The sequence below is a fragment of the Paenibacillus donghaensis genome, assembly GCF_002192415.1.
In the GTDB taxonomy this organism is placed as follows: Bacteria; Bacillota; Bacilli; order Paenibacillales; family Paenibacillaceae; genus Paenibacillus_AQ; species Paenibacillus_AQ donghaensis.
Genome location: NZ_CP021780.1, coordinates 6,571,407 through 6,629,077, shown reverse-complemented (window position 1 = coordinate 6,629,077; position 57,671 = coordinate 6,571,407). Strand labels below are relative to the sequence as shown.

48 protein-coding genes and 1 pseudogene (2 of these 49 cut by a window edge) are annotated in these 57,671 nt (G+C 51.8%); 31 read left to right on the top strand and 18 right to left on the bottom strand.

What is annotated here, in order from left to right:
- Nucleotides 1–1,491 carry the 5' portion of a histidine kinase N-terminal 7TM domain-containing diguanylate cyclase gene (locus B9T62_RS29995; protein ID WP_087918605.1) on the bottom strand. The gene continues 96 nt to the left of window position 1, outside the view, so 1,491 of the gene's 1,587 nt are visible here — the first part of the coding sequence; the start codon lies at nucleotides 1,489–1,491; the stop codon falls past the left edge of the window.
- A gap of 431 nt (nucleotides 1,492–1,922) precedes the next feature.
- On the opposite strand from B9T62_RS29995, the gene B9T62_RS29990 reads away from it, so the two are divergent.
- The 6 genes from B9T62_RS29990 to B9T62_RS29965 all read left to right on the top strand — a co-directional run bounded on the left by B9T62_RS29990 (nucleotide 1,923) and on the right by B9T62_RS29965 (nucleotide 8,487).
- Nucleotides 1,923–2,705, top strand: a complete 783-nt coding sequence (locus tag B9T62_RS29990; RefSeq protein WP_087918604.1) for an ABC transporter ATP-binding protein — start codon at nucleotides 1,923–1,925, stop codon at nucleotides 2,703–2,705.
- A 1-nt stretch (nucleotide 2,706) separates the two neighbouring features.
- The gene (locus B9T62_RS29985) at nucleotides 2,707–3,519 is read left to right on the top strand and encodes an ABC transporter permease (RefSeq protein ID WP_087918603.1); all 813 of its coding nucleotides are present in this window, start codon (nucleotides 2,707–2,709) and stop codon (nucleotides 3,517–3,519) included.
- Nucleotides 3,519–4,421: an ABC transporter permease gene (locus B9T62_RS29980; RefSeq protein WP_087918602.1), complete on the top strand. Its 903-nt coding sequence runs from the start codon at nucleotides 3,519–3,521 to the stop codon at nucleotides 4,419–4,421. Before B9T62_RS29985 ends, B9T62_RS29980 begins: the two co-directional genes overlap by 1 nt.
- A 68-nt stretch (nucleotides 4,422–4,489) precedes the next feature.
- On the top strand, nucleotides 4,490–5,593 hold the full coding sequence (locus tag B9T62_RS29975; protein WP_245864139.1) for an ABC transporter substrate-binding protein: 1,104 nt from the start codon (nucleotides 4,490–4,492) through the stop codon (nucleotides 5,591–5,593).
- A 35-nt stretch (nucleotides 5,594–5,628) separates the two neighbouring features.
- Nucleotides 5,629–7,092 (top strand): CoA-acylating methylmalonate-semialdehyde dehydrogenase, encoded by a 1,464-nt coding sequence (locus tag B9T62_RS29970; protein ID WP_087918601.1) that lies wholly within the window; start codon nucleotides 5,629–5,631, stop codon nucleotides 7,090–7,092.
- A gap of 30 nt (nucleotides 7,093–7,122) precedes the next feature.
- Entirely contained in the window at nucleotides 7,123–8,487 is a 1,365-nt protein-coding gene (locus B9T62_RS29965; RefSeq protein WP_087918600.1) for an aspartate aminotransferase family protein, read from the top strand.
- Here B9T62_RS29965 and B9T62_RS29960 read toward each other — a convergent pair.
- Nucleotides 8,456–10,144, bottom strand: a complete 1,689-nt coding sequence (locus B9T62_RS29960; RefSeq protein WP_087918599.1) for a PucR family transcriptional regulator — start codon at nucleotides 10,142–10,144, stop codon at nucleotides 8,456–8,458. The two genes, B9T62_RS29965 and B9T62_RS29960, sit on opposite strands and share 32 nt — an antisense overlap.
- Nucleotides 10,145–10,464: 320 nt before the next feature.
- On the opposite strand from B9T62_RS29960, the gene B9T62_RS29955 reads away from it, so the two are divergent.
- Genes B9T62_RS29955 through B9T62_RS29940 form a run of 4 tightly spaced genes read left to right on the top strand, consistent with a single transcriptional unit; the run spans nucleotide 10,465 to nucleotide 14,857 of the window.
- Nucleotides 10,465–11,856 (top strand): NAD(P)-dependent oxidoreductase, encoded by a 1,392-nt coding sequence (locus B9T62_RS29955; RefSeq protein ID WP_087918598.1) that lies wholly within the window; start codon nucleotides 10,465–10,467, stop codon nucleotides 11,854–11,856.
- A 39-nt stretch (nucleotides 11,857–11,895) separates the two neighbouring features.
- Nucleotides 11,896–13,185, top strand: coding sequence for an NAD-dependent dihydropyrimidine dehydrogenase subunit PreA (gene preA / locus B9T62_RS29950; RefSeq protein ID WP_087918597.1), 1,290 nt, complete (start codon nucleotides 11,896–11,898; stop codon nucleotides 13,183–13,185).
- 2 nt (nucleotides 13,186–13,187) lie between these two features.
- Nucleotides 13,188–14,618, top strand: coding sequence for a dihydropyrimidinase (gene hydA, locus B9T62_RS29945; RefSeq protein ID WP_087918596.1), 1,431 nt, complete (start codon nucleotides 13,188–13,190; stop codon nucleotides 14,616–14,618).
- Nucleotides 14,618–14,857 (top strand): hypothetical protein, encoded by a 240-nt coding sequence (locus tag B9T62_RS29940; RefSeq protein WP_087918595.1) that lies wholly within the window; start codon nucleotides 14,618–14,620, stop codon nucleotides 14,855–14,857. Before hydA ends, B9T62_RS29940 begins: the two co-directional genes overlap by 1 nt.
- Before the next feature lie 385 nt (nucleotides 14,858–15,242).
- On the opposite strand, the gene B9T62_RS29935 is transcribed toward B9T62_RS29940, so the two are convergent.
- Both B9T62_RS29935 and B9T62_RS29930 read right to left on the bottom strand, forming a co-directional pair.
- Nucleotides 15,243–15,740, bottom strand: coding sequence for a GNAT family N-acetyltransferase (locus tag B9T62_RS29935; protein WP_087918594.1), 498 nt, complete (start codon nucleotides 15,738–15,740; stop codon nucleotides 15,243–15,245).
- A 100-nt stretch (nucleotides 15,741–15,840) separates the two neighbouring features.
- Entirely contained in the window at nucleotides 15,841–16,389 is a 549-nt protein-coding gene (locus tag B9T62_RS29930; RefSeq protein WP_245864138.1) for a cupin domain-containing protein, read from the bottom strand.
- A 183-nt stretch (nucleotides 16,390–16,572) separates the two neighbouring features.
- Between B9T62_RS29930 and B9T62_RS29925 the strand changes: the two genes are divergently transcribed.
- Entirely contained in the window at nucleotides 16,573–17,181 is a 609-nt protein-coding gene (locus B9T62_RS29925; RefSeq protein ID WP_087918593.1) for a TVP38/TMEM64 family protein, read from the top strand.
- Nucleotides 17,182–17,253: 72 nt separating this feature from the next.
- Here the strand turns inward: B9T62_RS29925 and B9T62_RS29920 are convergent, their stop codons facing one another.
- The 6 genes from B9T62_RS29920 to B9T62_RS29895 all read right to left on the bottom strand — a co-directional run bounded on the left by B9T62_RS29920 (nucleotide 17,254) and on the right by B9T62_RS29895 (nucleotide 25,401).
- Nucleotides 17,254–18,795, bottom strand: coding sequence for an aminotransferase class V-fold PLP-dependent enzyme (locus B9T62_RS29920; RefSeq protein WP_087918592.1), 1,542 nt, complete (start codon nucleotides 18,793–18,795; stop codon nucleotides 17,254–17,256).
- Between the two features lie 125 nt (nucleotides 18,796–18,920).
- A complete protein-coding gene (locus tag B9T62_RS29915) occupies nucleotides 18,921–19,397 on the bottom strand; it encodes a DsrE/DsrF/DrsH-like family protein (RefSeq protein WP_087918591.1) in 477 nt (158 codons plus the stop codon).
- A gap of 135 nt (nucleotides 19,398–19,532) precedes the next feature.
- Nucleotides 19,533–19,850 carry a hypothetical protein gene (locus tag B9T62_RS29910; protein ID WP_087918590.1) on the bottom strand — a complete coding sequence of 106 codons (318 nt, stop codon included), beginning with the start codon at nucleotides 19,848–19,850 and terminating at the stop codon, nucleotides 19,533–19,535.
- Between the two features lie 99 nt (nucleotides 19,851–19,949).
- Entirely contained in the window at nucleotides 19,950–22,091 is a 2,142-nt protein-coding gene (locus B9T62_RS29905) for a putative bifunctional diguanylate cyclase/phosphodiesterase (RefSeq protein WP_087918589.1), read from the bottom strand.
- 212 nt (nucleotides 22,092–22,303) lie between these two features.
- Nucleotides 22,304–22,927, bottom strand: a complete 624-nt coding sequence (locus tag B9T62_RS29900; protein ID WP_087918588.1) for an acetate uptake transporter — start codon at nucleotides 22,925–22,927, stop codon at nucleotides 22,304–22,306.
- 122 nt (nucleotides 22,928–23,049) lie between these two features.
- Nucleotides 23,050–25,401, bottom strand: coding sequence for a bifunctional diguanylate cyclase/phosphodiesterase (locus B9T62_RS29895; protein ID WP_087918587.1), 2,352 nt, complete (start codon nucleotides 25,399–25,401; stop codon nucleotides 23,050–23,052).
- Between the two features lie 328 nt (nucleotides 25,402–25,729).
- Between B9T62_RS29895 and B9T62_RS29890 the strand changes: the two genes are divergently transcribed.
- Both B9T62_RS29890 and B9T62_RS29885 read left to right on the top strand, forming a co-directional pair.
- On the top strand, nucleotides 25,730–26,683 hold the full coding sequence (locus B9T62_RS29890; RefSeq protein ID WP_087920481.1) for a 1,4-dihydroxy-2-naphthoate polyprenyltransferase: 954 nt from the start codon (nucleotides 25,730–25,732) through the stop codon (nucleotides 26,681–26,683).
- Between the two features lie 37 nt (nucleotides 26,684–26,720).
- The gene (locus B9T62_RS29885) at nucleotides 26,721–27,716 is read left to right on the top strand and encodes a Gfo/Idh/MocA family protein (protein WP_087918586.1); all 996 of its coding nucleotides are present in this window, start codon (nucleotides 26,721–26,723) and stop codon (nucleotides 27,714–27,716) included.
- 247 nt (nucleotides 27,717–27,963) lie between these two features.
- Here B9T62_RS29885 and B9T62_RS29880 read toward each other — a convergent pair whose 3' ends face one another.
- Nucleotides 27,964–29,334 carry a dicarboxylate/amino acid:cation symporter gene (locus B9T62_RS29880; RefSeq protein ID WP_211296368.1) on the bottom strand — a complete coding sequence of 457 codons (1,371 nt, stop codon included), beginning with the start codon at nucleotides 29,332–29,334 and terminating at the stop codon, nucleotides 27,964–27,966.
- A gap of 442 nt (nucleotides 29,335–29,776) precedes the next feature.
- Between B9T62_RS29880 and B9T62_RS29875 the strand changes: the two genes are divergently transcribed.
- Nucleotides 29,777–30,448, top strand: a complete 672-nt coding sequence (locus tag B9T62_RS29875) for an ABC transporter ATP-binding protein (protein WP_211296367.1) — start codon at nucleotides 29,777–29,779, stop codon at nucleotides 30,446–30,448.
- Nucleotides 30,449–32,845 carry an ABC transporter permease gene (locus tag B9T62_RS29870; RefSeq protein WP_087918584.1) on the top strand — a complete coding sequence of 799 codons (2,397 nt, stop codon included), beginning with the start codon at nucleotides 30,449–30,451 and terminating at the stop codon, nucleotides 32,843–32,845.
- Nucleotides 32,846–32,992: 147 nt separating this feature from the next.
- Here the strand turns inward: B9T62_RS29870 and B9T62_RS29865 are convergent, their stop codons facing one another.
- Nucleotides 32,993–33,256 carry a hypothetical protein gene (locus B9T62_RS29865; RefSeq protein WP_157794062.1) on the bottom strand — a complete coding sequence of 88 codons (264 nt, stop codon included), beginning with the start codon at nucleotides 33,254–33,256 and terminating at the stop codon, nucleotides 32,993–32,995.
- Between the two features lie 159 nt (nucleotides 33,257–33,415).
- Here B9T62_RS29865 and B9T62_RS29860 point away from each other — a divergent pair, with 159 nt between their 5' ends.
- On the top strand, nucleotides 33,416–33,988 hold the full coding sequence (locus B9T62_RS29860; RefSeq protein WP_157794061.1) for a hypothetical protein: 573 nt from the start codon (nucleotides 33,416–33,418) through the stop codon (nucleotides 33,986–33,988).
- Between the two features lie 184 nt (nucleotides 33,989–34,172).
- Nucleotides 34,173–34,778, top strand: a complete 606-nt coding sequence (locus tag B9T62_RS29855) for a DUF1906 domain-containing protein (protein ID WP_087918581.1) — start codon at nucleotides 34,173–34,175, stop codon at nucleotides 34,776–34,778.
- Nucleotides 34,779–35,218: 440 nt separating this feature from the next.
- On the opposite strand, the gene B9T62_RS29850 is transcribed toward B9T62_RS29855, so the two are convergent.
- Nucleotides 35,219–35,458, bottom strand: a complete 240-nt coding sequence (locus tag B9T62_RS29850) for a hypothetical protein (protein ID WP_087918580.1) — start codon at nucleotides 35,456–35,458, stop codon at nucleotides 35,219–35,221.
- A gap of 194 nt (nucleotides 35,459–35,652) precedes the next feature.
- Between B9T62_RS29850 and B9T62_RS29845 the strand changes: the two genes are divergently transcribed.
- Nucleotides 35,653–36,324 (top strand): hypothetical protein, encoded by a 672-nt coding sequence (locus B9T62_RS29845; protein WP_087918579.1) that lies wholly within the window; start codon nucleotides 35,653–35,655, stop codon nucleotides 36,322–36,324.
- Nucleotides 36,325–36,499: 175 nt separating this feature from the next.
- On the top strand, nucleotides 36,500–37,153 hold the full coding sequence (locus tag B9T62_RS29840) for a hypothetical protein (protein ID WP_169834452.1): 654 nt from the start codon (nucleotides 36,500–36,502) through the stop codon (nucleotides 37,151–37,153).
- Nucleotides 37,154–37,578: 425 nt separating this feature from the next.
- On the opposite strand, the pseudogene B9T62_RS29835 reads toward B9T62_RS29840, so the two are convergent.
- A pseudogene (locus tag B9T62_RS29835) lies at nucleotides 37,579–38,154 on the bottom strand (stalk domain-containing protein); the annotation flags it as partial.
- Between the two features lie 210 nt (nucleotides 38,155–38,364).
- Here B9T62_RS29835 and B9T62_RS29830 point away from each other — a divergent pair.
- From B9T62_RS29830 to B9T62_RS29815, 4 genes are all read left to right on the top strand, one after another.
- Complete coding sequence (locus B9T62_RS29830; RefSeq protein ID WP_087918576.1) at nucleotides 38,365–38,544, top strand: hypothetical protein; 180 nt, start codon at nucleotides 38,365–38,367, stop codon at nucleotides 38,542–38,544.
- A 202-nt stretch (nucleotides 38,545–38,746) separates the two neighbouring features.
- Nucleotides 38,747–39,550, top strand: a complete 804-nt coding sequence (locus tag B9T62_RS29825) for an ABC transporter ATP-binding protein (RefSeq protein ID WP_087918575.1) — start codon at nucleotides 38,747–38,749, stop codon at nucleotides 39,548–39,550.
- Nucleotides 39,540–41,201 (top strand): hypothetical protein, encoded by a 1,662-nt coding sequence (locus B9T62_RS29820; protein ID WP_087918574.1) that lies wholly within the window; start codon nucleotides 39,540–39,542, stop codon nucleotides 41,199–41,201. The genes B9T62_RS29825 and B9T62_RS29820 overlap by 11 nt, the downstream gene beginning before the upstream one ends.
- A gap of 228 nt (nucleotides 41,202–41,429) precedes the next feature.
- On the top strand, nucleotides 41,430–43,442 hold the full coding sequence (locus B9T62_RS29815) for a putative bifunctional diguanylate cyclase/phosphodiesterase (protein WP_087918573.1): 2,013 nt from the start codon (nucleotides 41,430–41,432) through the stop codon (nucleotides 43,440–43,442).
- Between the two features lie 453 nt (nucleotides 43,443–43,895).
- Here B9T62_RS29815 and B9T62_RS29810 read toward each other — a convergent pair whose 3' ends face one another.
- Nucleotides 43,896–45,599 carry a methyl-accepting chemotaxis protein gene (locus tag B9T62_RS29810; RefSeq protein ID WP_087918572.1) on the bottom strand — a complete coding sequence of 568 codons (1,704 nt, stop codon included), beginning with the start codon at nucleotides 45,597–45,599 and terminating at the stop codon, nucleotides 43,896–43,898.
- Between the two features lie 244 nt (nucleotides 45,600–45,843).
- On the opposite strand from B9T62_RS29810, the gene B9T62_RS29805 reads away from it, so the two are divergent.
- The gene (locus B9T62_RS29805; protein WP_087918571.1) at nucleotides 45,844–46,302 is read left to right on the top strand and encodes a MarR family winged helix-turn-helix transcriptional regulator; all 459 of its coding nucleotides are present in this window, start codon (nucleotides 45,844–45,846) and stop codon (nucleotides 46,300–46,302) included.
- Nucleotides 46,303–46,387: 85 nt separating this feature from the next.
- On the opposite strand, the gene B9T62_RS29800 is transcribed toward B9T62_RS29805, so the two are convergent.
- Entirely contained in the window at nucleotides 46,388–48,202 is a 1,815-nt protein-coding gene (locus tag B9T62_RS29800) for an LTA synthase family protein (protein WP_425436710.1), read from the bottom strand.
- A 244-nt stretch (nucleotides 48,203–48,446) separates the two neighbouring features.
- Here B9T62_RS29800 and B9T62_RS29795 point away from each other — a divergent pair, with 244 nt between their 5' ends.
- Both B9T62_RS29795 and B9T62_RS29790 read left to right on the top strand, forming a co-directional pair.
- A complete protein-coding gene (locus tag B9T62_RS29795; RefSeq protein WP_087920479.1) occupies nucleotides 48,447–50,768 on the top strand; it encodes a helicase C-terminal domain-containing protein in 2,322 nt (773 codons plus the stop codon).
- Between the two features lie 61 nt (nucleotides 50,769–50,829).
- Nucleotides 50,830–51,804 (top strand): Gfo/Idh/MocA family protein, encoded by a 975-nt coding sequence (locus tag B9T62_RS29790; protein WP_087918569.1) that lies wholly within the window; start codon nucleotides 50,830–50,832, stop codon nucleotides 51,802–51,804.
- 65 nt (nucleotides 51,805–51,869) lie between these two features.
- On the opposite strand, the gene B9T62_RS29785 is transcribed toward B9T62_RS29790, so the two are convergent.
- Together B9T62_RS29785 and B9T62_RS29780 are read right to left on the bottom strand one after the other, a co-directional pair.
- Entirely contained in the window at nucleotides 51,870–52,553 is a 684-nt protein-coding gene (locus B9T62_RS29785) for a CidB/LrgB family autolysis modulator (RefSeq protein WP_087918568.1), read from the bottom strand.
- A complete protein-coding gene (locus B9T62_RS29780) occupies nucleotides 52,553–52,921 on the bottom strand; it encodes a CidA/LrgA family protein (protein ID WP_087918567.1) in 369 nt (122 codons plus the stop codon). Before B9T62_RS29780 ends, B9T62_RS29785 begins: the two co-directional genes overlap by 1 nt.
- 111 nt (nucleotides 52,922–53,032) lie before the next feature.
- On the opposite strand from B9T62_RS29780, the gene cidR reads away from it, so the two are divergent.
- The 5 genes from cidR to B9T62_RS29755 all read left to right on the top strand — a co-directional run.
- Entirely contained in the window at nucleotides 53,033–53,956 is a 924-nt protein-coding gene (cidR, locus tag B9T62_RS29775; protein ID WP_087918566.1) for a cidABC operon transcriptional activator CidR, read from the top strand.
- 146 nt (nucleotides 53,957–54,102) lie between these two features.
- On the top strand, nucleotides 54,103–54,375 hold the full coding sequence (locus B9T62_RS29770) for an aspartyl-phosphate phosphatase Spo0E family protein (protein ID WP_087918565.1): 273 nt from the start codon (nucleotides 54,103–54,105) through the stop codon (nucleotides 54,373–54,375).
- A 164-nt stretch (nucleotides 54,376–54,539) separates the two neighbouring features.
- Nucleotides 54,540–55,928 carry a helix-turn-helix domain-containing protein gene (locus B9T62_RS29765; RefSeq protein WP_245864131.1) on the top strand — a complete coding sequence of 463 codons (1,389 nt, stop codon included), beginning with the start codon at nucleotides 54,540–54,542 and terminating at the stop codon, nucleotides 55,926–55,928.
- 175 nt (nucleotides 55,929–56,103) lie between these two features.
- Nucleotides 56,104–56,616 carry a MarR family winged helix-turn-helix transcriptional regulator gene (locus B9T62_RS29760; protein WP_245864129.1) on the top strand — a complete coding sequence of 171 codons (513 nt, stop codon included), beginning with the start codon at nucleotides 56,104–56,106 and terminating at the stop codon, nucleotides 56,614–56,616.
- A protein-coding gene (locus B9T62_RS29755) for an ABC transporter ATP-binding protein (RefSeq protein ID WP_087918563.1) crosses the window boundary here: on the top strand, nucleotides 56,609–57,671 show its 5' portion. It continues 698 nt past the right edge of the window; 1,063 of the gene's 1,761 nt are visible here — the first part of the coding sequence; its start codon is at nucleotides 56,609–56,611; its stop codon lies off the right edge, out of view. The genes B9T62_RS29760 and B9T62_RS29755 overlap by 8 nt, the downstream gene beginning before the upstream one ends.

Below are 57,671 nucleotides of genomic sequence, written 5' to 3'. Positions count from 1 at the left end.
AGAGAGCAGGTCCTCCAGGGAAATCTCCGGGCCGCCCGATTCCGCCACACCGAAGCTGGCAGTTATCGTGACAGGCCCGTGCAGAGTCTGGATGCTGCTCTGTTCAATGTCCCGGCGGATGAAATCAGACAGTCTTCCGGCTTCCTCAAGGGTGGTATCCGGCAGGCACATCACAAATTCCTCTCCGCCATACCTCCCGAACAAGTCATTCTCCCGCAGATGTCTGCTGCACACATTGACTATATGCTGCAGCGCCGAATCGCCATATTTGTGCCCGTGCCGATCGTTAATGCTTTTGAAGAAATCAATATCAATCAAGATGATGGACAAGGGCGAAGCTCCCGCAACTGCCGAGGCAAGCACTTCCCTGCTAACCTCCATGAAATGGGTGCGGTTATAGATTCCGGTCAGGCTGTCATAGGTGGCCAGCTGGCGCAGCTTCTCCTGAAGCAGAGTCCGCTCCGTTATATCAATCAGCATAATCATCCTGCCCGCCGAATGGCCGCCCGGCTTCACCACAGGGGAAGATCTGACCTGATAATAATAGGTTTCATTGTCCTTAAGCCAAGCCAGCTCCCGTTCCTCGCTATGCTGGGGATCGGCATTCATCACGTAAGAGACGGCTTCCTTGCCTGCACTCAGGAATAGCTGGGCCAGCGGCTTGCCAATGGCAGAGGAATCAAGCCCCTGCATCATCTCTGCAGCGGCGCGGTTATAGTCCACCAGCATATCGGACCGGTCCATGACCAGTACGCCGTCCCGCATGCTCTCGAACAGGTTCTCACGGGCAATCGGGGCTGCTGTCAGCATGCCTCTGGAGAGAATGGCCCAGATATACAGGGTGGAGGTTAGGCTCATAATGAGCGGAACCAGATCCATCCCGTAAGGCGTAAGTCCCATCAGATAGAGGAAAGAGCTAAGGGCCGGCAAAGCCAAACCGATGATAATGGTTACCATCTGCCTGCGGTATACCCGCTTGAACCGGTTCCATTGCCAGAGAATCAGCATGATTGCAGCCAGCAAGCAGCCGAAGGTGAAGCTGCCGTGCACGATATAGAAGGGGCCCATGATGATGTCGACCACAGGAGAAGGGGCATCCGGGCGGAGATAGATAGAGTGATAGAACCAGTGATGATAGTCATTGGTCCAGCTTATTAACGTCGTGAGAACGGGAATGGTGTAGAGTCTGATGATGTTTTTTCGGGTAACCAGCCGCTCCAGACCGACGAAATGCAGCACCATAATAAGACTGGACGGCGCTATGAAAGGCATCCCTAAATATTCGGCCTTAATCCAGAAGCTGATTTCCGCAAGTGTGCTCCCCGACAACTCGAGTGCAAATCCAAAGGTATAAATTGCGGAGGCCCAGGAACTGATGATGAAGGCTTTGGTTCCGGCAAAATCGGTTTTCATATAGTAGGCAAAGAGTCCCAGAATCGCGCTCAATACACCGGAGATGGACACAATGACAATATAATTCGAAATCTCCATAGGCTAAGGCCTCCGTGCACAAGATAGATATGAAAATTGAACTTAGATAGTTAAATAGTACCATACATCCCGGTAGATAACATTTGTCAATTAGCGCAGTGAAATTCATAGGTCTCACGCTATAAATGCATCCTTCTATTTCTCACAGAAACGGATGCCTGAAAGCGATACGTAGTATCGCTGCTTCGGAAGCATACGCTTTTCAGAGGACGGCAAAAGCCGTTTCTTCTTGCGGTCTCTGGACAAAACGACGGAATTTTATGTGAGCTGTGTTACTAATTGTCTAGTGTGGGGAGCGAGTGTAACGTGTAATATGTTAGTTAATCGAACACGATGGATGAAATTCAACTATTTTTTTTGAAATTATGTCATTTTAGTTGACGTAAGTTAAATAATTCGGAATTGTTATAAGAAAGAAGGGGGAAGCGGATATGTCATTAGCGGCAGCACAAATTCCGGAAATTCAGCTCGACAATGTGGAAATGCGCTATCAGACGGAGACTGCGGATGTGCTTGCGCTGCATCAGGTGAGTCTGAATATTGCCAAAGGTGAGTTTGTTTCCCTGCTTGGACCTTCGGGCTGCGGCAAAACGACTCTGTTAAGACTGATGGCGGATCTGATCACGCCAACCGGCGGCAATATTACCGTAGCGGGCAAAAGCGCCAGGGAAGCACGGCTGGCCCAGAAATACGGAATCGTCTTTCAGAGTCCGGTGCTCTACGACTGGCGGAAGGTCAAACATAATATCGCCCTCCCGCTGGAGCTGCTGGGTGTCAAGAAATCCGTCCGCGAGGAGAAGGCAATGGAGCTGTTGGAATTGGTAGGCCTGCAGGGCTTCGCCGACAAATTCCCCTGGCAGCTGAGCGGAGGGATGCAGCAGCGGGTGGCCATCGCCAGAGCCTTGTCGATGGAGCCGGAAATCCTGCTGATGGATGAACCATTCTCTGCGCTGGATGAGTTCACCCGTGAACGCCTGAATGAAGAGCTTCTCTCCGTCTGGAACAAGGTGCAGAATACGATTGTCTTCGTTACACACAGCATTCCTGAGTCCATCTTCCTGTCGGACCGGGTGTTTGTGCTCTCTCCGCATCCCGGCCGCCTCTCGGCCATCGTGGAGATTCCCTTGCCCCGTCCGCGTACAGCAGAGATGCGCAACAGCCCGCAGTTCTTCGAGCTGATCGCCCGCATCCGCGACAGCTTCGAAGGGGTGTAGGATGAAGGCGGAAAATGTGTTTGCCCGCAGCCGGCTGCTCCCGCTGTTTGTATGGATCTTCGGCCTGCTGCTGGTCTGGGAAGGGGCGTCCTGGCTGCTGCTGCATGTGCTGGAGACGCCGCTGGCCCAATCCAAGCTGCCCTATGTCCATGAGGTTGTGGCAACCCTCTGGAAGTATGGAGGCACGCTGATCAAGGAAGGGGCGGCAACCTTCGGCAATGCCGGAGTGGGTTTTCTGATCGGAGCTGTATCAGGAGTGGCGCTTGCGGTGTTGATGAGCCTCTCGCGCATCATAGAGCGGCTGGCCTTCCCCTATGCGATAGCCTCGCAGATGATTCCCATTCTGGGGCTGGCCCCGATCATTTACGGCATTGTACGCGATGAACAGATTTCACGGATTATTATCGCCGGATACATCACCTTTTTCCCTGTATCGCTTAATATGCTGCGCGGTCTGCGCAGTGTCGAACCCTCTGCGCTGGAATTAATGCATTCTTATGCCGCCAAGCCTTGGGCCGTCTACTGGAAGCTTCGTTTCCCGGCAGCTCTGCCCGGCCTGTTCAGCGGGCTTAAGATTGCCGCTCCGCTGGCGGTGACGGGCGCCATTCTGGTGGAGCTGATGGGAGCGCAGCACGGGATTGGAGTCATTATGCTGCGCAATCTCTACTATGGTCCATCCCATACCTATATGTTCTGGTCCACGGTGATTGTCGGCGCGCTGCTTGGCATCGCCAGCTATGGGCTGATGAGTCTGGCGGAGCGGCTGGCAGCGCCCTGGCAGCCGGAATTTCGCCCGAAAGGAGGCAGCCGCTAATGCCAAGCAACTCTGCAGCCGAACTGGCCTCGGCTAGTCAAGACGGAAGTGCCGCCCCGGCAGCGGGCGATAGACAGACTCCCGGGGTCAAGCGGAAACCTCTGGCCGCTCCGGGCCGGCAGGACCGGCGGGTTCCGAAGCTGTCCGGCAGCGGGTTGTTACTGCCGCTGCTGGCAGGCGTCCTGTTTCTCGCCCTCTGGGAGCTGCAGGTATTCCACAAGCTGTTTGATCTGAAGAAATACCAGCTGCCGCTGCCATCGGCTATCGCGGAGGCAATGCGGGACAATTTCAGCCTGCTGCTCTCCTACACCGGCTACACCTTGACGGAAGCTGTGCTGGGTATGCTGGCCGGGTCGGCCTGCGGCTTCCTGGTCGCCCTCTGCGCCACAGCCTGGCCCCGCTGGGGTGGTGGCAGTTTGACGTTGGTTGCTGCGCTTAACGCAGTGCCGATTGTGGCGCTGGCCCCGATTATGAATCTATGGTTCGGCGACGGGATTGGCTCGCGGGTGGCGATTGTCACGGCGACGACCATGGCGGCGATGGCAATCAATGCCTATAAGGGTATGGCCGCTGTTGACCCGCTGGCGCTGGATCTGATGCACTCCTACGCAGCAAGCAAACGGGCGGTGTTCCGCTATCTGCGGATCCAGAACAGCCTGCCTTATGTTTTTACCGCGCTGAAGATTAACGCTACCGCCAGTATGATCGGGGCGATTGTCGGGGAATTCTTCTTCTCTTCACGCGGGCTGGGTTACCTGCTCTCCAATTCGATCAAAGTGGCCAAGATGCCGCTGGGCTGGTCCTGCATCGTGCTGGCTGCCATTGCCGGTGTAATCTTCTACCTGGCGGTTGAACGCCTAGAGAAGCTGTTCATCAAGTGGCACCCGTCTGAGCGGGCCTAAGTGCCGTTACTTCAATGTAGGGTAGCTGTCTGCAAGGAACACTTATACCAGAGTAGGGGGAGTTCTTTATGATGAACAAGCAAACAAACCGGTTTCGTAGCCTGCTGCTAATGGCTGTAATGATGATGGTGATCTCCTTGATTGCAGGCTGCGGAGGCAACAATGGAAATTCGGCGGCAGAGGCAACGGCTGCCCCTGATGCCGCGGCTTCTCCGGCTGCAGCGGCAACAACTGAACCTGCAGCAGAAGCGGTTAAGGTCAGGCTGCAGCTCAAATGGGTGCCGCAGGCGCAATTTGCCGGTTATTTCGTGGCCCAGGATAAGGGCTATTACAAGGAAGAAGGGCTGGAAGTGGAGATTCTGCCCGGCGGCCCGGATATTGTGCCGGAGCAGCAGGTGGCAGGCGGTTCAGCCGAGATTGGCGTGGATTGGGTGGCGAGCCTGCTGACCAGCCAGGAGCAGGAAATGCCGCTGGTGCAGATTGCCCAGATCTACCAGAAGAGCGGGCTGGTGCTCGTCTCCAAGAAAGAATCCGGCATCAGTGCCCCGGCCGACCTGAAAGGCAAAAAAGTCGGCAACTGGATGGGTGGCAACGAGTTCGAAATTCTGGCGCTGTTTGATAAATACAAGCTGGATTCCAACAAGGATCTGAATTTCACCAAGCAGGGCTTCACGATGGACCAATTCCTCGGCGGCGATATTGATGTGGCATCGGCAATGACCTACAACGAATATCAGGTGGTGCTGGAGTCTGGCATCCAGGCTGAAGATTTGAATGTTATTGACATGAATGCCGAGGGTGTAGCTATGCTGGAGGATAATCTGTTCGCCAACAAGGAATGGCTGGCAGACAACAAGGAGACGGCTGCGAAGTTCGTGCGCGCTTCCCTGAAGGGCTGGAAGGATGCGATTGCCGATCCGTCGGCTGCGGTGGACAGTGTGATGAAGCTGGCTGAAGACGGCAGCACGACGGCAGAGCATCAGCTGAAGATGATGGAAGAGGTCTCCAAGCTGATTCTTCCGGAAGGCTTCGACAGTGCCAAGATGGGATATACCGATGCCGCGGCTTTCCAGCAGACAGCGGATATCGCCCTGCAGTTTGGCGTAATAAAGGAAGCCTCCAAGGTAGACGAAGCGTACACGAATGAAATTGTCGAGATGGCGGCGCAATAAGACAACCAAAGAGAGTGCGGAGAGGAGCGAGGATCATGACTTTGCTGGCGGTGCAGACCGGAAGGGTGAAGAATTACGTCAATGGAGTCTGGGTGGAATCCTCCTCCGGACGGGATGAGGAGGTCTTTAATCCGGCAACAGGTGAAGTGATCGCCTATGTTCCCATCTCGGGGAGGGAAGAATTGGATGTGGCGGTAGAAGCGGCATGGCAGGCCTTTGCGCTATGGAAGAAGGTGGCTGTGCCAAGACGCGGGCGTTATTTCTTCCAGTACCAGCAGCTGCTGGTACAGCATGCGGAGGAGCTGGCACAGCTGATTACCTTGGAGAACGGCAAGAACCTGGAAGAAGCCAGGGGAGAGGTGCAGCGCGGCATTGAATGTGTGGAGTTCGCTGCAGGCATCCCCAGCCTGATGATGGGCAATCAGCTGCCGGATATCGCCACAGGCATAGAATCCGGGATGTACCGTTATCCCTTGGGTGTGATCGGTGGCATCGCCCCGTTCAACTTCCCGATGATGGTGCCCTGCTGGATGTTCCCGCTGGCGATTGCCTGCGGCAATACCTTCGTGCTGAAGCCCTCGGAACGTACACCGCTGCTGATGAACCGGCTGGCAGAGCTGTTTGCCGAAGCCGGCTTCCCGCCGGGGGTGCTGAACATTGTGCACGGCGCACATGATGTGGTCAATGGCCTGCTGGAGCATAGCCGAGTGAAGGCGGTGTCGTTCGTAGGCTCACAGCCGGTGGCAGAATATGTCTATAGAACCGGAACCTCGCACGGGAAACGGGTGCAGGCCTTGGCCGGAGCCAAGAACCATTCCATTGTGCTGCCGGATGCCGAGCTTGACGCTGCGGTGAAGAATATCATAGCCGCTGCTTTTGGTTCGGCGGGTGAGCGCTGCATGGCTTGTTCTGTTGTTGTTGTGCATGAGGCGGTGGCAGATGAGCTGGTGAAGCGGCTGGTTGCCGCTGCGGATGAGCTGAAGATCGGCAACGGGATGGAGGACGGGGTGTTCCTCGGACCGGTGATCCGCCAGTCCAACAAGGAGCGTACCCTGGCCTATATCGAGACCGGAGAGCGGGAGGATGCGCGGCTGGTGAGGGATGGCAGGCAGGATGGCGCGGCAGCAGGTGCAGGCTATTTCCTCGGGCCGACGATCTTTGATCATGTGAAGACCGGAATGACGCTGTGGAATGACGAGATTTTTGCGCCGGTACTGGCTGTAATCCGGGTGGGCAGTCTGGTTGAAGCCATTGAGGTTACGAATCAATCGCCGTTCGCGAACGGGGCCTGTATCTATACGGACAGCGCGAAGGCGATCCGCGAGTTCCGTGAGGAGATTGATGCCGGTATGCTGGGTGTGAATTTGGGGGTGCCTGCCCCGATGGCTTTCTTCCCGTTCTCGGGCTACAAGAAGTCGTTCTATGGCGATCTGCACGCCAATGGACGCGATGGTGTTGAATTCTATACCCGCAAAAAAATGATCACAGCCCGTTATTAGCGAGACGGATAATCGAGAGGAGAGAATGCTGTGCTTAATCTGGGGACTGAAGGCGAGCTTGCTCTGAAGAAGGATCAGCAATATCTGTGGCATAATATCACACCTTATAGTGAGAGCAGTCCGCCGATGATTGCCGCTTCGGCCAGCGGGTCATGGGTGACAGATATCAACGGTGACAAGTTTCTGGACGGCATGTCCGGCCTGTGGTGCGTGAATGTGGGCTATGGACGGAAGGAATTGGCCGAGGCGGCTTACAATCAGCTGCTGAGCCTGCCGTATTTCCCGTTGACACAGAGCCATCTGCCGGCCATTGCGCTGGCCGAGAAGCTGAATGAATGGCTGGAAGGCGACTATGTGATCTTCTTCTCCAACAGCGGCTCGGAGGCCAACGAAGTAGCTTTCAAAATGGCCCGCCAGTACCAGCAGCAGATCGGCCAGCATTACCGGCACAAGTTCATTGCGCGTTACCGCGGGTACCATGGCAGCTCGCTGGGCGCGCTGTCGGCAACCGGCCAGGCGCAGCGCAAATATAAATATGAGCCGCTCGGCGGCGGCTTCCTGCATGTGGCTCCGCCGGACAGCTACCGCCGTCCGGCAGACATATCGGTGGAGGAATTTAATCTTCAGAGCGCACAGGCCATTGAAGATACTATCGTCTGGGAAGGTGCCGAGACGGTGGCGGCGGTGATTATGGAGCCGGTGATTACCGGCGGCGGTGTTATAGTGCCTCATCAGCTCTATCTGGACCGGGTGCAGGAGATCTGCAGCCGGCACGGGGTGCTGCTGATCATCGATGAGGTGATCTGCGGCTTTGGCCGCTCCGGGCGGAAGTTCGGGCATCACAATTACGGAGTGAAGCCGGACATTGTAACGATGGCCAAAGGATTGACCAGCGCGTATCTGCCCTTGTCGGCCACGGCAGTCCGCAAGGATATTTATGAGGCCTTCAAGGATAACAGCGACGGCTACGGGTATCTGCGCCATGTGAACACCTTCGGCGGCAATCCGGCGGCCTGCGCGCTGGCGCTGCGCAATTTGGAGATCCTGGAGCAGGAGAATCTCGTCGAGCGTGCCGATATGCTGGGTAAACGGTTATATAGTGAATTCTCCGGCTTGCTGGGACATAAGCTTGTGGGTGATATCCGCAGCTTCGGGCTGGTGCTTGGCATAGAACTGGTAGAAGACAAGATTACCAAGAAGCCTGCCGATCTGAATATCGTCAAGGGCATTATCGCCGAATGTAAATCCAAAGGTCTGATCATTGGCAAGAATGGAGACACGGTAGCAGGCTTCAATAATGTGCTGACGTTCGCGCCTCCGCTATCCTCCACGGACGAAGACATCCAGTTTATCGTGGATACCTTCACAGCTGTGCTGAACGGGAGCTGGGCATAGCGAATTTCTCCGGGTACAGGAACTGGTAGGCACGCAAGGCTACCTGGATGGAGATACGGTTCTCCGGCAGCATGAAGTCTTCGCCCAGCAGCTCGGTGATTTTGTCCAGCCGGTAGTAGAGTGATTGCCGCACGATGAACAGATTGCGGGCGGCAATCTGCTTGGAGCCGTCATGATCCAGATAGACGCGCAGGGTGAGCAGCAGCTCGCTGCCCTTCGATTGGTCATGGTCGATCAGCGGTCCGAGGTAGCTGCGGATGAAATTCTGCAGCGTGCTGCCGTCGTTCAGGCTCAGCAGCAGCTGGAACACGCCAAGCTCTTCATAGAAGAGCAGTGACTTCTGATAACAAGTATAGAGTGAGAGTGCCTGTACGGCTTCCTGATAGCCGGCATGGGCGTGCTTCAGGCCTTTGTGGGACTTGCTGACTCCGATCACGAGCTGCAGGTCCTTCAATTTCTCATCGGAACGGATATGCTGCAATGAATCGAGTGCCTGCTGCAGCCGCAGCTTCCCGGGCAGCTTGGATTGGATATCCAGGGCGATGACGGTGAGCCGATTGTTCTTAAGTGTAATTAACGGCCGCAGTGAATATTTCTCAAAAATCGAGCGGAGAATCAGCGACAGGTGGAAGGTGATTGATTCCCATTCATGCTCCGAGCTGTTCCATTTCACATCGCGCGGATTCTCGATTTCGATCAGACAGACGCGGTAGGGCAGCTCATTGACTGCGTTGAAGTCAGGGCCGATCAGACTCTTAAGCCGGTTGTCATCTTCGATCCGCCCGTTGATCAGCTCCTCCACCCACAGGTTCTCGGAGAACAGCTTGCGTTCTTCCATATACCGGGTACGGAGCAGCTCCTGGGCGATGGAGAGGGAAGCGGAGTCGAGCAGCATGCAGTCGAATTCCTGTGGCTTGTGGTTGCAGACCATTAGGATATAGGCCCAGGTCTGATCAAGCGCTCCGACAGGCTTCATGGCAATGGTTCTGGAGCCGTATTCCCTGAAGATGGGAGCGGCATCCGGCTGGACGCCGTCCATCTCCTCGCTGTAGGAAGTGAAGAAGCTGAGCAGCGGGCTCTGCTCTTCCGGAGAGAGCGCCGGGAAGAATAAGGGTTTGCCTTGCAGCTGCATGTAGACAATTTGCGTGCGGGTGCTTTTGCATAAGAGCTGCAGCACTTTCAGTGTGCCTTGTGAGGTTAAGGTCAGCCGGTGGAATTCACGGGAGATGCTCTCCAGCTCCTGCAGCATCCGGTGGTGGCGGTTGATGATGAGGGAATGCAGATCAAGGGTAATATCCACAAACCGCACGGTGCGTGGAAAAATAATCAGCGGGAAGTTGTGGCTGTTCGCCAGCTGCACCATCTCCTGTGGGACGGCATTGAAGTAGGTGCCCAGCTCGATGCAGAGGCAGGCGGCGTTCTTGTCGATCAGGTTCTGCATAAAGGCCAGGGAGGAGGGCAGGTCCATGCCTATGCCCATACCGGTGGTCAGGATCATTTCTTCCCCGTGGATCAGACTTTCGAAGCTGGCGCTCTCCAGCACATGTACCCAGCGGATGGCCCGGTTCATGCCATTTCTGCCGCCGACGACTTCCGATTCTGCAAATAACGGCCGTTTGAGTGCATCCCGAATCGTAAATACGAGTTCCCAATCCATAGCTGTCCCCCTCGCTTGCTCGGCATGCTGCCGGCATTCTGGCTCCCGCGGTTTCCCGGTTCCATTCTCACACGTAAAAAATCCGGTTTGCATATTAGACAAAGTGTCTAATGTAACGAAAATTCGAAATAGCTATAGTGTGAATATGATATGTCAGAATATATGACTTATGCAGGGAGAAGGTAGTGGAATTTCTTGAATTATTGCCTATTTTACTACAACCGACCGCAAAAGTAAGTAAAATAATAAGACGTTTCTTAGAATAGTGTTATATTATATAACATAAATGTACTCCAATTGCTCAGAAGGAGGAATCATTAATGAATCAACCCTCACCGACAAGCCTGTTTACACCAGATATGTTCATGCGCAATTTCGCCGAGGCTGAGCCGGGGTTATCCCGCCAAGGGGCGATGGAAGAGTCCAACCGCTGCCTGTATTGCTATGACGCTCCCTGCATCAAAGCTTGTCCTACCAGTATTAATATTCCTTCCTTCATTAAAAGAATTGCTACCGACAACCTGAAGGGCTCCGCGCATACCATCATGGACTCGAACCCGGTAGGGGCCAGCTGTGCGCGTGTCTGCCCCACAGAGGAGCTGTGCGAAGGGGCCTGCGTGCTGAATGAGGCTTCAGCTCCGATCCAGATTGGCCTACTGCAGCGTTATGCCACGGATTGGGCGATGAAGAGCGGCGTCACCTTGTTCACAGCGGGAGAGAGCAATGGCATGAAGGTAGCCATTGTCGGCGGCGGTCCGGCTGGACTATCGGCGGCAAGGGAGCTGGCGCGCGAAGGCTTCCAGGCCGTGATCTATGAGGCCAAAGAGCTGGCCGGCGGTCTGGATACGCATGGGATTGTTTCGTTTCGGCTGCCGCAGTCGGTATCGCTCTGGGAAGTGGAGCAGGTGGAGAAGCTGGGCGTGGAGATCCGCACGGGAGTGAAGGTGGGCGTGGATGTCTCGGTAGAGGAGCTGAAGGCCGAATATGAGGCTATCGTGCTGGCCGCAGGCATGGGTTATGTGCCCCCGCTGGGCATCGAGGGCGAGAAGCTCTCTGGTGTATACGATGCAATCGAGTTGGTGGAGACAACCAAGACAGCTGTTCCTACGCTGGAGCTGATGGGCAGCAGGGTCGCGGTGATCGGAGCAGGAAATACGGCGATTGATGCCGCTACCTGCTCGGTACGGCTTGGCGCAGCCAACGTGAAGATGGTCTACCGCCGGACGCGCAGCGAGATGACGGCTTATGATTTCGAATATGAATTCGCCAAGCAGGAGGGCGTGGAGTTTAGCTGGCTGACGTTGCCGAAGCGGATTGTCGGCGATGAGCTGGGCAACGTCATAGGCCTTGAATGTGTGCAGATGAAGCTGACTGGCGAGACTGGTGCGGACGGACGGCTTGCCCCTATGCCGGTGGAAGGCTCCGAGTTCATTATGCCCGTCGATGCGGTGGTGGTGGCTATCGGCCAGAAGCGGCGGATCGATCTCATTGAGGCCTTTGGCCTTGAGCATGTGCGTGGCATTGTGCAGATGGATGAGCAGACCTGCAGAACGTCTGATCCACAAATTTATGCTGCCGGTGATATCGTATTTGGCTCTGGTGCAGGCGAAGCGATGGTCGTATCCGCTGCCCAGCAAGGCAAAGCCGCGGCTCATGCCATTGCGAAGCAATTCCTGGAGCAGCGCGGCCGTATCATCGGCTCGGCAGTCTAGTCCACCGGGGAAGCAAACCAATATCAGGGAGGGAATCATATGGCAGATTTGAGTATTGACCTGGCAGGAATCAAGTCCCCCAATCCATTCTGGCTGGCTTCGGCCCCGCCTACCAACACAGGCTATCAGGTGCAGCGGGCTTTTGAGGCCGGCTGGGGAGGCGCGGTGTGGAAGACACTCGGCGATCCGATTATCAATACCTCTTCACGGTTTGCGGCGGTGCATTTCAACGGACAGCGGGTAGCCGGGTTCAACAATATTGAGTTGATCACGGACCGTCCGCTGGAGGTGAACCTGAAGGAAATCTATGAAACCAAGAAGAGGTTCCCCAATCACGCCATTATCGCTTCCCTGATGGTGGAGCCTTCACAGGCGAAATGGCATGAAATTGTCAAACGCGTGGAGGCCGTCGGTGTAGACGGGCTGGAATTGAACTTTGGCTGTCCGCACGGTATGGCGGAGCGGGGGATGGGGGCGGCTTCCGGCCAGCAGCCTGATCTGGTGCAGGCTCAGACTGCTTGGGTGAAGGAGGTGGCGACCACGCCGGTCATTGTGAAGCTGACACCGAACATCACCGATATCACAGTGGTTGCCCGTCATGCGGTCAAGGGTGGAGCGGATGCAATCAGTATGATCAACACAATCAACAGCCTGGCCGGAGTAGACATCCATAGCTGGAATACGATCCCGCATGTCGGCGGACAAGGCGCGCATGGTGGCTATTGCGGACCGGCCGTTAAGCCTATTGCGCTGAGCATGGTGGCGGAATGTGCCCGCGACCGTGCGGTGACGGTGCCGATCTCGGGAATCGGCGGGATCTCCACCTGGCAGGACGTGGTTGAGTTTATGCTGATGGGCGCTACCGGCATTCAGGTCTGCACCGCCGTGATGCATCATGGCTTCCGGATTGTAGAGGAGATGATCGACGGGCTGAACAACTACCTGGATGACAAGGGGCTGGCCTCAGTCACCGAGCTGATTGGTAAATCGGTCTCGCGGTATTCTAACTGGGGGGATCTGGACCTCAATTATCAGGTTGTCGCCCGAATCAACGAAGAGAACTGCATCAACTGCAATAAATGCCATATTGCCTGCGAGGATGCCTCGCATCAATGTATCGATATGCTGACCAATGCCGAAGGCAAGGCGGTACTTCAGGTCCGCGAAGAAGACTGTGTAGGCTGCAACCTGTGTTCCATTGTTTGTCCGGCCGATGGCGCCATTGATATGATTCCGCTGGAGAACGGGGCGGCTCCCCTGACCTGGAATGAGCGGCAGAAGGTCATTCAATCACTGAACGGCACTTATTCTGAAGCAGAGGTGATGTAAGGATGAAGAAGCTGATCAAGAACGGAATCATTGTTACCGCAGCGGATACGTATACAGGAGATATGCTGATTGAGAGTGGCGTAATTGCGCAGATTGGGCTGCAGATTGACGCACAGGATGCGGAAGTGATTGATGCGTCCGGCTGTTATGTATTCCCGGGCGGCATTGATCCGCATACCCATCTGGATATGCCGTTCGGAGGAACGGTGACCGCCGATGATTTCGAGAGCGGGACGATAGCGGCCGCCTATGGCGGAACAACCACAGTCATCGATTTCTGTCTAACCACCAAAGGCCAGCCGCTGCAGCAGGCCGTGGACACCTGGCATGCGAAGTCGCAGGATAAGGCGGTGATCGATTACAGCTTCCACCTGATGGTGTCGGAGCTCAGCGACAGGGTGCTGGGCGAGCTGCCCCAGATCATTGAGGATGAAGGCATCACCTCCCTGAAGGTGTTCATGGCTTACAAGAATACCTTCCAGGCTGATGACGGCACCTTGTACAAAACCTTGCAGACGGCCAAACAAGAAGGCGCGCTGGTAATGGTCCACGCCGAGAACGGCGATGTCATTGAATACCTGGTAGAGCAGGCGCTGGCCGCCGGGAATACCGATCCGATCTATCATGCCTTGACCCGTCCGCCGGAGCTGGAGGGTGAGGCTACAGGCCGGGCTGCATACTTGACAGAGCTGACGGATTCACAGCTGTACGTAGTCCACGTGACCTGTGCGGAAGCCGCCTGGAAGATTGCCGAAGCGCGCAAAAAAGGGCTGCGGGTCTACGGCGAGACCTGCCCGCAGTATTTGGTGCTGGATGTAGAGGCACTGGCGAAGCCGGATTTCGAGGGGGCCAAATATGTCTGGTCGCCTCCACTGCGCGAGCAGTGGAACCAGGATGTGCTGTGGGATGCGCTGTGGAACGGCTCTCTGCAGACCATCGGCTCGGATCAATGCTCCTTTGATTTCAAGGGGCAGAAGGAGCTGGGACGCGGTGATTTCTCCAAAATTCCCAACGGCGGGCCAACAATTGAGGACCGCTTCAGCATCCTGTACTCGGAGGGGGTCCAGAAGGGCCGGATATCGCTGAACAAATTCGTTGATATCATATCCACCTCCAGCGCCAAGCTGTTTGGGCTGTTTCCGCAGAAAGGCACACTTGCCGTGGGCAGTGATGCGGATATTGTGATTTTTGATCCGGCGGTTACACGGACCTTGTCGGCTGCAACCCACCATATGAAGGTGGATTATAATGCGTTCGAGGGGATGGAGATTACCGGTGAGCCGGTTTCCGTACTGAGCCGCGGCGAGTTCGTCATTCGTGACCGGGCATTTGTAGGTTCCGCAGGGGCCGGGCAGTATCTGCACCGCAAACGGTTCGCAGCAGAAGCGTCCCCGCTTCCGGCGCGTAAGGAAATCAGTGGAGGGGTGAGCTAATGTCGGCTTATGAGGAGTTTGCCAAGGAGCGGCAGGAGGTGGATGAGCTGCTGTTCAAGGGATACCGGGTCGCCGGTATCCTGGAGGATCTGGACGGGGCGCACATCACCTTCGCCAGAAGCGAGCCGGCACCTGCTGCCGTGGAGCTGCTGCTGCTGACGGCGGATGGTCGGAAGTATGTAACCACTGTGCTGCTGTCGGGCCGTGCGGCGGATGTGCAATCCACTGCCGTATTATGATGCTGGTGCAGATAGCTGGGAAAGTGGTTACTGCTTAGGCATCCGTATGATGAGAATATAGAATATTTAACTTCGTAGTGGTCCGTTAAATCCGAGCCATTGAATTAGCTGCAAAAGTGCATCTAATTAGCTGATTTTTTACGTTTTGGAGCAAATAGTTGCAAATAGGCACTTAATTCCAGAGTTTGAGCGTAGAAGACTTGATTTTCTCGAAATTAGTTGCAGTATCGCACTTAATCACCTCCTGATAGAGGTTTCGGCTGTAATTAGTTGCACTTCTGCATCTATTTGCGTTGAAAGTTCCGGAGTAATATTCTAAATCTTCGCTGAGACCTAAATAGTAACCGAATGTGCAACTAAATCATGGTTTAGAACTTATTGACCACTAGCTTTCATACTCATGCCGCAGCAGAGACATAATCTGCATCGTCTCATAGGTCTCGCCCATTTTCAGGCATTCACGCAAGGTTCCCTCCAGCGTAAAACCGGCCATTTGATACACATGCTGTGCCCTGTGATTATGTATAACAACATCAAGCCATAGCCGGTGGGCCTCGGTCTGTGTGAAGATCCATTCCGTAAGAAGCGGCAGCAGGGCGGTACCGTAGCCCTGTCCTTTGGTCTGAATAACAATTCTTCTTAGACAGACGGCGAGGTTGCGGTCCTGAAGTCCGCTGATCAGCACATAACCCAGACGTTCGCCCGTCTTCTCCAGCATTGTCAGATGCAGGAAATCCCCATCTGTAAGCGATGCCTTATGCTGCCCGCGGCTCCACTGGGCCACATAATGACGGTTAAGCTCATCCTGCTCCACCTCCAGTACGAAATCCAAGTCCTCCACGGCAGTTCTGCGTATGTCCATTACATCCGATTGAATTAGCATAGTCAGCGCCTCCTTTATCATGTCCTATATTATAGTCCAAGAGGCGCTGAAACGCAGCGCTTGTCTGCTCTGCGGAGTAGTGGGAGCCTACGGGCAAACCCTAGCCCTCTCCTCTGGAATTAGCTGCCTGCCAATGGGCCCGCAACGGTCCATCCCCGCCGTACACAGGATCAGTTGCAGGCAACGGAACGCCGGGAATTTCCTTCAGCGCCTCCACCCGGTCAGCGGCGTTATCCCTGCGCAGGTTATAGTCCATACCGGCGGGATAGGCACCAGCCACCGAGAAATCAGCGCTGCTGTGAAGCCGCTTGTGTGCGGTCCCGGCTGGAAGCACCAGTACATCACCTGCACCAACATGTAAGGTTTCTCCCGAATCGCCACCCAACTGCAGGGCTGCCGAGCCGCGGATCACTCCAAGCACCTCATGGCAATTGCTGTGATAATGATGATAGTTGAAGACCCCGTTCTGCCAGCTGTTGCCCCAGCCGTTGCGGTTGAACCGGGCTTCTATTTCCTGCGGGGCTTCAGCCAGTGCACCTGGATAGATTAGCACGGGTAGCTGCGCATTGTTCGGCAGCATGCCGTCATCGTGTAGCCATAAGGTCACGACGTGTTCCTGCTGCTTGTCCGTTCGAAAGGATTCCATCATGGCCAGCTCCTCTTCTCTTATTGGTCTCCCTGCTTAACCGGAGATAATTATATTTACCCCGCCCTGTGCGGCAGTCCATCACCGGCGAAAATCCTTCAGGCCATAGTAATGACAGCCGGGAAAGTATTGTATACTTGAGTCTCAGGTATTAAGAATTATAACCGGGATGAGGAGCGGCAAGCAATGTTTCTGTTAAATACAATCTCATGGCTGACCGAGGACAATCTGCGGCAGCTGCTGGAGCAATACCGTTCGCTCGGCCCCCTTCCTGGGGTTGGGCTGACATTTATGAAGTCCTTTGTCCCACCGCTGCCGACGATTGCAATTGTTGGCTTGAATGGGGCCGTATATGGTTTATGGCTGGGGTTCCTCTATTCCTGGATTGGCCTGGTGGCCGGCTGCCTGACGGCGTTTCTGATCATCCGCAAGGTGGCCTCCCACCGGCTGCTGGCGAAATGGGCGGAGCGGCCCAAGGTCGAGAGGGGGATGAGGTGGGTGCGCCAGAGCGGATTCAGCTATGTTTTTCTGCTTAGCCTGTTTCCGGTCGGTCCGTTTGTGGTGATCAATATGGCGGCCGGACTGGCCGGGATGAGGCTGCGTTCCTATCTGCTGGCGCTTTGCGCGGGCAAGGCAATTATGGTGTTCGCAGTGACTTATATCGGCAACGATCTGGAGCGCTTCCTCCGGCAGCCGTGGGAGATCATCTATGTGCTGCTGTTTATCGGTCTTTCCTTATGGGGCGTGAAGGCGATTGAAGCGCGGTTTGCCAGAATAGGGACAGGGCAGAAGTAAGGAAATGTCCTGAAGCTGCACGGAGCGAAGTCTGTGGTTCACAGTTCTCGCATCGCCTTAATCGTCACATCCTCACATTGTAAAAAGCTCACGCACCTCTGCCGGGCTTGGAGATGCATGGTGCAGGTGAACCCAGCTGTTGGTAGCCGAGTGGTAGCGGTAGTCCTGCTGCCACTCTTTGATGTGCTGTGTGATGCCCTGGACCGCGTCGATCATCCGCTTGACCTCTGCTTCAGTCATGATGGGATGCAAGGAGAGGCGGACCCAGCCCGGCTTCAGCGACTGGTCGCCGGCATCGATCGCATCGATGAATTGTGCGGAGAGCGCTGGCCCCAGCCCGAGCAGGAAATGCCCGTAAGGGCCGGCGCAGGAGCAGCCGCCGCGCGACTGGATGCCGAAACGGTCATTCAACAGCTGGACGACGAGGTTGTAATGGATGTCCCGCAGGTTGAAGGAGACAATACCGTGACGCTGCTTGTGGTTGCCTGCAAGCAGGGTGAGTCCAGGGATGCTGCGCAGTCCTTCCATGAGCAGGGAGCACAGCTGCTGCTCGCGCAGCGACATATACTGGCCGCGTCCGTTCATCGAGTCCTTCAGGCGGATGCAGAGCGCGGTGCGGAAGGCCTGCAGGAAGCCGGGCGTGCCCCCGTCCTCACGGACCTCCGTGTCAGGGATATAGCGGCGTTCGCCCCAAGGATTCACCCAGACTACGGTGCCGCCGCCCGGCTCATCCGGCAGGCGGCACCGGCTCAGGGCGGTGTCGAACACCAGGACACCGTTCGTGCCCGGCCCGCCAAGAAACTTATGCGGCGAGAAGAAGATCGCGTCCAGCTTCTCCAGTGGCGAAGCCGGGTGCATATCAATGGGCGCGTAAGGCGCACTGGCGGCGAAATCGACAAAACAAACCCCGCCATGTAGGTGCATCAGAGCGGCAAGCCGCCCGTACGGGGTCTGAATGCCGGTCACGTTGGAGCAGGCCGTGAACGAGCCGATCTTGAAGCGGCGGTGGCGGTACGCCACCAGCAGCGCCTCCAGCTGCACCGGATCGGTATTGCCGTCCGCTGCGGGTGGAACGGTCACCACATCGCCGATCCCCTCCTGCCAGGGCAGCAGGTTGGAGTGATGCTCCATATGGCTGATGAAGATGACCGGCCGTTCCCCGGCGGGGGGCTGCCATTCCTTCAGCCATTCCGGCAGCTTCAGCCCCAGCAGACGCTGCAGCTTGTTCACGGCTCCGGTCGTCCCGTTGCCGCAGAAGATCAGTGCATCCTGTGGACCGGCATGGACATGCTGTTTGATGATGGACCGCGCCTCTTCATAGGCCAGGGTCATGGTAAGGCCTGTTGTATTGGATTCGGTATGCGGATTGCTGACATAAGGGCCGAACAGCTCCAGCAGCCGGCGCTCAATCGGCTCATAGAGCCTTCCGCTTGCTGTCCAGTCTGCGTAGAGCAAGGGCTGCCTGCCATAGGGTGTGGAGATTTGATGACCTATACCAACGGTGTGTTCTCGGAAGTAAGCGAAGTGCTCCTGCAGCGAAGCGGGAGCTTCGGCGGCAGAGGCGGGAATAGTACTCAGCACGGATAATCCCTCCAGCCGGAACAGCGCCTGCATAACCTGAAGCGCCGGGGGGAGAGCAAGCGGCTTCGGGCTGGCGGTGTGCCAGTAGTTTCTATGGCTCAGTATATGCCGCTGCAGGGAATAGGTTAAAGCCCACCCTCGGAGGGGTGCCTCCGAAGCTAAATAAACAGCTGGATGTCGCTTTCCAGCGCATCCTTCAGATAAGCGGCAGCATCGATGATCTCCACCTCCGGCAGCAGCTCCTCTGGCTTGAAGCCCATAATCTCCACCGACAGCTTGCAGGCGTAGAATTTGATGTTTTTTTTGCGGGCGCCTTTTAGGAAGTGGATCAGCTTCGGCGCGCCTTGCTCCTCCATCATCTCCTCCAGCATCATCCGCCCCAGCCCGCTGAAATTTAGGTGCGACAGGGGCAACTGCTGCGGACCTTTCGGGGTGATCACATCCATCAGCTTCTCATAGATTGTTTTGTCCTCCAGCGTCATGGTTTCCGGGTCACGCACCAGAAACAGCCCCCAGAAGGAGAAGAACATCGTGACCTCCAGATCGATGTCCCTGGCTGCATTCGCCAGAATCAGTCCGGCCATGGCCTTGTCATATTCCCCGCTGAACATCAGCAGATTCAGTTTCTTGTCCACACAGCATCCCTCCATTATCAAAATTTGAATATCCCTAGTATGGATGCCGGAGTCAAAAGTATGCCTGAGCAACCTCCTTAAATAAACACAAGCGGATACTGTCCCCTGAGGGACGGTATCCGCTTGTGCGAACGTTTATTGCTCGGATGGGGCGCCTTCGGCGTCCGGTGCTGTGGGCAGAAGCTGATCATAGCGGCGGGCGGACAGCCAGATACTGCCTGTAAACAGGACAATCATCCCCAGAATAATCGCAAACCGCCAATCGCCGGCCTTGAAATTAAGCTGTAGTACGGTCAGCACCAGGGCCACCTGGGTCCAGACCAGCGTCCGTTTGCGGAATGCGGTAATATTAAGGCCCATCTTCGGCATGCTGCGAATAATCAGGAAGGATAGTCCTGCCAGAATCAGCGCAAACAGCAAGGTTCCAGCTAGCTCCGCGTTGGATAACCACATGTCTCCCAATCCTTTCGGATAGTCTGTTCTTCCCTTGTATTATAATCGATGATACCGTTTTCATCCACCGATTAATCAGGGTTGGCCGGGCCTTACGGCTTATGAAGCCAATCTTCGGATCTCCGCTGCGGGCAGCGGCGGGAAGAAGAGGAAGCCTTGGATATACGGGCAATCATGCCGCACCAGGAATTCCGCCTGCGCGGCAGTTTCCACCCCTTCGGCAATCAGATCGTAGCCCAGCTGGGAGGCCACGAACACGATCGACTCTATGATCGTCTCGTCAATGGAGCTGATGCCGATGCCTGTGATAAAGGTGCGGTCAATTTTAATTTTGTTCACGGGAAAATGCTTCAAATAATTCAGTGAGGAATATTTGGTGCCGAAATCATCAATCGAGACTACAATTCCGCAGTCACGCATCTGCTGCAGCAGCGGATAATGCTCCTCCAGCAGCGCTGTGCTCTCGGTAATCTCAAATTCAAGCACATCCGTCTCCAACTGGTATTCCTGCAGGATATCAAATAGATTCTCCATCAGGTTGCGGTTGTAGAACCAGCTGTTGGAGATGTTGATCGATGTGCGCAGCAGCTTCATGCCGTCCTGCCTCCATTCGCAGAGCTGGCGGCATACCTCGCGCAGCACCCAATCCGTAAGCTGAATCATCAGCCCGGCCTCCTCGACAGCAGCGATGAAGGTTCCAGGTCCAATCAGCCCCTTCTCCGGATGATTCCAGCGGATCAGTGCCTCCAGACCGATCAGCTCGCCTGTAACGGCGTTGACCTGAGGCTGGTAATACAGCACGAATTCCTCCCGCTCCAGAGCGGAGTGGAGATATTTGGAGATTAGCCGTTTGTGCTGCAGCCGCTCGCGCAGATCGGAGTCAAACAGGAAATAGTTGCGTTCCTCCCGCTGCTTGGCCTCATACATCGAGAAATCGGCAAATTTCAGCAGATCCTCTTTATCCAGCGAATGTTCAGGATAGAGCGCGATCCCGATGCTGGTGGAGAGACTTAGCTGCGCGCCGGAGATATGGAGTGCCTCGGAGATGCAGTCACTGATCTGCCTTGCTATCAGCGGGATGTGATCAACCGGCATATCCTCAAACAGCATGACGAACTCATCGCCGCCTGTCCGTGCGAACAGCTTATAGGGCAGATCCCTATGCTTCAGGCGTCCCGCCAAAGCACGGATAACCTGATCGCCAGTGGAATGCCCCAGCGTATCATTGATTTCCTTAAAGCGGTTGAGGTCGAAAAAGAACAGCGTATACGTTTGTGACGGCTCTGCCGATTGCAGCAGACCTTCCAGCTGCTCCATGAAATAACGCCGATTCGGGATCTCTGTCAGGCTGTCGAAATGAGCCAGCCGTTCATATAGCTGCTGCGAAACACGCAGCTCTTGGGTACGGATGTTGACCACACGCTCGAGGTCACGGTTGAAGCGGGACTGGTGCCAAATGATGTAGAGGATAAAGCCCAGGATCAGAAGTGTAGCAAGGTCAATCCACAGCACGCTTCTCAGCGACTCCCATTTCTTATGCGGATGCAGGGGCGAAGCTATGATCCAGTTCTGGTTGTAGATCTTCAGCGGTGCTGTGATCTGTGTGCCCTCCTGGGGCACAGGGCTGCCGAACAAGAAAGTGCGATTGGCCGCAGTTACATAGACCGCTGAATCTTTCAGCTGGAATTGGCTGACAATATCATCAATCAGTAGAGTGGCGGAGACCATTCCGCTGAAGGAATCGCCATCATAAATAGCTTGGCGGATAACTATGCCATAGCTGCCCTGAGCCAGCAGGCGCGGACCATCAATAGTGATCTGGCGGGATCGTATCGTTTCCTGAATTAAGCCGGGTGAGGAAAGCGCAGGATCGAGAAAGATGCTTTTGCCGAGAATTGCCGAATTGCCGGTGAGAGGATAGAGGTAGCGGATCAGGCCGTCTGGAGCAATCATCAGGTTCAGCACGTGGCTGGCGTTGCCGTAGGCTGTAACCAAGTAATTATTATACAGTTCAGGAGCAGCATTGAAGCCGACCGTTTGCACAAAAGAGCTGATACCCTTCACAATGGAGGCCCTTTCTTCAATGCTTGCGCTCAGCATCACCGCCTGTGAGGACAGGTCGGCCAATTCGGCCCGGGTTTCGCGCTTCTCCGCTAGTGAATAATAGGAGAACAACGTAATTTGAAGGGCGGCTAGGAAGCCAAGGATAAGGAATAGGGGCTTTTTAGGGATGAAAGCCATCGGGTGCCTCCGATATCTAATGATTCAATATTTCAAAGCGAGCGGTCCCCGAGTCATAGCAAATGTCGAGATATGTCGCAGGTGATGGATATAGCATGTCACGATTGGAAGCAATGCGCAAGGAAAAACATGGGGGAATTTCGCCTATAATTAAAACGGATAAGCACACTTCCGCCCTCACAGGCGAGTTTGTACTTATCCGTTGGTGCGAGCTATTTCTTGAAGATGCCGAGCGGTGCGCCGACAGGCAGGAATGTACGGCCAAAATGAGCATTCAGTACCGAAGCACCGCAGCCATACAGGGAGACGATACCAATCGCAAGCTCCGAGCAGGCAGCAAGCTTATGGAAGAATTCAGGAGCAATGCCGAAGGCATCAAAGGTAAGACCCAGGAAAAGGAAGTCAATTAATATAAAGATAATCAGCAGAACGCGGTTGGCTTCTACGGCACCGATCGTCATAAACAAGGTGAAGATCAGGTAACCCAGAAATACAAAACCAAGTTGTTTGGGATCTACACCGGCGGCCAGCACGGTACCGAATACGCCCAGTTTGATCAGCCAGCTGGCACCCATGCCGAACCAGAAGAAGGCATAAGCGGCAAAAGCGGTCATTCCGAAGGTGTTGTTGTGCTTGGCATCCTGAATGGCGGCGAACAGCTGGGCGAAGGCGCCAAGGAAGATGGCCCAAGGAATCGCGTAGCTAAGCCCGGTGGTGATCTCAAGCTTCTGTGAAGATGCGATCAAGGTGACGATAGCCAGTCCGAATAGGCCGATGGCGCTTGGATCGGCAGTGACGACTTTGATGGACTGTGTGGAAGGGGATTGCGCTGACATTACAATAAGAGCCTCCAATATTCTAAAAGTGTTCGCTCATGACAACAGCGCCAAATTGGCGCTGTTATAGGCTTGCCTATCATATCATATCGTCCTTGGACTTGCCTATAATGATGTAATCATTATTTGTCGTAATTAGGAGTAGTCTGGGCCAGAAAAGCCGGGATCTCAGCCGCCCGGATCGGTCTGCTGATGTAATAGCCCTGCAGTTCATCACTGCCCAGACGGCGCAGCAGGTCGAACTGCTCCTTCAGCTCAATGCCTTCAGACACCACTCGCAGGCCCAGATTATGGCTTAGCTCAATGATGGCCTTGACCAGTACGTCATCGGGCTGCTCTAGTGTAATCTCGGAAACGAAGGAGCGGTCAATCTTGATCACATCGACAGGAAAACGCCGCAGATAACTTAACGAAGAGAAGCCGGTGCCGAAATCATCCAGCGAGATCCGGAAGCCGTGTTCTCTCAGCTGCTGCAGGGACTGGGAAATGTTGTCGCCCGAGACCAGCACGCTTTCGGTAATTTCCAGCTCCAGACTGGAAGCAGGCAGAGCGAATTCCTCCAGCAGCTCCAGCAGAATCTCCAGCAGACCGGGCTGCATCAGCTGTACTGCCGAGATATTAACCGCGGCGCTGAGCATAAAGCCTTCGCTGCGGAAGCTGACCATATCGGCGCATACCTGGCGCAGCACGTGGCTGCCGATAGCGACAATGGACCCGCTGCTCTCCGCCAGCGGGATGAACTCCGAGGGCGGCACAGCGCCGTAGGTGGAGCTGGTCCAGCGCAGCAAGGCCTCTACTTTGGATACCTTCATTGTGTCGGAAGATAGAATAGGCTGATAGTAGACCTCGAGCTCATGATTGTCTGCCGCAGACAGCAGCTCCAGGGCAAGAATCTTGTTGCGGCGGACACTCTCCTCCAACGCCTCGGAATATTGGTACATATGGTTGCGGCCGGATTCCTTCACATAGAGCATGGCTAAATCAGCCTGTTTGACCAGAATGTCCGCGTCCATGCCGTTGTCAGGAAACACACTGACGCCGATGCTAGCCGTATTATGCAGCACATGTCCATGAATCAGATGCGGAGCCAGCAGCGCCTCCTGTACCCGGGCCAGCTGAAGCTCGATGCTGTGCGCATCGGGCAGGTCGGCCAGCAGGATGGTGAACTCATCACTGCCCAACCTGGAAACCACATCCTGGTTGCCGACAACGGATAACATCCGATCAGAAATTTCTTTCAGCAGTGTATCTCCGTACTCATGTCCGAACGTATCATTGACTGTCTTGAAGTGATCCAGATCGATAAATACAAGTGCAATCTTCCTTCCGCTGGCTTGGGCAGCTTCAATAGCTTCATTCAGCCTGGTGAAGAACAAGGAGCGGTTGGGCAGCTTGGTTAACGGATCAAGCATCGACTGCAGTTGCAGCTCCTCCTGGCTGTGCTCCAGCGAGGACATCATGCGGTTGAATTCATGCTCCACCTCACTGAACTCGTCTTTGCCGGAGCTGTTGATACGGATCGAGAGATGCTGGCTACTGGCAATGGTACGGATATTGTCTACCAGCGAGACCACTCGCTGCAGAATGGCACGGTTCACAAAGATCAGGCAGACGATAAAGATCAGCACGGTGAGCAGAAAGAAAAAAAGCAAGAAGCTGAAAATGGATTCCAGGCCGCTTTCATAAATCCGGCGCGGCTGCTTCACGCTGATTACTACGTCCGGTTCGCCGAACAAATTATTGACAACCTTATGGATCGCCGTAGAGTTGTCTTCACCGGTGGTCAGCCAGAATTCCCGGTTATTTGCCGCCTGAAGCTGTGCCGGGGAGATGCGGGTGATCCGGAGGATGGAGGAAGTCCCTTGGTTAATCTGCTTCATCTCATCGTCCCGCAGCAGTCTGCCCGCAATGGCTATTCCTCTCGAAGGCTGGCTCATATCATTATTGACGATAGCAGCGAGGGAAATCAGCATGGGTCCTTGATCCAGCAGCACGATGCCAGCCTTGCCGTTCTTCAGATCCGGTGAAGCCTGTAAGCTGCTGTGTATCCGCCCAACCAGCGTATGCAGCTCTTCAGGCAGTGGATCAATGGTCCGTGTCTGGGAATTGTAGCTGCCGCCATACAGTTCTTCACCCGCATTATTCAGCAAGGCTACCATATCAAAGTGATTGATTTCGAAGGTTGATTTAATGTAGTTGTTATTAATGTAAGGATCCTCCGCAGCTGTCTCCGGTGAGACGGCGGCAAACTGGTACGTATCATCCCAAACCGAATAATTCATCAGCTTGGACTGCATGCTCTGCAGTTCTACCTGGTAGGCATAGACAGCTTCTTTCAGCTTGGAGTGGATTGCATCCTGATCCAGCTTGTCGAAGCGGTTGAGCAGAAACAAATGCAGCAGCAGGTAGGTGGAAATCAGAGCAATGCTGGCTACAACACTTATGAATATGACAATTTTTTTGCGCAGCTTCATGTTGATCCCCTTAAATTATAAGACCTAATAGGTAATAAGTTCCAACCAGATTAGTGTACCATGAATAGGCAATATTTTGCATTGTGAATCTAACCAATTTGTCGAAAATTGATGTATAATAATTAATGATAATAATTATCAAATAATAATTAAAGGCGGAAAGCAATAGATGAACAAGTGGATTTTGTAAAAAAAGCTTCACGATTCGGCGTTTTTCCCGTCATGTTTATTCCCCATTGTACTCGGAACAGTTGGAGCATATATGTGGGAAGGAATATTTCATCCACCAATAAGGCAAGGCATATCTGACACATAAGGATGTATGGCTGTGAACGTAAAAAGCTTTCTGCAATTTGTTGAGCTGCCCACTAAGGCAGCCAGCATGATTCCTTTTCTGATGGGGACGCTATACGCCCTGTATCGGTATGACGATTTCTATGTGCTGCGGTTCGTGCTGATGTTCGTGTCGCTGCTTAGCTTCGATATGGCGACAACGGCAATCAACAATTATTATGATTTCAAAAAAGCATCCAAGACCGAGGGCTACGGCTATGAAACCCATAACGCCATCGTCCGCTACAAACTGAAGGAGAGCACGGCGGTATTCACCATAATTCTTCTGCTGGCCTTGGCGGCAGGCGGCGGGATCGCGCTCGTTACCCAGACTGGACTGCTCGTCTTTCTGCTGGGCGGCTTGTCGTTTCTGATCGGTATTCTGTATTCGTTTGGTCCAATCCCGATTTCGCGGATGCCGCTTGGCGAGCTGTTCTCGGGGCTGTTTATGGGCTTTGTAATTATTTTTATCTCGGCTTACATTCATACAGATTCCAGTGTGGTAGGGCTTGTCATTGAAAATGGCTGGGTCAGCCTGCATATCAGCATCCTGGAAGTGTTATACCTCTTCTGGTTCTCTGTGCCAGCCATTCTTGGGATTGCGGCGATTATGCTGGCGAACAATATCTGCGATATCGATGATGATATCGAGAACCGCAGGTATACTCTGCCGGTCTACATAGGACGTGCCAATGCCCTGACACTGTACAAGCTGCTCTATTACGTCTCCTATCTGGATCTTGTCGTCCTGCTGATGCTGGGCGTTCATCCGGTGCTGGTGCTGCTGATTCTGCTGACACTGATTCCGCTGAGGAGAAACATAGCACGCTTTACGAAGAAGCAGGAGAAGGCCACCACCTTCATTCTGGCGGTGCAGAACTTTATTGTCATGAACACGGCCCGGATTGTCATTATGGGTGCAGCTGTGCTCTTGAGTGTGCTAATCTGAATATAGACGTTAACCAACTCATGGAAGAGGTGCAGCTATGACACAGAAACTTCGCTGGGGGATCATGGGCTCTGCGCAGATTGCAACAGGCTCGGTTATGCCGGCTATTGCAGAGTCGACGAGCGGTATCATCCAGGCTATTGCCAGCCGTGATCTCGATAAAAGTGCGGCTGTAGCCGCAGCATTCGGAGTGCAGCAGGCCTATGGCAGCTATGAGGAGTTGCTGGCCGACCCGCAGGTTGAGGCGGTGTATATCCCGCTGCCTAATCACCTACATCTGGAGTGGGTGCTCCGCGCCGCCGAGGCAGGCAAGCATGTGCTGTGCGAGAAGCCGATTGCGCTGAACAGCCGGGAGGCCCTTCAGATGGTGGAAGCCTGCAGCCGTGCGGGCGTACATCTGGCTGAGGCCTACATGTACCGCCACCATCCGCGGATGGGCCAGGTGCAGGCAGTGATCGCTTCCGGCGAGATCGGGGAGCTTCGCTCGATCCGGGGCACATTTACTTATAATGATGCGGAAGACACTTCGAATATCCGCTTTAAGTCCGCATGGGGCGGAGGCTCCCTCTATGACGTGGGCTGTTACCCGCTAAGCGCGGCACGGCTGCTGTGCGCCGCTGAGCCGGAGGCGGTAACGGTACAGGCCCTATTCTCCCCCGAACATGACCATGTGGACATGATGGCCTCCGGGCTGGTGGAATTCCCCGGCGGCGTGAGCCTGATCTTTGACTGCGGCATGTGGGCGTTCAACCGCCAGTTGCTGGAGATTCTGGGCACGCAAGGCCGGATTGAGCTGCCGATGCCGTTTAATGCCCGGGAAGAAGACGCTGAGTTCTTCGTATACAGTGACAGCGGCATGCGGCGTGTGGATGCCATCGGGGCCAATCCGTATACCCGGCAGGCTGATGACTTCGCGGCGGCGGTGTTTGGCCAGAAACCGCTGGTTGAGCCGTCTGATATCATCCGCAATATGACGCTGATCGAGACCTGTCTGGCTTCCGCGAAGCAGCGGCAGAGAATCGTTATGGGATAATTATGGACATCGAAAACCTCCGCAGCCGCTGCTAATGCAGGGTGTGGAGGTTTTTTGAAAATATAAGAATGTATAGGTTTCACGCCATGAATTATCCTTCTATTTCCCGCAGAAACGGATGCCTGAAAGCGATACGTAGTATCGCTGCTTCGGGAGCATACGCTTTGCTGAGGGCAGCGAAGCCGTTTCTACTTGAAATATAAGAATGTATATGTGGAGACCCCACCGCTATGCGAGCGGGCTGTATTTAGGCGGGATTAACGAGCAGATCGTCTTCTCCGTCTTTATCATTGTTGAAGGCCTTACGGTCAAATTCACCTTCGGAATTCGCCACAAGCAATGCGGTGACCGTGGTTCCGGTCGCATTTACTGCGGTACGGCCCATATCGATCAGCGCTTCCACACCGGCAACGATAGCGATGCCTTCCAGCGGCAGACCCAGAGCAGTCAGGACTACAGTTGTGGAGATTACTGCCGGACCCGGTACACCGGCTACACCAATGGAAGAAATAATGCTGACCAGCACCAGTGTTACATAATCGGTCCATCCCAGATCAATGCCGAAGACCTGGGCTGTAAAGACAGCCACGATTGCCGGCCAAACCCCGCCGCAGCCATTGAAGTTAACGGATGCGCCCAGCGGAGCCACGAAGCTGGCGATACGCGGAGAGACATGCAGTCGTTTCGTAATGACCTCCAGATTGACCGGAAGCGTGGCATAGCTGCTTCTGGTGGTGAAGGCGACGGTGATCATAGGATAGATTTTGCGGAAAAAGCGGAAGGGATTAACCTTGGCTACCAGCAGCACCAGGCCGCCGAAGACCAGTACAAAATGCAGAATCAGCGCTACATAAGAAGTGATTATGACGCTCCCCAGCTCCTGCAGCGTTTCCCACCCATACCGTGCGGTAATTCCGGCAATCAGGGCAAATACACCATAAGGGGTCAGACGCATAACGAATTTAATCACCTGATGCAGCACGGTGGCCAGCGACTCAATCAGATCACGCACAGGCTTCACGGCCTCCGGCTTCTTGGAACCGACCTTGATGATCGCTACCGCCAGGAAGATGGCAAAAATCAGCAGCGGAACTACCTTGCCGGTTGCCGCTTCGTTAACGGGATTGGAAGGCACGAGCTCAAGGATAACCTCCGAGAAGGTCGGGATCTCACGGGCGGCGAAGTCTTCAGGCACAGTCTGCTGAATGCCCTGGCCCGGGTTAAACAGCAAGGCGATGGTGAGGCCGATAATGGAAGCAACTCCGGTGGTTCCGAGGAACCAGGCGAAGGTTTTGATCCCGATTTTGCGCAAATATTCGAGATTGGTTAAGGAAGAGATGCTGTTCAGCACCAGTACGAATACCAGCGGTACGACGAGCATGCGGATCAGGCTGACATAGATGCTGCCGAAGGTGCTGATTGCCTTGGTCTCCCATTCCAGATTCTGAAACAGGATGCCTGCAAGCAGCCCGATTCCAAGGGCGATCATCACTCTTGTTCCGAAGCCTACCCGTTTGCGTGCCAAATAGTACAGGATGCCGAATACAATAATGGAGGCGATGAAGCCGTACCCGTTTGTCTGGATCGCGGTAAGCAGATTGTTGTCAATATTGTTCATGAATGATTACTCCTCCTAAACCAACTAAGTTGATCAGATTAATGAAATAAAATATATATAGAATTTATACTATTGTCAATGAAATTTTATTACTAAAATCTTTAATGCCCATTAAATCGATTGGAATAAATAATAGGAGAATCCACTGGATCGCCAGAGATTCAACAGAAGAGCAATTGTTGCGTTTAGAAATTAGATACGAATCTGCAACTAAATTCGTCCTCTATCCGATTAGGTTTGAATACACTCTCTAGGATATGTGTTGCCCGTAGTAGAATCTGTGTTCAATCTTCACCTTAAGGGGTTGCCTCAGCAGTAGATGATATCTACTGGCGGGGCAACCCCTTATTGCATCCCAATAAAGTAAAAATTATACTTATTGTGGAATCGCTTGTTGCCTGGCGGATATTGGACCAAATTATGCATGAAAGGATGTTATGAAGTGGCCATCTTGGAAACGAGGCAGTTGAAGAAAGTGTATGGATCAGCGGCAGCCAGCCAGACCAAAGCGCTGGACGGAGTCGATCTATCTGTGGAGAGCGGGGAATTTGTGGCGATCGTTGGGACCTCGGGAAGCGGGAAGTCTACGCTCCTGAACCTGATCGGCGGTCTGGACTCTCCGACGGAAGGGACGGTGGTCCTGAATGGATGTGAGCTCTCTCAGCTTAATGATGATCAGCTCACCTTATTTAGAAGAAGCAACATCGGCTTTATTTTTCAGAATTATAATTTGATTCCCAATCTGAATGTCTATGAGAACATTATTCTTCCCGTGGAGCTGGACAATAAGAAAGTGGACCAAGCGTATCTCCACAGCATTCTGGTGATGCTCGATCTGGACGACAAGCAAACCAAATATCCGAATCAATTATCGGGCGGACAGCAGCAGCGGATAGCGATTGCAAGAGCGTTGATTACCAAACCGGCTGTGATTCTGGCGGATGAACCGACCGGGAATCTGGACAGCAAGACAAGTAAGGCAGTGATGGAGCTGTTGCGGATGAGCAATACAAGATTTAATCAAACCCTGATTATGATTACGCACAATTCGGATATTGCCGGCATGGCTGACCGGATTGTACATATCGAAGACGGAAGAAACAAGGTGAGCTAAATGTCCAAATCGAATACGACAGTCCTGTCCAGAATCGCAAAAGCCAATTTAAAAGCAGAAAAAGAAAAAAATTACTTTGTGGGCATTGTGATTGCTGCAGCAGCGTTCCTGTTAACGGTTGTGCTAATCTTTGGTTATAATTCATCCGCCAGTCTGAGGAATCAATCGGATTTCCAGTCCATCTTCAGTGAGGTCAATGCGGATCAAGTCCGGCAGCTAAGCCAAATGGGAGAGATCAGCAAGCTTGGACTCTATAAAGAAGCAGGCCAAGCCCGAAACGATGGCCGATCCTTGTCGATGCTGTACACAGATCAGACCATGATGGCCTTATCCAATGCCAGCATCAGTCAAGGAGCGTTCCCGGCTGCAGCCAATGAGATTGCGATTGAGCAACAATACATAGCTGATGAAGCCCATTCCCCCAAGCTTGGCGAGCGGATCACGCTGGAATTCAGAAATGCCGCCAGTAAAGAAATCCAAACCGCCGATTTTGTGATTTCAGGTTTTCTACGGACAACAGCAACCGGAGAGGATCAGCGAGTGGGATATAGCGCCTTGGTATCCAAGGCTTTTATTGAAGCAGACCGCCATCTTTCACAGGTGAATTATTCCGCTGCCCTTAATATTAACGATGCCGGCAGTTACTCCAATGCAGAGCTGAGGTCGCTGATCGAAGGCTTGGGACAACAGATTAAGTTATCCGAACAGCAGGTCCAGATTAATAATGTCAATGTGGATACCAACAATCTAACAGGCAGCACTATGCTAACCCTGGCCTCAATTATGCTGGTTATTGTCTGGGCTTGCTGGCTGGTCATCTATAATATCTTCTATATCTCCATTTCGAAACGAATCCGACACTATGGGCAGTTACGGGCAATAGGAGCGACCCGGAAGCAAATCAAGAAACTGGTGTTATGTGAAGGAAAAACGCTCTCATTGCGCTACATCCCTCCAGGAGTGGTGCTCGGCGGTTGGGTCAGTTGGCTGATGAGTCCAGGCAGCTGGAACCTGGTTCCCGACCTGTTTCTGGCCCTGACAGCAGGATTATTTGCTTATTTGACCGTCCGAATCTCCATCAATACCCCCGCCAAATTCGCAGCAAGAATAGCTCCTGTAGAAGCCATTAGACATAATGGAACGGATAGTTGGAGTGGAAAAGAGCGGAAAAGCTCCAAGCGCTTAACCTCCTTCACGCTGGCAGCCTTGAATCTGCTGCGAAGCAAGAAAAAAACGATCCTGACGCTCAGTTCATTAATCTTTAGCGGCATACTGTTTATCACCTTCGCCACCCTGCTGAATTCCGCCGATCCGGTGGCCAAAGCGAAACTTAATTTTCCGAACAATGGGCAATATGATATCCAGATTAACAATGAGCTGTATTCTGAAACGGTTGCTCTAAGCGACCTGCAAGCGGAGAATCAATTATCCGGTTCGCTGAAAGAAAAGATCCTGTCTATTGATGGAGTAGAACGTGTGATTGATCACCGTTATGTTGAGGCCGCTCTGGAGGGTACAAATCCGGAGGAGGGCAACATCATAGTAGGAGTAGAGAATATGGTACAGAATAACCAGTTGCTGGGAGAACAGCCATCTGATCGCGTAATGCCTGAAGCCGGCTCCTCGGATCCATCCCATATTCTGATGAACAGCCTCAGCAGTGTATTAGAGGGACATGGGCTCCATTACGCGGTAGGAGATCATGTTTCGCTCTCGATCGGCAATGATCAGCACAAGCTCACACAGGAATTCGAAATCGTTGGAGATATCCGCGATAAGAATTCAGGTGCGCTGTTCTATTTGCCTTCGGGTGTCATGGAATCGCTGGTGCCGTTTAACTCTAATCTAAGTTATGAAGTGGTGGTGAGTCCCTCGGAAGAGCTGCTGGTTAAGCAGGAGCTGGTGAAGCTCATTTCCAGTGAAGGCACCCTGAAGCTGGTCTCCTTCTCCGAACTGGTGGAAACGAACAGAATAGCCTTTCATACCATTCGGGTAACGATCTACAGTTTTATGATTTTTATAGCATTATTCGCTGTAATTAATCTGATGAATACGATAATTACCACCATTTCATCCAGAAGAGCAGAGATTGGCATCATGCAGGCTATCGGGATGACCCGTCTGCAGGTAGGGGCAATGCTCGGCTATGAAACAGGATTCTTGATTGTGGGCAGCTTCGCGGTTGCGCTTGTTGCCGGCAATGGATTAGGGTATTGGATTAGTAGGGTTATAGGCAATGTCGGCGGGCTCTCCTATATCCGCTATCAATTTCCAGCCAGTGTGATTCTTACGTATGTATCCGTGATTCTGCTTATGCAATACGGGATTATTCAATTCGTCCGAATGTCTATAGCCAGACAGACGGTGGTGGAACGGCTGCAGTCTCATCTGCCGTAACCATTTTTACCGCTCTAGCTACACAGCACTATTTGACGGATCTGTATGAAGGCATAGAAGGAGAGGATTAGTTTTCTTTTACTTGAGCAAAAACAAGGCGGCTTCCTGCATGAGGGAGTCGCCTTGTTTTTGTGTATGGGTTTTAATCTATATTTTCAATACCCCATTCTCCTGATTCGTTTTTAGTAAAGAAGTAGGTAATACCTTGATTCTGAATAGTTCCATCCGCAATTTTATTTTTTTGGCATATTGAACGCCCACTCGAATTTGTTCACGCCCATTAACTGTGAGTTTCTCCAGAAGATCTAGATCATAAAACATAAACTGAACGTCTTCTTCACTGAAAAAGAGTGTTTCACCACGAGAGCCTTCATGTAGATTCTCATTAAATTTTTCTTTATCCTGCTCCACCACAGCTTCAATATTACCTTTGAACTTGGAAATAATATCATCGTCGAAAAAGCTTTTTTTGTATTGGTCAAAATCAATAAATTAACATTATGAAACTTATTAGGTTTTTTTGGAGTCTATACTTCTAAAATAGAAACAATTATAAAGTCTGGAGGAATAATGATGAAATATACAACAAGACAAATTCTTATGGTGAGCTGTTTAACAGTAATGGTAGTGGGGGGATGTAGTAATGTGTCTAAAGATGCTAATTCGGTTTCGCCAACTTCGTCCACTGTTCCAACCATTACTGAAGTGGCAACCGGACCTGTTGGTGGGGTAACTGAGGACGAACTCACCAAATTGACGTATACCGATCAACAGAAGAAGGATATTTTAATAGCAGCTCAAAAGGCTGGACTGAAAACAGTATATATTCCAACGATTGGCGCTGGGCCAGATGACTCTTTGAATTTGGTTGAGGTGGATGGGAATACGTTAATTCTTAAATTTGTACGTCAGGCTATTGCTGAATCTGCGGAAGAAATTAAGCCTAGTGAAGAAGTAGGCGATGGAAAAACAGCGCAACTTAACGATACAGTTAACGGCAAATGGATTCCAGCAGAAAAGGGAAGTAGCGTAAATTTTTTATATTTTAAATTAGATAAAACATATGTCAAATATTATTCAAGTAAACCATTTTTTGAACAAGACTTTGAAGCTTCAGCCCGATCGATGATACCACTTGAGTAGAGTGCGCTTCTATAAGGATATCTAACAAAGGTGATTCATTTTTTATGTTGCGTAACGTAACGCTATATGATATTATATAAGTGTGCCAGTAAGCAGTTTCTACGGTAAGTGTGAGGGATACACCTTACCGCAAATTATCCCAGCTGCCTTGGACACAATATTATAATATCGGAGGTAGAATATTATGGCAGCAGGTGTATCCACCGGAATTAGAGTTAATACAACCACGAAAGCATCTTGCATGGTTTCTAGCGGTTTAACCTTTGTGGGGCGTTATTACAAACCGTCAGTTGCTGGCTCGTATGAAGATCGGCTCCAAAAACCAGAAGCTCAAACCATTTCTAACGCGGGCATGTCCATCTTTTCAATTTATCAATATGATGCAAGAAGTACAGCATCCTTTACAAGTGCACAAGCACATACAGATGGGGCAACTGCTGTGAATCAAGCTGTAGCCGCTGGACAACCAACGGGAACGGCTATCTATTTTGCGGTTGACTATGATGCTACTGCTAGTGACTTGAGTAACATCATTGTTCCTTACTTTAAGATCGTGAAAACCTACTTGGATAGCTATGGTTATCAGTTGGGCGTTTATGGAGGATATAGAACGACGATTACAGTTGGAGCTGCTATTCCAAGTATCTATCGTTTCCAAACAGACTCTTGGAGTAATGGACAGGCCGATCCTAGCCGTCGATTATACCAATATACACATAACACTGCTATCTGTTCTTCTACAATGGATAAAGTAGAAAGCATTGGGTCATTCGGAGGCTGGAAACTTTAATTTTTAGCATAATAATATTTTGCAGGGCTACTGATCGAAGGTAGGAAAAAACCTTCAAACAGTAGTCCTGTTTTTTTAAAAACAATCATTGCGACGATGGTCTAAAGCCCGTGCTATCGGACCCTGCTCTTTGTAATCCGGCCGAGTTTGGCCGCCCACCGCAGCTCGACCAAAGAAGACAAGTAACAAGGCTCCTTGGAACAAATTTCCTATATTCTATGAGCAATCGGGTATTATGCATGTTCGGGGGAATGCGGATGGGCCAGAGTAATATCCAGAGGAAGATTCAGTGTCTCGAAAAGTACCGGCTCTAAGGTCGCAGGATCGGCCTCCTAAGAGCCGGTACGAAACGCTGTGGGGGCTTCAGATTTTGTGCCTCGCTTTATACCCCGCACGGAGCAAGGTCCAAGTGCATGATGGGAGGGTCCTCTAAGGCTCCTTTATTTTTTTTTACAACCGTATGAAATTTTAACTGGACGAAACCCTGTGATTGGATCGACGTTGTATTGCTTAATGTACATCTTTCGAAGTTCGGCAAGCTGGTTAGATAACTCAAGCCCAGATGCAAACAGCATTTCTCTCTCCTGTTCGTCAATTTCCTCACAGACGCAGTTAGCGTATGAGACAACAGCTAAATGAACGGCTTGAATACTTTTAAGTAATTGATCGCGGCAAATCATGTGTAGACCTCCTTAGAATGGAAAGTTATTAACTATAGAATATCATATTGCGTTACGCTACGCAATATGATATTCTATAGTTAGAGCTTTGAAGTGAACAATACAGGTGAGGGGTTCACGTGTGTTGTTACAACCCCATTAATCTCTATTCTCATTGTAAGTTATTCTTCAAAAATTCAATGGATGAAAGGTTGATGAACAATATGGCTTTCAAAGTAGAAGTATGTCCTCCGTGTAATGCTCAAGGGTATGATATGCATGACATCCGTAATAGCGCAGTTAGGAAATGGCTCTACTACGCGAATGTTTACGGAAGTGCGTATAGTATGAATCCAGGTTTGTTGCTCGCAATAGTAAGTATTGAATCAGGAGGTATCGTGTCTGCTGGACCGTACTATGGCTTAACACAAATTGGTACTGATATGCTTAGTACGTACAACAAAGCGAAGAACACAAACTATACCACTGCCGATTTGCGTGGTAATGGCAGTCTGATTACGACTGAGAACGCAGCGGGAGGTCTAGCGATTAAAATCTTCGCAGAGTTTATTTCAAGATTGATCCGAACATTGGATGGAGCTACTGATACGTATACCAATGAAAATCTGATTAAACATTCTACTACGAACTGGAACGGAAGTATCTGTGGCGGAGAGGTTATGAATTTCATCCCGTTCACAGCGGAAAATGGGGGAACTACGACAACACGGGCCACTAGATTGTCTTATAGTTGCTATGGACAAAACGTTTATAATTTAATGAATTATGCCAGTGCATGGTGCGGTACATCGCCATGGTACAGCAATCAACTGTCTGATGTATCTTTCACAACGACTTATCGAAAAGCTGTCGGTCAAAACGTTTAAACATTAAAACAGCCGTTAAATTGAGAGGGGGACTTACCCCTTCTCTATTTTTATTTTATGGAATTTAGTGTAAAATATGAATATGCATTGGTATATTAGTGTAAGGTTCATAATTATAAGATTGCGGGTGGTTAATATTAAGATTTTACGTCTATCGATTATCATAGGGTGCTTAGTGGTTTTTTTATCAGCATGTTCACAAAATCCAGAGAATGGTGTCGCTAAGCCTGGTGATGATGCATATCAAGAGTGGGTGCAGAAAATTAAGACCGTATTTGGAGATAGATCATATATTCTTCCAGAATACGATCCTAATGTTGGACCGCTTGAAATGGTGTATGGAATATCTTCTACAAGTTATTCACTAGATCTATACCGATCAGACGCTTATAGTATCCAAAAGGAGCTTTCCGGGCTTCATACTGTACATGATCTCTATTATTCTTATTCTAATAGTGAAGGAAAACAACTTTTAGAGGACACCAAAATTTTATCTCGTTTTGGTGTTGAAGGTGAAATTAATAGAAAGGAAATTACTAAGAATCAGTTTATTTTAAATAACACTCTTTTGGAATTTCAAAAGGAGAATATCGATATAAAGATATATGAACTTAAAGGACTTCAAGATAACAAAGGAAGAGCAGATGCCATAATCACTTTTTTAGAAAAAAAAGGTATTAAATTAGGCCAGGTATTAGTATTTGATTTAGAAGAGCGTACAAACTTGGAACTTTACTTAGCCTTTGATAATAGCCTTCAAGTAATATCCTTTACAGTTCAAGATCTTAATGAATTGGACAACTATTTAGTGGATTTAAATATACTTTAAAGAAAAAGGGCATTTCTAGTTTAGATCTAGAGATGCCTTTTTTCCGTGTACAATCTAGAAAGGTGTGAGTCTTCAGGAACTGTAGGATGATCAGAAAAGAGCCGAAGAGGAAAAAATACGTTTTAAATCCCGTTAGAACTAACCGGAGTTTAAAACGTATAGTAAAGGGTTGCGACTTCAACCTTCATCCTTTTTATCTTGGCTATTAAGCGTTTTTGGTGCGCTTTGATGAAACGTCCTAACCAATAGATTCATTGTCTTATCACAAGCTGGACGAAATCAAGTGACTCTAGCTGCATGTAATAAAAAGCGGCAGTCCATAAAAATCGGACTGCCGCTTTTTGTTTGGAACACTTACACAATTTATGATTCCAACACCGTAATTAAGTTGATTGAAGAAAAACAGGAAGTCTGTATACGCTCGACTATTGGAGGGGAATAGGTTGAATTAATTCTCCATAGTTCTTAGGCTGATAAGTGAAAGATTTTGTAGATCCATTTGAAATTTTGTAATAGGCTTTATATCTCCCTTGGAAATGCTCGAAATGGTCATCGAGTATTTCAGCTATATAGCTGGGTTGTTGGCCTCCTAAAGTTGTATATAAATCATAGCCAGGGATACCATTAGTGCTGAATTGCCAGACTGCATTCGCCTTATTATCCTTGATTTCAACTACAGTGGATACTGAGCCGTTATCATATATATAGCGCGTGGCATCATTTGCAGCGAAGATGTACGTGTAATTTAATTTTTGATCACTTTCTGCTAAGCTATTTGATTTGAAAGAATATTGTATAGGTAAAGAAATAGCTGCTACACGAGCTTCTTGTACATTGCTTGATGTAATTTTAGTTGAATCAAGTGTGTAATCCTTACTTTTTACAAATAGTATTCCGCGAGTTCCTTCATAGTACACACTATAGCCAAAGGCTTCACTAACAAACCGGGCAGGAACCATCAAACGTCCGTTGTAGTTATTGGCTTCACTATCCATTTGTACAGACTGCCCATTTTATATATATGTATTATTGACGCATGTAATGGAAAAAAGTTGCAGATTTATATTTCGTAACAATACACTATATTATATGAATAAGCCAATTATCTACTTTCATTATTAATGGTGTCCAGATACACCCTTATTGATGAATATCTTGGTTGCTCTGCTTATATTGGGGTGGGTGCAGCTGAGAAGACAGGGGGAGGCTTGATGAAGATGCTACTGGAAATTACTGTTCGCAAAATGTGGACAAGCATCGAACATATTGTTCGCCGTACTGTGGATTTTCTGAAATCTAATGAAGGACGGCAAATGCTTATACAAGTGGTTATCGTCTGGGGAATTGAGTTCGTTAGTATGTACCGCTGTGGGGTTTACCCAGGCCGATAACTAGAGCGCCCACGCTAACCGCTACTTAGTGATTTTGAATAAGTATGAAGAGAAGAGGGGTGCCAGCAAGCCGCGAAATGGCTGACGGCACCTCTTGCTGCATTAATCGGACACACGGACTAACTTTTGCGAAGTGTAAATTGTTGGAATATTTGATAAGATAACTATGAATAGAATGAAAAATATGGAAGGGGTTATACATATGGGCTTAACAGAAGAAGAACCGGTAATTTCCATTTCCGGCTTATGGATGAATTACAGCGACAGAATGGTGCTCAGAGGGATTGACCTTAAGGTATACCGGGGTCAGATCATTGGATACATAGGCCCTAACGGGGCAGGCAAAAGCACGACTGTCAAGATTATGCTCGGTCTTGTGGAAGGGTATAACGGAACCGTTGAAATCTTCGGCCAAGATATCTCCAGCGGAGATGTGGCCTACAAGCGGCGAATTGGCTATGTGCCGGAAGTTGCCGAATTGTACGACAGTCTGACTGCCAGGGAGTATCTGACCTTTATCGGTGAGTTATATGGAATGGAGCGCAGCGATGCCGCAGGCAAAGCAGAGAAGCTGGCGGCTCTGCTGGGGCTGGACAAGGCTTTTGACAACCGTATCGTGTCTTACTCCAAAGGTATGAAGCAGAAGGTGCTACTGATCTCCAGCATGCTGCATGATCCGGATATTCTATTTCTGGACGAGCCGCTGAGCGGACTGGATGCCAACTCCGTTATGGTGGTGAAGGAGATCTTTGCTTCGCTTGCCGCCAGAGGGAAGACGATCTTCTACTCCTCGCATATTATGGATGTCGTGGAGAAGATCAGCAGCCGGATTATCCTGCTCAGCGGCGGGGACATCATTGCCGACGGCAGCTTCACGGAGCTTAAGGAGATGAGCAGAGAAGGCTCGCTGGAGGGTATTTTTAATGAGCTGACAGGGTTTGATAAATACCTTGATATTGCCGGTGAATTCGTTGCGGTGGTTGAAGGGGAATCCCATGAAGGATAATCCTGTGCTGAAGCTGCTGGACAAGCTGGAAGGGGCATTTACTAGGGGGGGCGTTGACTACCGGATGATGCGCAGCATCCTTCAGGTCAAGCTTTTGATGGATGGCAGAAGAACGCCCACGCTGCTGGTGTCACAGAAGAAGGAGAGAAAGGAGAAGAAGGAAGGTTCGCCGCTGGGTGTGCAGTGGTTCTATGTTCTTATTGGATTGATGATGACTCCTCTAATGTTTGTGGGGGGAAGCTACATGCTGTCCATGAGTATGCTGTTCGGCTTCGCGATGTTTATGATCACGACCACCCTGGTCTCTGATTTCTCCTCGGTAATGCTCGATTTGCGGGATAAGGATATCCTGTTCTCCAAGCCTGTGGACCGCCGCACGCTGAATATGGCGAAGTCCATTCATATCTTGATCTATTTATTTATCCTGACCTTCTCGCTGATGGGGCCTTCGCTGATATTCTCTCTCTTCAAGCAGGGCATCCTGTTCTTCCTGATTTATGCGGTGCTCATTGTGCTGATGGACTGCTTCATTCTGGTGATTACAGCGCTGCTGTATTTGCTGATCATGCGGTTTTTTGACGGAGAGAAGATTAAAGATATCATCAACTATATGCAGATTATGCTAACCGTTGGCATCACGGTCGGCAATCAGCTGGTGATCCGGCTATTTGATGTAGTAGAGCTGAGTATAGCCTTTAAGCCGGCCTGGTGGCAGTATCTGATCTCTCCAATCTGGTTTGCGTCTGTCTTTGAGGTGCTGCTGGGCGGAGCAAGGGATCTGGGTCTGCTGCTGCTGGCAGCGTGTGCCGTGGTGCTTCCAATTGTGCTGATGGTCGTATATGTTCGCGTGATGCCGCTGTTTGAACGAAGCCTGCAGAAACTCGCTGAGCAAGGAGTGGGGGGCAAAGACAGCGGCAGGATGGCCGCCTGGCTCTCGCGCTTGGTCTGCCGTAACCCTATAGAAGGGATGTTCTTCCGGTTCACCTGGTCGATGATGCGCAATGAGCGTGATTTCAAGCTGAAGGTATATCCTACTGTGGGGCTTTCGCTCGTGTTTCCTTTTCTGTTTATCTTTAATCAGGTGTGGGACGGGACTCAGGCTGGAATGGGAGCATCCAAAACCTATCTGTTTATCTATTTCAGTGCCATGCTGCTGACCACTGTGGTCCATATGCTGCGTTATTCCGCCAGTTACAAAGGGGCATGGATCTACAGAGTGATTCCGCTGCCTGAGACTGCGCCGATCCACCGTGGAATGCTGAAGGCGGCTGTGCTAAGGCTGGTTGTGCCGACATTCGCCGTGATGGCTGTGGTGTTTACCTGGTTATATGGCGTTCGCATCATCCCTGATCTGGTGGCCGTATTCTTCGCTCAAATGATCTATGCCGTCATTTGTTTCCAGATATTCCCTAAATCACTGCCCTTCTCGGAGAAATATGAGGCGTCCAAGCAGAGCGATTTCTCCTTAAAAATGTTTGGCCTGCTCTTGATTCTGATGGTCATGGCTGCGGTGCATTATCTGTTTACCTTAATTCCTGCTGGTTCTTACATCTATCTGGCAGTTCTGGTAATCGTCAATACGCTGCTCTGGCGCATGATCTTTCCTCATAAGTCAATGACTTCCGGCGGATTTACCCAGCTGCGGGGATAAGTTTAAAGCAAATATGGACATTGTTTGCACAGTTCGAAAAAAGGGTTCAAGTTCCAGTATTTACTTAGACAGCCTGACCGTTACAAGGTAAAATACACCTGAAGTTGCTTTTCAGGATAACCTAAAATCTTTACGCATATTTTCCTCTTCTGATACTCGTGTACTGATGTTTACTTGAGAATTACGCGGCAGCGATTGCGATATTTAAAACCGGTGAAGAGGTTGACTATGGATCAAATGGGAATCCACTACAACATATGGATTGTATTACTATCTTTTGCGATTGCTGTAACCGCAGCGTATTCGGCGCTTAATCTAATATCGCAGGTCTTTCGTTCGGCGGGCAGGGTCCGGCGGCTATGGCTGCTCTCTGGAGCCAGTGTGCTTGGGAGCGGCGTATGGGCCATGCATTTTGTCGGCATCATGGCAAGCCGCCTGCCGGTTGAAGTCAGCTATCACCCGGGCCGGACGGCCCTGTCGCTGCTGGTCAGCATCGTGCTGTGCTATCTGGCACTTGGGCTTGCATCCTCGGCTTCACGTGTGCAGCCGCTGCGTCTGCTTGCAGCCGGACTGTTGCTGAGCGGGGGGATGTCGGGGATGCATTATATCGGGATGTCCGCGATGGAAATGCAGGCCACCATCCACTACAATCTGTTCTATCAGGGAGCTGCTGTATTATTCGCCGTGCTCTTTGTTTGTCTGGGGATCTTGCAGCTGCGCAGATTCAGAATGAACTCCGGGTTCAGCCTCTGGAAGCTGCTATCGGCCTTGTTAATAGGTCTATCTGTAACGGGCATGCATTACGCAAGTATCAGGGGAAGTGAATTCAGCTACTCCGGCTGGCTGGAGCCAGGCCTCCCTTTGATGAAGACCGATGTGATCCTGCTGGTCGGCGTGTCGATGATCACCCTGTTTATGCTGGCGGTCTCCGGGGGAGCTGTGCTGCTGGATCGCCATGTGCTGGAGAGGATGGCTTATCACGATCCATTGACCGGCTTGCCCAATCGTCATGGTCTGGAGCGTTATTTCAACCAGGATTTCTTTGGCAAAACGACCGGAGCGGTATTTTTTGTTGATCTGGACCGCTTCAAATCGATTAATGATACATTGGGTCATGACATTGGCGATATGCTGCTGCAGGAGGTTGCGCGGCGCCTCAGGGCAGGTGTGGACGGCAGGGGGAAGGTGTTCCGGCTCGGCGGTGACGAATTTCTGATTGCCCTGCCGGACTGCACGGTGGAGCGGGCGCAGGATGAGGCGCTGAACCTGCTGCAGGAGCTTAAGAAATATTACAGCATAGAGCAGAATGAGCTGTATGTAACGGCAAGCCTCGGCATCAGCATGGCACCGCTGCACGGGACGGACCGATCCTCTCTAATGAAAGCCGCAGACACGGCATTGTATACAGCGAAGGATTCGGGCAAGAACAAGTTCAGCATCTTCGACCAGGAGATGAACCGGCATCAGCTGCGCCGGATGTCTCTGGAGAAGGATCTGCGCAAAGCGCTGGCCCGCTCCGAATTTATGGTCGTGTATCAGCCCAAGTGGGATTCTTTGATGAATGTTACGGTAGGCCTGGAGGCACTGCTGCGCTGGAGGCATCCGGAGCATGGAATCATCTCGCCGGTAGAATTCATTCCGATTGCGGAGGAGACCGGACTGATTGTCCCGATCACCTATTGGATGCTGCATGAGGTATGCAGCCAGAATATGCTCTGGCACCGGGAGCGGGTGGTGAATGTTGCCGTATCCATCAACATGTCGGCCCGGATGTTTGAGGGCGGAGGGTTGTATGAGATAGTCGAGGAAGCACTGATACGGGCGGGTCTGGAGCCGCATTTCCTGGAGCTTGAGATCACCGAATCGATTGCGATGAACAATATGGAGGAGACGGTCGCCCAACTGTCCAAGCTGAGGCTGCTTGGGGTCAGAGTCTCCCTTGATGATTTCGGAACCGGCTTCTCCTCGCTGGGCAATCTTGATGAGATTCCGGTCAATACCCTTAAGATTGACCAGATCTTTATCCGCAAGAGCAAGATGCACTCGAAGAAAGCCATTATCAGCAATATCATTGCCATTGCCAGCAATCTGAACATGGAGGTTGTGGCTGAGGGAGTAGAGACTTCGGAGCAGATTGAGCTGCTGCAGTCGCTTGGCTGCAATGTCATGCAGGGGTATTATTACGGCAAGCCCATGCCTGTTCATGAACTGGGAGAATGGTTCATAGCGAATACAGCCTGACCGGATGCAGAACCTATGAGCAGGACAAGGGACCATAGCCATGGAACACCAAAAACCAGAAACCACCTGCGGGTAGTTTCTGGTTTTTGGTATAAAGTAAGCTTGGCTCTTTGCATGGGTCCGTCAGTTCGAGTGGGAATTAATTAGTTTCATAAACATCCCACGGATTTAGTTGCGAATCTGCATCTAATTCGGCGGGTTTTTCCGTTTTAGAGCAAATAAGTGCGAAAGCGCATCTAATTTTGGGTTCTGAGCGCTAAAGAGTCGATTTACGCGAAAATAGTTGCAGATTCGCACTTATTTGCCCGATATCAGGAGTTTCAACTGAAATTAGATGCACTTTCGCATCTAATTTCTCTGAAGGCTCTAGTGCAGCATTCTGAATCCTCAATGGGACCTAAGTAGTCGCCACTTGTGCAACTATATCAACGGCACGAACCTATGATAAGGATTCTACACCTTAAATCGTTCGACCAGCATTTGCAGCTTGTCGGCCATGGACGACAGGAATGCGGCGGAAGATTCCACTTCCTCCATCGCGGCCAGCTGCTCCTGCGAGGCTGCCGACAAGGTCTCGGCGCCTTCGGCGGTCTGGTTGGAGACGGCGACAATATGCTGAATCGCCGTGACCAATCCGCCAGCCAGTTCGGACAACTCGCCTACCGTCGCAGAAATCTGCTGGCTCTGGACAGCCATGCCGGATACCGACTCCTCAATCTCGGCAAAGGATACCCCTGCGGTATCAACCAGCGCCGTGCTTTGCTCCATTTCCTGTGAGGAGTAAGCCATCATCTCAGTGGCCTTGTCCATCTGGCGGACAATCATCTCGATCAGCGAGCCAATCTGGGCGGCCGACTTGGCGGAACGTTCCGCCAGCTTGCGCACGGACTGGGCCACAACGGCGAATCCGCGTCCTTCCTCGCCGGCACGGGCGGCTTCTATTGCGGCATTCAGTGACAGCAGGTTGGTCTCCTCTGCAATGCTGGCAATCACGCTGACAATACTCTCAATTTCCTTGGAGTGGCTGGACAGCCGATTGATGATTCCCGAGAGCATGCTGATGCTGCCGCTCATTACCATCAGCTGCTCTGTGGTGGAATCCATCGATTCCCGGCCGGTCCGGGCTTTCTCTGTATTGATGTTGGCATGCTCCACCGCAGTGCCGGCAGTCCCTGCTATAACGCTGATGAAGCGGGACATCTCCTGAACTGCCTTGTAGCTGGCCTCAAGATTCTGCAGCTGTGAGTGTGCGCCGTCGGCAAGATCAATGGTTACGTTCACGCTGTGTTCTCCTGCCCGGTTGGTTTCCTGGGCACTGGCCGACAGCTCCTGCGAGGAGGACGCCACCTGCAGTGAGGTATCATTAACCTGGGTGATAAGGTTGCGCAGATTCAGGGTCATTTCATTGAAATCACGCGCCAGCAAGCCGATCTCATCCTTGTTGCTAAGCAGGATAGGTTCTTGGGTGAGGTCTCCCTTAGCTACCAGATTAACGGATTGGGAAAGGCTGGTAAGCGGGCGGATCATGCGGCGGATCACCAGATAGGCAGCCAGGATAGCCAGCACCAGAATGGAGGCTCCAATAATAAAAGGCTGTACAATAATATCCATAGTCCGTTCCTGAATTAGAGGTCCGTCGAAATTGATTGCCATTAGTGCAACAATAGGTTTGGAGGGATCATGATCCTGATAGATTGGGCCATAACCGGTCTTGAGTGAGGTTCCTTCGTATGTATAAACTTTGGAGTAGACATCATCATGTTTCATTCCCATTGACAGGATCATCTCTTTATCTTTTTGATTGAAATAGAAGCTGTCGCCTGCCTTATAACCCCGTTCCTTCATTTTGGCGTCTGCCGCCAGGATTTTGCCGTCAAGCGACAGGATAAAGGCTTCCTTGAACACAGGTTTGTGATCATAGATCCAGCCAACCTGTTCCTCAATTGCTGCAAGGTTGCTCTGGTCCCCTGCGACAAGGGCGGCGATGTCTGCCGGATCAATCAAGCCGGTGGTTATATTGGCGCACCCCACCAATTCTATGCCGGCTGCCTCATCAATTTGCTTGTATGCGGCCCGGTAACCGAACAATCCAATGGATGAGCCTACGAGCAGGAGCACGACCAGCATCATCCAAGTTAATTTTGTTGCCAATTTCATCTTTTCACCAACCCTGACCCAATGTTTATTTTCAGTGAAATCTCTTCTCACTGCTACGATTATAGCGCATGAGTGTGTGCAGAGCATTAGCTAGAATATAGTTTTTTTGTGTCGGAAATTGCCGGGAGAAATAGGCTAAAGGTCTTATAATCCGCATAGTGCGGGCGGTGTTGGATAAAGCATTGAAGCGTGGCGGCAAATAGTGGTACGCTTAATTTATCTCAAACGGACTGGAGCTGAAGAAATGCCGCAACCATTGGATCCGTTGATGGAGAGTATCGGCTTGTCAATGTGGAGAGTACAGCGCAGGATCATATCCCAGATGTCCTTGCATCAGGAGCTTGGTCTTACCGTCCCCCAGTTTGGCTTACTGCGGATGATTGCTCAGGAGAAGAAGTCGCGTGTAGTACAGCTGGCTGAGAAGCTGGAGGTGAAGTCCAGTGCGGTTACGGTCATGCTGGACCGTCTGGAGCTGCTCGGGTTGGTACAGCGCGAGCCGGATGAATGTGACCGCAGGGCAGTTGTGGTCACGATTACTCCCCCAGGCGAAGAGCTGTTGAAAGAGGCGGAATACCGCTCCAAGCTGCTGCTGGCCGAACATTTGGCGATTCTGGAGCCGGGGGAGCTGGAGTGCTTCGCCAGATGCTACCAGATCCTGGAGAGCCAGCAGCGTCCGCCGGAAATCCCTTCACACATTAGGTAACACACAAATGGCGTGTCAAATTGGTTGTCAATTTGCACGCCATTTGTGTATGTCAATTATAGTCTTTACCCTTGAAGTACTGCCGTTATTCCGCTTGTGGAGCTTTCTCGGGAAGCTGGGACACATAGCTGTGCGACAGCTGCAGAAGCTTCAGTGCCCGGTTGTATTCATCCTCGCTCGCGGCAGGCTGCTGAAGACCCGATGCAATCGGATATTGGGTATTGTCTTCGAAGCTGTTCCCGGGAATCAGCAGGCCCGAGGAGGCAATGAAGGACCCGGACGGAAGGTAATACCGCTCCGGCAGCAAATTGTATGTCTGGCTGAGCAGATCCTGGCCGAAGTGCAGCTGGTTCTCCAGCGACACTCCCAGCAGGCTGGCCGCAGTTGGCAGAATATCGACCTCGCCGCCCACCTGCTCCATCGTTTGCGGACCACTGTTCCCTGCGCCATGAATAATCAACGGAATATTAAGCATGTGCTCATAGCTGTAATCCTTGCCATATATTTCGGTCATTAGTTCCTTGTCATCATTGTCGAGTGAATAAATCGGCAGTCCCATATGGTCGCCGTAGACCATAATGATGCTGTTGTCCCAGATTCCTTTGGCCTTCAGCTCCTCGACAAACTTCCCGAAGGCTTCATCGGCATAATTCTGGGAACGGATATAATCTCCTACGAAAGTACCTTCATACCGCTCCGGCAGCTTCATCCGGTATTTCTCCTCGGGAATCGTGAACGGATGATGGGCCGACATGGAAATAACCTGAGCGTAAAAAGGGTTGCCTGATGTACTCATCTCCTGAAGCTTGCCTGCCGTCTTGCTGTACAGCACATCATCGGAAGCTCCGAAGAAGAAGACATCCTCATCACCGAAGAATTTATGGTCATAATAGTGGTCCCAGCCGAGAGATTCGTAGAGCTCACTCCGGTTCCAGAACTCGACATCATTGGTATGGAAGGTGGCGGTTTCGTAGCCATTCTCGTGCAGCAGGCGCGGCAGACTTGGCAGCACCCGGTCTACATAAGACATAGTGGCTGCTCCACGCGGCGGAATATAGAAAGAAGTATTCACTACAAATTCTGCGTCGGAGGTGTTGCCCTGGCCAACCATCTGATAGAAATTGGAGAAATAGAGACTGTCCTGAACCAGCTTGTTGAGATTAGGCGTGACCTCCTGGCCATCCAGCTTAAGACCCATTAGGAAGCTCTGGAAGGACTCCAGTTGAATAATAATCAGGTTCTTGCCTTTGCCGGCACCCTGATAGGGCGAGACGGCAGCGGTATCGATGCCCTTCAGCGTATTGACGGCATCCTGTGTGATATCGCGCGCATTGACCAGCACAGGTTCATCTTGAGCAAAGATCGTGTAAGCCTCATAATTGAGGATGCCCATTTCCTGCGCCTTTTTGATTTCATTCATGCTCGCCTTGTTGGGCAGAATATTGAACAGGCATAGCCCCAGTGAGACAGCGAACAGCAGGCTGTATTTCATTTTGGCACCGGTGCGTCCGTTGCCGTTGATATGGCTGCGGTTAATCTTATCCTTTTTATAGTTGCGTCCGTTCTTGTTGAAGAGGAAATAGAATCCCAGGACAATAATGTCGGTGAAGATCAGCAGATAATAAGGGTCCATGAGCGAGAACACGCTGTTGCGGACGGCGGTGACCTGATTCACCTGCTCTGCCGCATGGTAAGTGACAATAACTCCATAATATTTGAAATACATAATGGCGGCGAAGAAGATCGCGGTCAACAGCAGATTAACAGTCATATAGTATCCAAGCTTGCGCTTGGAGGCGAAACGTTCAATCAGACAGAAGAGCGCCCACACAAAAGGAATTTCAGTTAATATTGATTTCCATGGCAATAGATCTCCAAAGATAACCCCCCACGCCAACATGCTCTTAAGCACAAAAATCAGAGTGAAAAACACGAAGGGTCTAACGATCCACTGCTTAAAACGAATGGAGAACACAGCTTCGCCTTCTTTCTATAATGATCAAACACTGCTTCCCGGCTGGGAGGAAACAGCGTCAGGACATAAAACATCCATAGTAATAGCACTTATTATGCTACGCTGGTGGTAGAATGTCAAAATTAAGGATAGTATGTATAACAATTTCTGGAAAGGCTCCGCTTATTACATGGAAGGAGGCGCTGAAATGTTACAACAGCCCGTTGCCCTGTCGGTCCGTTCACTGGTCGAATATGCCTATGCTAGCGGCAGCATAGAGCCGGGCTTCCGCAGTGCAAGTGCCATGGCTGAAGGGACCCGCATTCACCAGAAGATCCAGCAGCAATATAAGGAAGGGGACCGCAAGGAGGTCTATCTGAAGACAGAGATTCTCCATAATGAGCTGGTATTCCTTGTCGATGGCCGCTGTGACGGCCTGCTGGTCTCGGAAACGGGGAGCTTTATCGTAGAGGAAATTAAATCCACCGTAAGTCCGCTGGATGAAATCGGAGAAGGCCGGGAGGTGCATTGGGCTCAGGCGCTGATGTATGCCTATATGATCTCGCTGGAAGAGAAGCTCTCTGCTATAGAGGTTAGGCTTACCTATGTCCGCCGAGGCGGGGAGGAAGCACGCAGTCTGCAGCGGACGGCAACCCTGAAAGAGCTGAGTTCCTTCGCTGCGGAGACAGTGGCCCGGTATGCGCCTTATGCCGAGCTGATGCTTCAGCATACCGAACGCAGGGATGTGAGCCTGCGGCAGCTGGCCTTCCCGTTTGCCGTCTACCGCAAGGGCCAGCGGCATATGGCCGGTGCGGTCTACCAATCGGTCTCGGAAGGGGTCAGTCTGTTTGTGCAGGCTCCGACCGGCATTGGCAAAACGATGTCCACTCTGTTTCCCGTCCTGAAGGCAATGGGCGAAGGACGGGCCAAGGGATTGTTCTACCTGACCGCCAAGACGGTAACACGGCTTGCAGCCGAGGAGGCGCTGGCCTTGCTGGTGGCCGGTGGCCTGACACTGCACGCCGTTACGCTGACCGCCAAGGAGAGGGCTTGCTTCAAGGGAGAAGAAGGTCCCTGTACTGCTGATTATTGTCCCTATACGGACGGCTACTATGACCGGATCAATGCGGCGATACTCGATATCCTGGCCGAAGAGACGCTGATGAGCAGAGAGATTATTGCCCGTTATGCGCGGAAACATCAAGTCTGCCCGTTTGAATTCTCGCTGGATATAGCCTATGCCTGTGATGCTGTGATCTGTGACTACAACTATATTTATGATCCCCGCATCAGTCTGAAGCGGCTGCCCGAGGAGCGCAAGCGCGGCCTCGTGCTGCTGGTGGATGAAGCGCATAATCTGGTGGACCGCGGCCGCGAGATGTTCTCCGCGTCGCTTGAGAAGGCGCCTTTTCTGAGTCTGCAGCGCAGGTATAAGGTCCACAACGGAAATTTGGCCCATGCGGCCAAAGCGGTTAACCGCTTCTTCATTGCTCTGCGCAAAAGCTGCGGGGAGGAGGGAGAGCGGCATTGGAACGAATATCCGGCTGAGCTTCCCTCCCTGCTCGAGACGTTCGCGGTTGAGGCCGAGCAGGAGCTGATCCAGGCTTCTTTCATCGCAGCTTCCGCAGATAATGAAGAGGAAGGCAGTCTGCTGGACACCTATTATGCGGTACAGGCGATGCTGCGCACCTTCAAGCTGTACGATGAGCGGTACATCACCTATGCGGAGGTAAGGCGCGGAGATGTGTACCTGAAGCTGTTCAATCTGGACCCGTCCAAGCTGCTTCGCCAGATGTCGAAGAGCTTCCTCAGCCGGATTCTGTTCTCGGCCACGTTATCGCCGCTGTCTTATTACCGCGATATGATTGGGGCTGAGGAAGAGGACTACAGCTTAAGCGTCCCGTCTCCATTCGAGAAAGAGCAGTGGAAGGTGTCGGTGCTGCCTGTCTCCACACGCTACAGGGACCGGGAGGCATCGCTGCAACCGCTCAGTGAGGCGCTGCATGAGATGGTGTCCCGCCAAGGCAACTATCTGGTGTTCTTCCCTTCGTACCTCTATTTGCAGAATGTGTACGAGGTCTTTGCCGACAGGCACCCGGAGGTTCCGGTATTGGTGCAGGGAACAGGCATGAGCGAGCAGGAGCGGGAAGCCTTCCTGGCCGCCTTCCGGCCGGACAACCCGGATACGCTGCTTGGGTTTGCCGTAATGGGCGGCATCTTCTCTGAAGGGGTGGATCTGCCGGGGGACCGGCTGAATGGCGTGATGGTCGTCGGCGTCGGGCTGCCGCAACTGGGATTCGAACGCAATCTGCTGCGCCGGTACTTCAGTGATGAAGGCAAGAACGGCTTCGATTACGCCTACGTCTACCCGGGCATGAGCAAGGTGCTGCAGGCCGGAGGGCGCCTGATCCGCAGCGAGCAGGACACAGGAATTATCGTGCTGGCCGATGACCGATTCCTGCAGCAGCCCTATTACTCCCTGCTGCCCGAGGAGTGGAGAACTACCTTCTAAACCCATAAACGCGTATAATCTATGAAAAGGCATTCAACTGACATCATCAGGAGGTATATTTATGACACTTCAGCTCGCGATAATAGGAACAGGCTGGTTCTCTAAGGTCCATGCGGACTTGCTGGCAGGAATGGAGGATGTTGCCTTGGTGGCGGTCTGCGGCAGCAGCCGGGCCAAAGGCGAAGAGATGGCGCAGGCATACGGTGCGGCCGGATACGGCGATGTGACCGAGATGCTGGACGCCCATAAGCTCGATGCGGTGTACATCTGCGTCCCGCCGCAGTCTCATGGAGCGATTGAGCGTTCGCTGATTAAGCGGGGTATTCCTTTTTTCATAGAGAAGCCATTGGCCGCAAGTACGGCTATTCCGGCAAGTCTGCTGCAGGATATCAAGGAGCGTAATCTGCTGACTTCGGTGGGCTATCATTTCCGCTACCAGGAGAATATCCGGCGGTTGAAGGAGACACTGAGCGGAGACAAGGTAGGGATGATTGTCGGCCAGTGGATGGGCGGCATGCCGGGTGTGGCCTGGTGGCGCAATCAGGAGCAATCCGGCGGGCAATTCACAGAGCAGACGACACATATTGTTGATCTGCTGCGTTATTTGGCCGGCGAAGTGGTGGAGGTGTACGGGATGTTCGGCAACCGGATTATGCATGAGCAGCATGAGGATGTCACGGTTTCCGATGTGGGCACAGTCTCCCTGAAGCTGGAGAGCGGAATTGTGGCCAATATCTCCAACACCTGCGTATTGCCGGGAGAGATAGGACGGATTAATCTCAGCTTCTATAACGACCGCGGCCTGCTGGACTGGAACCCGGAGCGTCTGCTCGAGGTGCGAAGCGGGGACAGCACCGAATACAACAACACGGGCAATCCTTATCTAGAAGAGAGCGAGGCTTTCCTGCATGCGGTACGGACGGGCGACCGTTCGCGTATTCTCAGCGATTATGAGGACGGGTACAAGACGCTTAAGGTGACCTGTGCAGCTTATGATTCCGCCCAGAACGGATTACCGGTGAAGCTTCATTTGTGATAGCAAAAAGACATGGCGCTTCTGTAGATCAGGAAGCGCCATGCCTTGGCCCAAGCCGGGGCGGCCTAGTGGAGGAAAACCGCGAGCATAGCCGGAGCAACGCCAATGGTGAGCAGCGCCGTCAGGATCATCGCGATACTGGAGATGGTTCCGGTCAATGAGCTCAGCTCGAAAGCCTTGGACGTTCCGGTTCCGTGCGCAGCGGTTCCCAGCGATACACCGCGCGCAATTTCATTGTCAATGCGGAAGAGCCGAAGCACTGTAGGGCCCATCAGCGTACCCAGCACGCCGGTCATAATCACGAAGACCGCTGTAATGCTGGGAATGCCGCCGATACTTTGCGAGATGCTCATGGCAATCGGCGTAGTAACCGACCGCGGCACCAGGCTGGCGGCCAGATCGGCGCTTAAGTGCAGCCATTTGGCCAGCAGCATGGAGGAGATCACCGCAATCACCGTACCGGACAACACGCCTGCCGCAATCTCGGCGGCGTGTTTTTTGAGCACCTTGAAGTTTTTATGCAAGGGAATTGCAAAGGCTATGGTTGCCGGCTGCAGCAGATCCGTCAGCCATTTGCCTCCCGCATTGTAGGATTCGTATGAGACCCCTGTCATGAGCAGGAAGCTGATAATCAGCAAGGGCGTAATGATCAGCGGGGAAGCATACACTTTGGCGCGGACAGTATAGATCCGCTTGGACACCAGATAGACGGCAATGGTAAGCGCGAAGAACAGCGATCCGATTAGCATTAGCTCCGACGCTCCTTCACTTTATAAATAGCGCCTGTCAGCAGTCCCGAGCAGGCCATGACAGCGAAGGTGCCGATCAGCACGACGGCCAGCACCTGCAGCCCTGAGGTTTCCATCAGACTGGAATAGTTCATTACGCCTATGGCAGAAGGGATAAAGAACAGCAGCAGCTCGGCCAGCAGCCAGGTTGCCCCGATCTCCACCCAGTTCAGAGAGAGAATGCCGGATTCAAGCAGCAGAAACAATAAGGCCATGCCGATGATGCTTCCGGGAATGGGAATATGCAAGAATGAAGTCAAGGCATTGATCAACAGGGAGAACACCATCAGTCCCGCCACCTGCAGCAAGCCCAGTGCAAGTTTTTTCATAAGTCTCCGCCCCTTTCATGTTAATGAAAGTTTACATTAGTTTCTTACATAGGTAAAATGAATAGATTGAATAACTAACATTCCATCTGTCTATGCATTGGAGGGGTTCGTATGGAAGTCCGACAACTGGAATATTTCGTTCAGGCCGCCAGACTCAGCAGCTTCTCCAGAGCTGCTGAGTCTCTATATATTACACAGCCCACAATCAGCAAAATGATTCGCAATTTGGAGATTGAACTCGGGGCGGATCTGTTCTACCGGGAAGGCAAAAGCATCCGCCTGACGGATGCGGGCGAGATTCTGCTCCCCAAAGCGCAGAACATTGTTGAATCCTTCTCCAGCCTGTCCTCGGAGCTGGACAGTCTGCGTAATCTGGAGCAAGGCCATATCCGTATCGGCTTGCCGCCGATGGTTGGGGCGAGCTTCTTCCCGGCCGTTATCGGCCAGTTCCACAGACGTTATCCCGAGGTGACGATCCGGCTGCATGAGGACGGAGCCAAAAAGGTGGAGAACGATGTAGAGACCGGGCTGCTGGATATCGGAGTTGTGGTGCTGCCAGTCAACAAGGCCAAATTTCACTGTTTCACCTTTATTGAAGAGAAGCTGCAGCTGCTGGTGCCCGCCGGACACCGGCTCTCCGGTGTGGACCAGGTACCGCTCGCCGAGCTGGCCGAGGAGGAATTCGTGCTGTTTCGTGAGGATTTCGCGCTCCATGACCGAATCATTACTGCCTGCGTCAAGGCGGGCTTCCAGCCCAAGGTGGTCTATGAGAGCTCGCAATGGGACCTCATCAGCCGGATGGTGGCCGCAGGGATGGGCATTGCGCTGCTGCCGGAGACCATCTGCCGTGACATGGACCGTTCCCGGATTGGGGTCATTGCACTTGCGGAGCCTGCTATTCCCTGGCAGTTGGGCATGATCTGGCGCAGAGACCGCTATTTATCCTTTGCGGCGCGGGAATGGATCACTTTTGCCAAGGGACTGCTGGGTGAGCAATATCCGGTCTCCGGCTGGGAGAATGGGGCTGCCGATTAGCGGATAGGGTCTCAAAAAGGACGGCGCCGCTATCTCGTGTTAAATCTACATATTTTTCTTTATTTTCTAATTATGTTTTTTTGGCATCATGATTTATGATAAAGAAAGAGGTAAAAGTGAAGTGGATAGAGAGGTGAGTGATCGTGATGGTTCATCAGGCTTCATCCCGGGACGATCATAGAAGAGATTATAGAGAAGATGAGTTATTTTTGACCATAGAGAGCCTTAGAAGTGAACTGCTTGAGGTGGCTCAGGAGCGCAGTCTCAGCGACCGTGTGGTGCTGGAGCTTAGTGAGCGGCTGGACGGTTACATTGTCATGGCCCAGAACCGGATGATGGACAAGCTGCGCAGCCACAAGGCGGGAACAGCCTCCTACCCTGGCAGTTCGCGCAATCATTCCATAACCATCAGTCAATAAGGGAGCAGGTCTCCTCCTGTATACAGCTATAGATGGTAGGTTCAGAATCAAGAGGGGAGCGGGAGCTCCTCCTTTTGTTATGGTTGCGGCAGCCTTACCCTATAATGTCATTTATTAGAATCCTAAAGTATAGAAGCAGAGGATAGAACGGGGTGGAGGGGAACTTGACTACGATACGTTCAGAGATTGAGAAGCAGCTGTCCCGTTCGGGCCATACTCTCGCTTCGTTTGCCAAGCTGTCGGGTCTAAACCGGGGCAGTCTCAGCGCCATCCTGCATGGCAATCCGCCCAAGCCGATTTCCTTGGGCCAGCTGGATGCCATCACTAAGTCGCTCGGATTCCCCGAAGGCTGGCTCTACCCGCTTTATGTGGGGGAATGCTTCAGCGAGCGCAAGATTTCGCGCCGCAGGCTGGAGCCATTTCTGATCCGCTGTACAGAGCTGGGGAAACAATCCTGCATCGATGAGATTCTCGGCAGGCTGCTTGAATCCGCCAAGGCCTTGGATATTGTCTATTCGGTAGGAGAGAAGCTGTTCTGCAGCGGGAAGGTTCAGGAGTCGGTTGCCTTCTACAGAATTGTTGCCGAGAATGAGACGGACCGCTATTCCGAACGTCTTGCCATCAGCCAATTCCATATCTTCATCTCCCAGCAGGCCATCGTGGATATGGAGGAGAGGCTGCGCACCCTGATTGTGTTTGAGCCGTTTAGAGGCCGTCTTCCCGAGCCGTTACAGCTGGAGGGGTTGCTGAGGTTGGCCAAGGTCTGCTTCCATCTACACAGATGGGAAGAGATGGAGGGATATGGCGATGAGCTTAGAGCGCTGGCTCAGGGGATCTATCAGCAGGAACCGGTCAAGTCCGGCAGCAAACGTGCAGAGATGCTGGGGATGGAGCGTCCGCTTGTTTTTTATTATGGTCATGGATATTTAATCAAGGCTATGGCACTGACCAAACAAGGCCATTATGCAGAGGCCAAGAAATACACGGCAGGTTATGCTGATCTTAGTTGGTTTAGGCTGCTTGATGATGAGGGAAGACTTGCGGTGGAGAAATTATCCATGTATGCGGCAGCCAACAGCTTCGCTCTGGAGTTGCTTGGTGGGAACATCTCGGTGTTGCCCGGTTATACTGCCTTTCTGGCAGAGAACCCTGGTGAGATTCTGGCCGGCCTGATTATTATCATGCAGGCTGCCAACCGCTACGGCTTTAAGGCCGATGCGATACTGGCGCGGTTCTCAAGGGAGATCCAGCGGTTTGAGCAGTTTCAGGACCCTATCAATGTCGACCGCCTGTACAGGCTAAGTTATCAGACGGCGCTGTATCTAACCAGCCATAACCAGTACCAACAAGCGGTTCGGCTGGTGCTCCAGAGTCTGAAGCTGGCGATCCGGCTGAACAACGGCAAGGAGCTGATTAAGGTCGTGATCCTGTTCGAAACCAACCGTGAATATGCGGACGCTGCTCAGCGGATGGAATACGGGGATATTGTAAAAGGGATGGAGCAGCATCCGATTGCTGCCGCGAATGAGAACAGGCATTTCGGAATCATGTGAAAGTATAAGCATAACCTTGCCCTAACGGCAGGGTTTTTTTATGCTGTTGTTCGTTCTTGAAATCGTAATATTTGAGAGCGGATTCAACAATTGACAAAGCTTTTATCCGCAAATATAATTAGGTAGCCAAATTAATAAAGTAACTAATTATTAGACGACCTAACTATAGAGAGGGGTGATTATAATAGATAGCAACAATAATTCCTCATCCAATTCAGTTGGCCATAAGCTGTTTGCAGCACTCCGGCAGCTGCGCAAAGCGCACTGGCACCATTCAGTGGAAGGGCATAAGCCAAGTGAGCTGACTTTATTAATATGTATCGCCAAAAGAAACGCTCCCGATAAGGAGGGATTGAAGGTATCCGAAATCAGCCGCTTCCTCGATCTGACGCCTCCTACGATTACCCAGCTGATCAACAGCCTGGAGGCGAAGGGTATGGTGGAAAGACAGGCAGACCCTTCCGATCGCAGAGTGGTGCGCATCAAGCTTACGGAGCAAGGAAAGGTCGTTACACGCCAGGCCAAGCATCACATGGACACCACATTGAACAGGCTGGTGGAATATTTGGGCGAAGAAGAGAGTAACATGCTTGCAGAGCTGCTGCTAAGGGTTCATGAGTTCGTAGAGAACAATCCGCCGCCCAATCTGGATGGGCTACAAATGAACGGAGATGAGAAGCATGATTAAATTAATGAAACAACTGAAGCCTTTTAAGCTGGCTATCGCGGCTATATTAATACTCGTATTTCTGCAGTCCATGGGCGATCTCTACCTGCCTACGCTAATGGCCGACATAGTAGACAAAGGGATTGTCCAGGGGGACCGCAGCTATATCTGGAAGATCGGCGGCTTCATGCTGCTGGTTGCAGGAGCAGGCGCGCTCTTCTCCGTGATTGCCAGTTATTTATCGGCCAAAGTCGCAGCCGGTTTCGGCCAGAATACCCGCTCACGCATGTTCAGCCATGTAGAGAATTTCACGCTGCATGAATTCGACAAGCTGGGTACCGCTTCTTTGATTACCCGCACCACCAATGACATTACACAGGTACAGACTGTACTTACCATGATGCTGCGGATGATGGTCGGTGCGCCTATGATGATGATCGGCGGGATTATTATGGCGGTCTCGGAGGATGCCAAGCTCTCCCTGATCTTCGTGGTCGTAATTCCTGTGCTGGTGGCAGTTATCTTCCTGATAGGAATGAAGGGTCTGCCGCTGTTCAAGGCGATACAGATCAAGCTGGATAAATTGAATCTGGTGCTGCGCGAGCATCTGACCGGCATCCGTGTCATCCGCTCCTTTAACCGCATTAATCATGAGAACAAGCGGTTTACTGCAGCCAATACCGATCTGACCGACACGGCGATCAAGGTGAACAAGGTAATGGCCGGACTGATGCCGATGATGATGCTCGTGATGAATTTCTCGATGATTGGCATTCTATATTTCGGTGGTATCCGTATCGATGATGGCAACCTTGAGGTAGGCTCACTGATGGCTTTTATTCAATATGCGATGCAGATTATGTTCTCGCTGATTATGGTGTCCATGATGTTTGTGCTTATCCCGCGTGCTTCCGCTTCCGCCATCCGGATCAACGAAGTGCTGGATATGAAACCTGAATTTACTGATCCTACAGGCAGCGAGCTGCAGATTACAGCGGATGCTACCACAAAAGACGGACGCGCCGGCATGCACGGATTCGTTGAGTTCGACAATGTGTCCTTCTCTTACCCGGGTG

Bases quoted from the DNA above. Each gene is read 5' to 3' on its own strand.
- B9T62_RS29990 (WP_087918604.1), top strand. From the start codon at position 1,923: ATGTCATTAGCGGCAGCACAAATTCCGGAAATTCAGCTCGACAATGTG.
- B9T62_RS29985 (WP_087918603.1), top strand. From the start codon at position 2,707: ATGAAGGCGGAAAATGTGTTTGCCCGCAGCCGGCTGCTCCCGCTGTTT.
- B9T62_RS29980 (WP_087918602.1), top strand. From the start codon at position 3,519: ATGCCAAGCAACTCTGCAGCCGAACTGGCCTCGGCTAGTCAAGACGGA.
- B9T62_RS29975 (WP_245864139.1), top strand. From the start codon at position 4,490: ATGATGAACAAGCAAACAAACCGGTTTCGTAGCCTGCTGCTAATGGCT.
- B9T62_RS29970 (WP_087918601.1), top strand. From the start codon at position 5,629: ATGACTTTGCTGGCGGTGCAGACCGGAAGGGTGAAGAATTACGTCAAT.
- B9T62_RS29960 (WP_087918599.1), bottom strand. From the start codon at position 10,144: ATGGATTGGGAACTCGTATTTACGATTCGGGATGCACTCAAACGGCCG.
- B9T62_RS29955 (WP_087918598.1), top strand. From the start codon at position 10,465: ATGAATCAACCCTCACCGACAAGCCTGTTTACACCAGATATGTTCATG.
- preA (WP_087918597.1), top strand. From the start codon at position 11,896: ATGGCAGATTTGAGTATTGACCTGGCAGGAATCAAGTCCCCCAATCCA.
- hydA (WP_087918596.1), top strand. From the start codon at position 13,188: ATGAAGAAGCTGATCAAGAACGGAATCATTGTTACCGCAGCGGATACG.
- B9T62_RS29940 (WP_087918595.1), top strand. From the start codon at position 14,618: ATGTCGGCTTATGAGGAGTTTGCCAAGGAGCGGCAGGAGGTGGATGAG.
- B9T62_RS29935 (WP_087918594.1), bottom strand. From the start codon at position 15,740: ATGCTAATTCAATCGGATGTAATGGACATACGCAGAACTGCCGTGGAG.
- B9T62_RS29930 (WP_245864138.1), bottom strand. From the start codon at position 16,389: ATGATGGAATCCTTTCGAACGGACAAGCAGCAGGAACACGTCGTGACC.
- B9T62_RS29925 (WP_087918593.1), top strand. From the start codon at position 16,573: ATGTTTCTGTTAAATACAATCTCATGGCTGACCGAGGACAATCTGCGG.
- B9T62_RS29920 (WP_087918592.1), bottom strand. From the start codon at position 18,795: ATGCAGGCGCTGTTCCGGCTGGAGGGATTATCCGTGCTGAGTACTATT.
- B9T62_RS29910 (WP_087918590.1), bottom strand. From the start codon at position 19,850: ATGTGGTTATCCAACGCGGAGCTAGCTGGAACCTTGCTGTTTGCGCTG.
- B9T62_RS29905 (WP_087918589.1), bottom strand. From the start codon at position 22,091: ATGGCTTTCATCCCTAAAAAGCCCCTATTCCTTATCCTTGGCTTCCTA.
- B9T62_RS29900 (WP_087918588.1), bottom strand. From the start codon at position 22,927: ATGTCAGCGCAATCCCCTTCCACACAGTCCATCAAAGTCGTCACTGCC.
- B9T62_RS29895 (WP_087918587.1), bottom strand. From the start codon at position 25,401: ATGAAGCTGCGCAAAAAAATTGTCATATTCATAAGTGTTGTAGCCAGC.
- B9T62_RS29885 (WP_087918586.1), top strand. From the start codon at position 26,721: ATGACACAGAAACTTCGCTGGGGGATCATGGGCTCTGCGCAGATTGCA.
- B9T62_RS29880 (WP_211296368.1), bottom strand. From the start codon at position 29,334: ATGAACAATATTGACAACAATCTGCTTACCGCGATCCAGACAAACGGG.
- B9T62_RS29870 (WP_087918584.1), top strand. From the start codon at position 30,449: ATGTCCAAATCGAATACGACAGTCCTGTCCAGAATCGCAAAAGCCAAT.
- B9T62_RS29860 (WP_157794061.1), top strand. From the start codon at position 33,416: ATGATGAAATATACAACAAGACAAATTCTTATGGTGAGCTGTTTAACA.
- B9T62_RS29855 (WP_087918581.1), top strand. From the start codon at position 34,173: ATGGCAGCAGGTGTATCCACCGGAATTAGAGTTAATACAACCACGAAA.
- B9T62_RS29850 (WP_087918580.1), bottom strand. From the start codon at position 35,458: ATGATTTGCCGCGATCAATTACTTAAAAGTATTCAAGCCGTTCATTTA.
- B9T62_RS29845 (WP_087918579.1), top strand. From the start codon at position 35,653: ATGAACAATATGGCTTTCAAAGTAGAAGTATGTCCTCCGTGTAATGCT.
- B9T62_RS29830 (WP_087918576.1), top strand. From the start codon at position 38,365: ATGAAGATGCTACTGGAAATTACTGTTCGCAAAATGTGGACAAGCATC.
- B9T62_RS29825 (WP_087918575.1), top strand. From the start codon at position 38,747: ATGGGCTTAACAGAAGAAGAACCGGTAATTTCCATTTCCGGCTTATGG.
- B9T62_RS29820 (WP_087918574.1), top strand. From the start codon at position 39,540: ATGAAGGATAATCCTGTGCTGAAGCTGCTGGACAAGCTGGAAGGGGCA.
- B9T62_RS29815 (WP_087918573.1), top strand. From the start codon at position 41,430: ATGGATCAAATGGGAATCCACTACAACATATGGATTGTATTACTATCT.
- B9T62_RS29810 (WP_087918572.1), bottom strand. From the start codon at position 45,599: ATGAAATTGGCAACAAAATTAACTTGGATGATGCTGGTCGTGCTCCTG.
- B9T62_RS29805 (WP_087918571.1), top strand. From the start codon at position 45,844: ATGCCGCAACCATTGGATCCGTTGATGGAGAGTATCGGCTTGTCAATG.
- B9T62_RS29800 (WP_425436710.1), bottom strand. From the start codon at position 48,202: ATGTTGGCGTGGGGGGTTATCTTTGGAGATCTATTGCCATGGAAATCA.
- B9T62_RS29795 (WP_087920479.1), top strand. From the start codon at position 48,447: ATGGAAGGAGGCGCTGAAATGTTACAACAGCCCGTTGCCCTGTCGGTC.
- B9T62_RS29790 (WP_087918569.1), top strand. From the start codon at position 50,830: ATGACACTTCAGCTCGCGATAATAGGAACAGGCTGGTTCTCTAAGGTC.
- B9T62_RS29785 (WP_087918568.1), bottom strand. From the start codon at position 52,553: ATGCTAATCGGATCGCTGTTCTTCGCGCTTACCATTGCCGTCTATCTG.
- B9T62_RS29780 (WP_087918567.1), bottom strand. From the start codon at position 52,921: ATGAAAAAACTTGCACTGGGCTTGCTGCAGGTGGCGGGACTGATGGTG.
- cidR (WP_087918566.1), top strand. From the start codon at position 53,033: ATGGAAGTCCGACAACTGGAATATTTCGTTCAGGCCGCCAGACTCAGC.
- B9T62_RS29770 (WP_087918565.1), top strand. From the start codon at position 54,103: ATGGTTCATCAGGCTTCATCCCGGGACGATCATAGAAGAGATTATAGA.